The 55,740-nt window shown below is 69.4% G+C and carries 55 protein-coding genes (1 of these 55 only partly in view); 26 read left to right on the top strand and 29 right to left on the bottom strand.

Features of this window, described 5'->3' with window-relative positions:
• Positions 1-213: integrase core domain-containing protein (locus tag BFF94_RS34065; RefSeq protein WP_219139647.1), on the top strand; the 213-nt coding region annotated here is incomplete at its 5' end.
• Positions 214-322: 109 nt separating this feature from the next.
• Here the strand turns inward: BFF94_RS34065 and BFF94_RS34070 are convergent.
• Entirely contained in the window at positions 323-643 is a 321-nt protein-coding gene (locus BFF94_RS34070) for a DUF3579 domain-containing protein (RefSeq protein ID WP_128846471.1), read from the bottom strand.
• Positions 644-1,058: 415 nt separating this feature from the next.
• Between BFF94_RS34070 and argF the strand changes: the two genes are divergently transcribed.
• Positions 1,059-1,988: an ornithine carbamoyltransferase gene (gene argF / locus BFF94_RS34075; RefSeq protein WP_059233373.1), complete on the top strand. Its 930-nt coding sequence runs from the start codon at positions 1,059-1,061 to the stop codon at positions 1,986-1,988.
• 90 nt (positions 1,989-2,078) lie between these two features.
• Here argF and murB read toward each other — a convergent pair whose 3' ends face one another.
• Positions 2,079-3,128, bottom strand: a complete 1,050-nt coding sequence (gene murB, locus BFF94_RS34080) for a UDP-N-acetylmuramate dehydrogenase (protein ID WP_128846464.1) — start codon at positions 3,126-3,128, stop codon at positions 2,079-2,081.
• A gap of 136 nt (positions 3,129-3,264) precedes the next feature.
• Between murB and BFF94_RS34085 the strand changes: the two genes are divergently transcribed.
• Positions 3,265-3,750, top strand: coding sequence for a YajQ family cyclic di-GMP-binding protein (locus tag BFF94_RS34085; RefSeq protein WP_128846467.1), 486 nt, complete (start codon positions 3,265-3,267; stop codon positions 3,748-3,750).
• A gap of 76 nt (positions 3,751-3,826) precedes the next feature.
• On the opposite strand, the gene plsY is transcribed toward BFF94_RS34085, so the two are convergent.
• Positions 3,827-4,465 carry a glycerol-3-phosphate 1-O-acyltransferase PlsY gene (gene plsY, locus BFF94_RS34090; protein WP_027785242.1) on the bottom strand — a complete coding sequence of 213 codons (639 nt, stop codon included), beginning with the start codon at positions 4,463-4,465 and terminating at the stop codon, positions 3,827-3,829.
• Between the two features lie 121 nt (positions 4,466-4,586).
• Positions 4,587-5,078, bottom strand: coding sequence for a Cys-tRNA(Pro) deacylase (ybaK, locus tag BFF94_RS34095; protein WP_128846469.1), 492 nt, complete (start codon positions 5,076-5,078; stop codon positions 4,587-4,589).
• A gap of 240 nt (positions 5,079-5,318) precedes the next feature.
• Between ybaK and BFF94_RS34100 the strand changes: the two genes are divergently transcribed.
• The gene (locus BFF94_RS34100; protein WP_219140337.1) at positions 5,319-6,881 is read left to right on the top strand and encodes a class I adenylate-forming enzyme family protein; all 1,563 of its coding nucleotides are present in this window, start codon (positions 5,319-5,321) and stop codon (positions 6,879-6,881) included.
• A 55-nt stretch (positions 6,882-6,936) separates the two neighbouring features.
• Here BFF94_RS34100 and xerD read toward each other — a convergent pair whose 3' ends face one another.
• The 3 genes from xerD to queG all read right to left on the bottom strand — a co-directional run bounded on the left by xerD (position 6,937) and on the right by queG (position 9,654).
• Positions 6,937-7,887, bottom strand: coding sequence for a site-specific tyrosine recombinase XerD (gene xerD / locus BFF94_RS34105; protein ID WP_128843072.1), 951 nt, complete (start codon positions 7,885-7,887; stop codon positions 6,937-6,939).
• Entirely contained in the window at positions 7,887-8,354 is a 468-nt protein-coding gene (locus tag BFF94_RS34110) for a methylated-DNA--[protein]-cysteine S-methyltransferase (RefSeq protein ID WP_158061936.1), read from the bottom strand. Before BFF94_RS34110 ends, xerD begins: the two co-directional genes overlap by 1 nt.
• Before the next feature lie 64 nt (positions 8,355-8,418).
• Positions 8,419-9,654: a tRNA epoxyqueuosine(34) reductase QueG gene (queG, locus tag BFF94_RS34115; protein ID WP_219140338.1), complete on the bottom strand. Its 1,236-nt coding sequence runs from the start codon at positions 9,652-9,654 to the stop codon at positions 8,419-8,421.
• A gap of 17 nt (positions 9,655-9,671) precedes the next feature.
• Between queG and tsaE the strand changes: the two genes are divergently transcribed.
• Together tsaE and BFF94_RS34125 are read left to right on the top strand one after the other, a co-directional pair.
• Positions 9,672-10,226, top strand: a complete 555-nt coding sequence (gene tsaE, locus BFF94_RS34120) for a tRNA (adenosine(37)-N6)-threonylcarbamoyltransferase complex ATPase subunit type 1 TsaE (protein WP_128843074.1) — start codon at positions 9,672-9,674, stop codon at positions 10,224-10,226.
• Positions 10,208-11,737: an N-acetylmuramoyl-L-alanine amidase gene (locus BFF94_RS34125; protein WP_128843075.1), complete on the top strand. Its 1,530-nt coding sequence runs from the start codon at positions 10,208-10,210 to the stop codon at positions 11,735-11,737. Before tsaE ends, BFF94_RS34125 begins: the two co-directional genes overlap by 19 nt.
• 54 nt (positions 11,738-11,791) lie before the next feature.
• On the opposite strand, the gene BFF94_RS34130 is transcribed toward BFF94_RS34125, so the two are convergent.
• Positions 11,792-12,670, bottom strand: coding sequence for an EamA family transporter (locus BFF94_RS34130; protein WP_201260387.1), 879 nt, complete (start codon positions 12,668-12,670; stop codon positions 11,792-11,794).
• A gap of 252 nt (positions 12,671-12,922) precedes the next feature.
• Here BFF94_RS34130 and BFF94_RS34135 point away from each other — a divergent pair, with 252 nt between their 5' ends.
• Positions 12,923-13,804 (top strand): pirin family protein, encoded by an 882-nt coding sequence (locus BFF94_RS34135; protein ID WP_128843077.1) that lies wholly within the window; start codon positions 12,923-12,925, stop codon positions 13,802-13,804.
• A gap of 52 nt (positions 13,805-13,856) precedes the next feature.
• Positions 13,857-14,705, top strand: coding sequence for a thioredoxin (gene trxA, locus BFF94_RS34140; RefSeq protein ID WP_128843078.1), 849 nt, complete (start codon positions 13,857-13,859; stop codon positions 14,703-14,705).
• A 107-nt stretch (positions 14,706-14,812) separates the two neighbouring features.
• Here the strand turns inward: trxA and BFF94_RS34145 are convergent, their stop codons facing one another.
• Positions 14,813-15,670, bottom strand: coding sequence for a tRNA threonylcarbamoyladenosine dehydratase (locus BFF94_RS34145; protein WP_128843079.1), 858 nt, complete (start codon positions 15,668-15,670; stop codon positions 14,813-14,815).
• 128 nt (positions 15,671-15,798) lie between these two features.
• Between BFF94_RS34145 and pdxH the strand changes: the two genes are divergently transcribed.
• The 3 genes from pdxH to BFF94_RS34160 all read left to right on the top strand — a co-directional run bounded on the left by pdxH (position 15,799) and on the right by BFF94_RS34160 (position 19,085).
• Complete coding sequence (gene pdxH / locus BFF94_RS34150) at positions 15,799-16,443, top strand: pyridoxamine 5'-phosphate oxidase (RefSeq protein WP_128843080.1); 645 nt, start codon at positions 15,799-15,801, stop codon at positions 16,441-16,443.
• A gap of 120 nt (positions 16,444-16,563) precedes the next feature.
• The gene (locus BFF94_RS34155; protein ID WP_128843081.1) at positions 16,564-17,784 is read left to right on the top strand and encodes a class I SAM-dependent methyltransferase; all 1,221 of its coding nucleotides are present in this window, start codon (positions 16,564-16,566) and stop codon (positions 17,782-17,784) included.
• A gap of 23 nt (positions 17,785-17,807) precedes the next feature.
• The gene (locus BFF94_RS34160; RefSeq protein ID WP_219140339.1) at positions 17,808-19,085 is read left to right on the top strand and encodes a DUF72 domain-containing protein; all 1,278 of its coding nucleotides are present in this window, start codon (positions 17,808-17,810) and stop codon (positions 19,083-19,085) included.
• Between the two features lie 34 nt (positions 19,086-19,119).
• Here BFF94_RS34160 and msrA read toward each other — a convergent pair whose 3' ends face one another.
• Both msrA and BFF94_RS34170 read right to left on the bottom strand, forming a co-directional pair.
• Positions 19,120-19,680, bottom strand: a complete 561-nt coding sequence (msrA, locus tag BFF94_RS34165) for a peptide-methionine (S)-S-oxide reductase MsrA (protein WP_128843772.1) — start codon at positions 19,678-19,680, stop codon at positions 19,120-19,122.
• 4 nt (positions 19,681-19,684) lie between these two features.
• A complete protein-coding gene (locus tag BFF94_RS34170; protein WP_201260403.1) occupies positions 19,685-20,128 on the bottom strand; it encodes a hypothetical protein in 444 nt (147 codons plus the stop codon).
• Between the two features lie 140 nt (positions 20,129-20,268).
• Here BFF94_RS34170 and BFF94_RS34175 point away from each other — a divergent pair, with 140 nt between their 5' ends.
• From BFF94_RS34175 to BFF94_RS34185, 3 genes are all read left to right on the top strand, one after another.
• Positions 20,269-21,675: a selenium-binding protein SBP56-related protein gene (locus BFF94_RS34175; RefSeq protein ID WP_128843773.1), complete on the top strand. Its 1,407-nt coding sequence runs from the start codon at positions 20,269-20,271 to the stop codon at positions 21,673-21,675.
• Positions 21,672-22,337: a hypothetical protein gene (locus BFF94_RS34180; RefSeq protein ID WP_128843774.1), complete on the top strand. Its 666-nt coding sequence runs from the start codon at positions 21,672-21,674 to the stop codon at positions 22,335-22,337. Before BFF94_RS34175 ends, BFF94_RS34180 begins: the two co-directional genes overlap by 4 nt.
• A gap of 343 nt (positions 22,338-22,680) precedes the next feature.
• Complete coding sequence (locus BFF94_RS34185; protein WP_128843775.1) at positions 22,681-23,190, top strand: flavin reductase family protein; 510 nt, start codon at positions 22,681-22,683, stop codon at positions 23,188-23,190.
• Here the strand turns inward: BFF94_RS34185 and BFF94_RS34190 are convergent.
• Entirely contained in the window at positions 23,177-23,677 is a 501-nt protein-coding gene (locus BFF94_RS34190) for an Lrp/AsnC family transcriptional regulator (RefSeq protein ID WP_128843776.1), read from the bottom strand. The two genes, BFF94_RS34185 and BFF94_RS34190, sit on opposite strands and share 14 nt — an antisense overlap.
• Positions 23,678-23,807: 130 nt before the next feature.
• Between BFF94_RS34190 and kynB the strand changes: the two genes are divergently transcribed.
• From kynB to kynA, 3 genes are all read left to right on the top strand, one after another.
• Complete coding sequence (gene kynB, locus BFF94_RS34195) at positions 23,808-24,449, top strand: arylformamidase (RefSeq protein ID WP_219140340.1); 642 nt, start codon at positions 23,808-23,810, stop codon at positions 24,447-24,449.
• Positions 24,450-24,474: 25 nt separating this feature from the next.
• Complete coding sequence (gene kynU, locus BFF94_RS34200; protein ID WP_162285551.1) at positions 24,475-25,728, top strand: kynureninase; 1,254 nt, start codon at positions 24,475-24,477, stop codon at positions 25,726-25,728.
• A gap of 79 nt (positions 25,729-25,807) precedes the next feature.
• Positions 25,808-26,731, top strand: a complete 924-nt coding sequence (gene kynA / locus BFF94_RS34205) for a tryptophan 2,3-dioxygenase (RefSeq protein ID WP_128843779.1) — start codon at positions 25,808-25,810, stop codon at positions 26,729-26,731.
• 22 nt (positions 26,732-26,753) lie between these two features.
• On the opposite strand, the gene BFF94_RS34210 is transcribed toward kynA, so the two are convergent.
• The 4 genes from BFF94_RS34210 to mdlC form a co-directional block, all read right to left on the bottom strand.
• On the bottom strand, positions 26,754-28,151 hold the full coding sequence (locus BFF94_RS34210) for an MFS transporter (RefSeq protein WP_219140341.1): 1,398 nt from the start codon (positions 28,149-28,151) through the stop codon (positions 26,754-26,756).
• A gap of 260 nt (positions 28,152-28,411) precedes the next feature.
• Positions 28,412-29,356 carry a ketopantoate reductase family protein gene (locus BFF94_RS34215; protein ID WP_128847591.1) on the bottom strand — a complete coding sequence of 315 codons (945 nt, stop codon included), beginning with the start codon at positions 29,354-29,356 and terminating at the stop codon, positions 28,412-28,414.
• A gap of 14 nt (positions 29,357-29,370) precedes the next feature.
• Positions 29,371-30,822: an aldehyde dehydrogenase gene (locus BFF94_RS34220; protein ID WP_219140342.1), complete on the bottom strand. Its 1,452-nt coding sequence runs from the start codon at positions 30,820-30,822 to the stop codon at positions 29,371-29,373.
• 29 nt (positions 30,823-30,851) lie between these two features.
• A complete protein-coding gene (mdlC, locus tag BFF94_RS34225; RefSeq protein WP_219140343.1) occupies positions 30,852-32,459 on the bottom strand; it encodes a benzoylformate decarboxylase in 1,608 nt (535 codons plus the stop codon).
• Between the two features lie 97 nt (positions 32,460-32,556).
• Between mdlC and BFF94_RS34230 the strand changes: the two genes are divergently transcribed.
• From BFF94_RS34230 to BFF94_RS34245, 4 genes are all read left to right on the top strand, one after another.
• Positions 32,557-33,468 carry a LysR family transcriptional regulator gene (locus tag BFF94_RS34230; protein ID WP_128846781.1) on the top strand — a complete coding sequence of 304 codons (912 nt, stop codon included), beginning with the start codon at positions 32,557-32,559 and terminating at the stop codon, positions 33,466-33,468.
• Between the two features lie 173 nt (positions 33,469-33,641).
• Complete coding sequence (dalD, locus tag BFF94_RS34235; protein WP_219140344.1) at positions 33,642-35,036, top strand: D-arabinitol 4-dehydrogenase; 1,395 nt, start codon at positions 33,642-33,644, stop codon at positions 35,034-35,036.
• Positions 35,037-35,141: 105 nt separating this feature from the next.
• Complete coding sequence (gene xylB, locus BFF94_RS34240) at positions 35,142-36,623, top strand: xylulokinase (protein WP_219140345.1); 1,482 nt, start codon at positions 35,142-35,144, stop codon at positions 36,621-36,623.
• Between the two features lie 64 nt (positions 36,624-36,687).
• Positions 36,688-37,701, top strand: a complete 1,014-nt coding sequence (locus BFF94_RS34245) for a sugar-binding transcriptional regulator (protein ID WP_128849666.1) — start codon at positions 36,688-36,690, stop codon at positions 37,699-37,701.
• A 27-nt stretch (positions 37,702-37,728) separates the two neighbouring features.
• On the opposite strand, the gene BFF94_RS34250 is transcribed toward BFF94_RS34245, so the two are convergent.
• Both BFF94_RS34250 and BFF94_RS34255 read right to left on the bottom strand, forming a co-directional pair.
• The gene (locus BFF94_RS34250) at positions 37,729-38,940 is read right to left on the bottom strand and encodes an MFS transporter (RefSeq protein WP_219140346.1); all 1,212 of its coding nucleotides are present in this window, start codon (positions 38,938-38,940) and stop codon (positions 37,729-37,731) included.
• Positions 38,937-40,133 carry a serine hydrolase domain-containing protein gene (locus BFF94_RS34255; protein ID WP_219140347.1) on the bottom strand — a complete coding sequence of 399 codons (1,197 nt, stop codon included), beginning with the start codon at positions 40,131-40,133 and terminating at the stop codon, positions 38,937-38,939. Before BFF94_RS34255 ends, BFF94_RS34250 begins: the two co-directional genes overlap by 4 nt.
• Positions 40,134-40,246: 113 nt before the next feature.
• Between BFF94_RS34255 and BFF94_RS34260 the strand changes: the two genes are divergently transcribed.
• The gene (locus BFF94_RS34260) at positions 40,247-41,131 is read left to right on the top strand and encodes a LysR family transcriptional regulator (RefSeq protein WP_128845714.1); all 885 of its coding nucleotides are present in this window, start codon (positions 40,247-40,249) and stop codon (positions 41,129-41,131) included.
• A 19-nt stretch (positions 41,132-41,150) separates the two neighbouring features.
• Here BFF94_RS34260 and BFF94_RS34265 read toward each other — a convergent pair whose 3' ends face one another.
• The 8 genes from BFF94_RS34265 to BFF94_RS34300 all read right to left on the bottom strand — a co-directional run bounded on the left by BFF94_RS34265 (position 41,151) and on the right by BFF94_RS34300 (position 49,492).
• Positions 41,151-42,260: an ABC transporter ATP-binding protein gene (locus tag BFF94_RS34265; protein ID WP_128845711.1), complete on the bottom strand. Its 1,110-nt coding sequence runs from the start codon at positions 42,258-42,260 to the stop codon at positions 41,151-41,153.
• A 62-nt stretch (positions 42,261-42,322) separates the two neighbouring features.
• On the bottom strand, positions 42,323-43,051 hold the full coding sequence (locus BFF94_RS34270) for an HAD family hydrolase (protein WP_219140348.1): 729 nt from the start codon (positions 43,049-43,051) through the stop codon (positions 42,323-42,325).
• Positions 43,048-43,899, bottom strand: a complete 852-nt coding sequence (locus BFF94_RS34275) for a carbohydrate ABC transporter permease (protein ID WP_128845709.1) — start codon at positions 43,897-43,899, stop codon at positions 43,048-43,050. The genes BFF94_RS34270 and BFF94_RS34275 overlap by 4 nt, the downstream gene beginning before the upstream one ends.
• On the bottom strand, positions 43,896-44,843 hold the full coding sequence (locus BFF94_RS34280) for a carbohydrate ABC transporter permease (protein WP_219140349.1): 948 nt from the start codon (positions 44,841-44,843) through the stop codon (positions 43,896-43,898). Before BFF94_RS34280 ends, BFF94_RS34275 begins: the two co-directional genes overlap by 4 nt.
• Before the next feature lie 114 nt (positions 44,844-44,957).
• On the bottom strand, positions 44,958-46,283 hold the full coding sequence (locus tag BFF94_RS34285) for an ABC transporter substrate-binding protein (protein WP_128843323.1): 1,326 nt from the start codon (positions 46,281-46,283) through the stop codon (positions 44,958-44,960).
• A gap of 75 nt (positions 46,284-46,358) precedes the next feature.
• Positions 46,359-47,711, bottom strand: a complete 1,353-nt coding sequence (locus BFF94_RS34290; protein ID WP_219140350.1) for a D-tagatose-bisphosphate aldolase, class II, non-catalytic subunit — start codon at positions 47,709-47,711, stop codon at positions 46,359-46,361.
• Positions 47,699-48,655 (bottom strand): sugar kinase, encoded by a 957-nt coding sequence (locus BFF94_RS34295; RefSeq protein ID WP_219140351.1) that lies wholly within the window; start codon positions 48,653-48,655, stop codon positions 47,699-47,701. Before BFF94_RS34295 ends, BFF94_RS34290 begins: the two co-directional genes overlap by 13 nt.
• A gap of 60 nt (positions 48,656-48,715) precedes the next feature.
• Complete coding sequence (locus BFF94_RS34300) at positions 48,716-49,492, bottom strand: L-iditol 2-dehydrogenase (RefSeq protein WP_128843321.1); 777 nt, start codon at positions 49,490-49,492, stop codon at positions 48,716-48,718.
• Positions 49,493-49,821: 329 nt separating this feature from the next.
• Here BFF94_RS34300 and BFF94_RS34305 point away from each other — a divergent pair, with 329 nt between their 5' ends.
• Genes BFF94_RS34305 through BFF94_RS34320 form a run of 4 tightly spaced genes read left to right on the top strand, consistent with a single transcriptional unit; the run spans position 49,822 to position 52,924 of the window.
• Positions 49,822-50,283 (top strand): Fur family transcriptional regulator, encoded by a 462-nt coding sequence (locus BFF94_RS34305; RefSeq protein ID WP_006483754.1) that lies wholly within the window; start codon positions 49,822-49,824, stop codon positions 50,281-50,283.
• Between the two features lie 46 nt (positions 50,284-50,329).
• Positions 50,330-51,244, top strand: a complete 915-nt coding sequence (locus BFF94_RS34310) for a metal ABC transporter solute-binding protein (protein ID WP_219140352.1) — start codon at positions 50,330-50,332, stop codon at positions 51,242-51,244.
• 14 nt (positions 51,245-51,258) lie between these two features.
• Complete coding sequence (locus tag BFF94_RS34315; protein WP_128843320.1) at positions 51,259-52,149, top strand: ABC transporter ATP-binding protein; 891 nt, start codon at positions 51,259-51,261, stop codon at positions 52,147-52,149.
• Positions 52,142-52,924, top strand: a complete 783-nt coding sequence (locus BFF94_RS34320; protein WP_128843319.1) for a metal ABC transporter permease — start codon at positions 52,142-52,144, stop codon at positions 52,922-52,924. Before BFF94_RS34315 ends, BFF94_RS34320 begins: the two co-directional genes overlap by 8 nt.
• A 142-nt stretch (positions 52,925-53,066) precedes the next feature.
• Here the strand turns inward: BFF94_RS34320 and fghA are convergent, their stop codons facing one another.
• The 3 genes from fghA to BFF94_RS34335 form a co-directional block, all read right to left on the bottom strand.
• Positions 53,067-53,915, bottom strand: a complete 849-nt coding sequence (gene fghA / locus BFF94_RS34325; RefSeq protein WP_128843318.1) for an S-formylglutathione hydrolase — start codon at positions 53,913-53,915, stop codon at positions 53,067-53,069.
• A gap of 16 nt (positions 53,916-53,931) precedes the next feature.
• Positions 53,932-55,038, bottom strand: a complete 1,107-nt coding sequence (locus BFF94_RS34330; RefSeq protein ID WP_128843317.1) for an S-(hydroxymethyl)glutathione dehydrogenase/class III alcohol dehydrogenase — start codon at positions 55,036-55,038, stop codon at positions 53,932-53,934.
• 227 nt (positions 55,039-55,265) lie between these two features.
• Positions 55,266-55,740 carry the end of a xylulokinase gene (locus tag BFF94_RS34335; protein ID WP_219140353.1) on the bottom strand. The gene runs 992 nt beyond the window's last position, so 475 of the gene's 1,467 nt are visible here — the last part of the coding sequence; its start codon lies off the right edge, out of view; its stop codon occupies positions 55,266-55,268.

Here is a 55,740-nt window from a genome sequence, read left to right on the forward strand (position 1 = left end):
CGCTGTTCGATGACGGACGGCTACGACTGCTATCAGAATGCTCTGGCCGAGCGGGTCAACGGCATCCTCAAGGGCGAGTTCCTGTTGCAACGTCCCGCTGACCTTGAGCAGGCCGCCAAGATGGTCGAACAGTCGGTTCGCATCTATAACCACGAGCGGCCACATGCCGCTCTGAAATACAAAACGCCCGATGCGGTGCATCGGGCGCTCTAGGGGCTGGATACTGTCAACCTATTCCAGGACTTGACACTGTCGTCCGCGCATCACGCGGGCTGACGGCACTTGCCCGGGCGGGCGCAGCATGCGCCCTCGCCCGCCGGCATCACTTCTTCGCGTTGTAGTCGGGCAGCTCGCACGCCTCGGTGACGACGAGGTTGTTGTCCTTCGCGAAATTCAGCACGAAATCGAAAGCCATCGGCTCGACGTCGCGCAACCGCGAATCGAGGATCACGCATTTCAGGTCGCCGAGCATCGTCGGGCGCACGTACAGCGAATACTGGAGACGCGCATTTCGCCCGCTCGCCCCCGGCCCGAAGCAGGCCATCACCCCGGCCAGACGTTCCGACCAATCGCTCGGGCGAAACTTTTTCCCGTCTTTCGTGATGCCCTGGATAAAAAATTCGGTCGGAGGGGTTTCAGCCATGTGGTTACCCAAGTGACGGCCCGGCGATGCCCAGGCGACGGCGCCTGGATACGCGAACACAAAGCTTGAATGGCCGGCGGCACAAGCACTCCGCGATATCCCGAAAACGGGACGCCGATGCGCGCCGCCGGTGTGCTGCACCGGATTTGTGCAGCGCACGGCTTGTGTCCGGCAGAGCGCGAGGAGGCTTGCCTGCCGGGCTGGAGAAAACTTTTGGATTATACCGCAGCGCGCCATCGCGCGCCGTCCCAAGCCCCTCCTTCCCGTACCGCCGGCCGCATGCGGCGATCATGCCCCGCTTCTCTCCGCGGCTCGTCAAAGCACAGAAAATCCTTTATGCTGCTTTGAGTTATCCACACCCGACGGCGGCGCCGTCCGGCCTTGCTGCCGGGGGGAACCCGCCGTATTTCGCTTCATGACCGCCAAAACCATTCGTCACTACCTGCAGTTCAAGGATTTCTCGCTGGAAGACTACGAGTACGTGCTCGAACGCACGGGTATCCTGAAGCGCAAGTTCAAGAACTACGAGACCTATCACCCGCTGCACGACCGCACGCTCGCGATGATCTTCGAGAAGAGCTCGACGCGCACGCGCCTGTCGTTCGAGGCCGGGATCTTCCAGCTCGGCGGCCACGCCGTCTTCATGAGCACGCGCGACACGCAGCTCGGCCGCGGCGAACCCGTCGAGGATTCCGCGCAGGTCATCTCGCGGATGGTCGACATCATCATGATCCGCACGTTCGAGCAGGAAGTGATCACGCGCTTCGCGGAGAACTCCCGCGTGCCGGTGATCAACGGCCTGACCAACGATTACCACCCGTGCCAGGTGCTCGCCGACATCTTCACGTACTACGAGCACCGCGGCCCGATCGCCGGCAAGACCGTCGCGTGGGTCGGCGACGCCAACAACATGCTCTACACGTGGATCGAAGCCGCGCAGATCCTCGGCTTCAAGCTGCGCCTGTCCACGCCGCCCGGCTACGCGCTCGACATGAAGCTCGTGTCGCCCGGCAGCGCGCCGTTCTACGAGGTGTTCGACGATCCGAACGAAGCATGCAAGGGCGCCGATCTCGTGACGACCGACGTGTGGACGAGCATGGGCTTCGAGGCCGAGAACGAGGCCCGCATGCAGGCGTTCGCCGACTGGTGCGTCGACGAGGAAATGATGGGCCACGCGAACCCGGACGCGCTGTTCATGCACTGCCTGCCCGCGCACCGCGGCGAGGAAGTGACGGCCGGCGTGATCGACGGCCCGCAGAGCGTCGTGTGGGACGAGGCGGAAAACCGCCTGCACGTGCAGAAGGCGCTGATGGAGTTCCTGCTGCTCGGCCGCCTCAAGCACTGACGCGCGCGGCACCCGGCAACCCGTAAAAAAGCGCCGGTCGTCGATCGGCGCTTTTTGTTTGGGTGCGCGAAAAGCGGCGCGGAACCCGCGTTACAGGCAGACGGGCTCGGGCTCGAGTTCGACACCGAATCGCGCGCGCACGTCGGCCTGGATCGCCCGCGCAAGCGCGAGCACCTCGGCCCCCGTCGCGCCGCCGCGATTGACGAGCACGAGCGCCTGGCGGTCGTGCACGGCCGCCGCCCCCAGCGCGCGCCCCTTCCAGCCGCAGCGGTCGATGAGCCAGCCGGCGGCGAGCTTGACCTGCCCGTCCGGCTGCGGATACGACACGACATCGGGCGCGCGGGTGCGCAGCGCGTCGAACTGCGCGGCATCGATCACCGGATTCTTGAAGAAACTGCCCGCGTTGCCGAGGACGAGCGGATCGGGCAGCTTCGCGCGCCGGATCGCGACGACCGCGTCGAATACGTCGCGCGGGCTCGCCGCATCGGGTGCGATGCCCCCCGCGTCGAGTTCGCGCGTGACGTCCGCGTAGCCGAGCCGCGGCGTCCACTGCCTGGGCAGCCGGAACGTCACCGACACGATCGCGAACCGGCCGCGCCCTTCCCGCTTGAAGAAGCTGTCGCGGTAGCCGAACGCGCAGCGCGCGGCATCGAAGCGCTCGCTGCGCCCCGTCGCCAGCTCGACCGCGACCAGCGAGTCGAAATACGCCTTCATCTCGAGGCCATATGCGCCGATGTTCTGGATCGGCGCGGCGCCGACGGTGCCCGGGATCAGCGCGAGATTCTCGAGGCCCGGCATCCCGTGCTCGAGCGTCCACGCGACGAACGCGTGCCAGTTCTCGCCGCCGCCGGCCTCGACGTACCACGCGTCGTCGTCCTCGCGCACGACGCGGCGGCCCGCGATCTCGTCGAGCAGCACGACGCCGTCGAAATCGCGCGTGAACACGACATTGCTGCCACCGCCGAGCACGAGTTGCGGCAGGTTCGCGACGCGCGGGTCGCGATGCAGCGCCTCGAACTGCGACGCATGCGTAATGCGCGCGGCAAAGCGCGCCGTCGCGGCGATGCCGAACGTGTTGTGCGCGGCGAGCGGATGGTCGGGAAGCAGCGACAGGGCGGAATCGTCAGGAGGCATCGGCATTCGCGGTCACGTCGGCCCGGGCGGCGCATGGCCGGCCTTGGGCAAACGGAGGGGCATCGGTAAAATGGCAAACAGTCCGCAATTATAGCGAGTGCCCGCGCGCGAGCCGGGTACCCGCATCTCAAGGGAGAATGCCATGCCATCGTTCGACGTCGTTTCCGAAGCGAACATGATCGAAGTGAAGAACGCCATCGAGCAGTCGAACAAGGAAATTTCGACGCGCTTCGACTTCAAGGGCTCCGACGCGCGCGTCGAGCAGAAAGAACGCGAGCTGACGCTGTTCGCCGACGACGATTTCAAGCTCGGCCAGGTCAAGGACGTGCTGATCGGCAAGCTGGCCAAGCGCAACGTCGACGTGCGCTTCCTCGACTACGGCAAGGTCGAGAAGATCGGCGGCGACAAGGTCAAGCAGATCGTCACCGTGAAGAAAGGCGTGACCGGCGATCTGGCGAAGAAGATCGTCCGGCTCGTGAAGGACAGCAAAATCAAGGTGCAGGCGAGCATCCAGGGCGACGCCGTGCGCGTATCCGGCACGAAGCGCGACGACCTGCAGGGCGTGATCGCGATGCTGCGCAAGGACGTGACCGACACGCCGCTCGACTTCAACAACTTCCGCGACTGATCGCCGCCGATCCGTCCCGTCATCACGCCGGGCCCCGCACACGCGGCGCGCCCGGCGCGCGGCGACCGCCGCCTCCTCAGGCTTTCCCGCCGTCCTGCGCGCCGCCGTCCGCGGCCGCCTTCTTCTTGTCGCCGATCCGGCTCTCCTGCCCCGCCAGCAGCTTCGAAATGTTGCCGCGGTGGCGCCACACGAGCAGCACGCTCATCGCGAGCACGGCCCACGCGACCGGGTTGTGGCCCGTGCCGAACAGGAACACGTCGAACACCGGCGCGAACACGGCCGCCACCAGCGCCGCGAGCGACGAATAGCGGAAGAAGAACGCGACGATCAGCCAGGTCAGCGCGGTCGCGAGCCCGAGCACCGGATGCACGGCGAGCAGCACGCCGGCCGCGGTCGCGACGCCCTTGCCGCCCTGGAAGCGGAAGAACACCGGATACAGGTGGCCGAGGAACACGGCGATCGCGACCCATGCGACCGCGACATCGGGCAGGCCGAAGTGCCGTGCAAGCCAGACGGCAATCCAGCCCTTGAACGCGTCGCCGACGAGCGTCAGGATCGCGGCCTTCTTGTTGCCGCTGCGCAGCACGTTGGTCGCGCCGGGATTCTTCGACCCGTACGAACGCGGGTCGGCCAGGCCCATCGTGGCGCTGACGACGACGGCGAACGACACCGAACCGATCAGGTAGGCAACGAGGGCGGCGAGCAGGATCTGCATGCGGAGGACTCTTCTTTCAACGTATCGGTAAAGGGGCGGCGGTGCGCGGCAAGCCATGGCCGCAAGCCGAAACGGCGCCCATTCTACCGAACGAGCGCGGGCTGCCGCGAAGGTGAAACCCTCAGTCGACGCTCGCGCACTGTACGGGCTGCGCGCCGAGCAGCGACGTGAGCACCGCCGGCGCGAGGCTGACGAGGTAGCCGCGACGGCCGCCGTTCAGGTAGATCGTCGGCAGTTCGAGGATCGTCGCCTCGACGTAGACGGGCATGGCCTTGCGCGTGCCGAACGGCGACGTGCCGCCGACGAGATAGCCCGAGTGCCGGCTCGCGACTTCGGGCTTGCACGGCTCGACGCGCTTCGCGCCGATCTGCCGCGCGAGGTTCTTCGTCGACACGGTGCGGTCGCCATGCATCAGCACGATCAGCGGCTTCGCGTGTTCGTCTTCCATCACGAGCGTCTTCACGACGCCGTGCTCGTCGACGCCGAGCTGGCGCGCCGATTCGCCGGTGCCGCCGTGCTCGACGTATTCGTACGGATGCTCGCCGAACGCAACGCCGTGGCGGCGCAACAACTGGGTTGCTGGGGTTTCGGACACGTGTCTGGATTTGCTCATGGCGGCATTCTAATGGCGAACGACCGGCGGGCGCGCAAGGGCGGCGCCCGTGCCGGCGGTATACTCGCGGCCCGTTTTCCGCCGGGCGGCCTGCTGCGTCGCCGCAACGATTCCGCCCATCATCATTGCGGACATCGCGAAGCGCTATTGCCCGATTGGCCGATTGTGGCGCGCGCGTCGTCATGGCACGATCGTTCGCAAACATCGCCGGCCGCCGCCCGCCCCTTTTCTGGAGACGCCATGCCCTCGTCCATCCGTTCATCGGAGCCGCTCGACGTCGATGTGCTGCTCGCCGCGCTGCCTCGCCGCATCGCCGACGTGCCCGCGCGCTGGGCCGCGCAGGCGCCCGCGCACCCGGCGCTGATCGAGGACGCGCGCCGCCTGTCGTACGGCGACCTGTCACGGGCCGTCGATGCGGCGGCGGCGCTGCTCGCGAGTCTCGGCGTGCACGGCGGCGACCGCGTGATGATCGTCGCGGAAAACTGCGTCGCGCAGATCGTGCTGCTGTTCGCGGTTGCCCGCGTCGACGCGTGGGCGCTCGTGTCGAACGCGCGGTTGTCGGCCGGCGAACTCGACGCGATCGCCGCGCACGCGCGCCCCAAGCTGATCGCGTTCGCGACGGATGCCTCGCCCGACGCGCGCACGCATGCCGCGCGGCACGGCGCGACGCCCGCGGGCGCGCTGCCGGTCGACATCGGCGCGTGGTCGTATCGCGTCGACGCAAGCGCGCCGGGCGAACCGGTGGCCGCCGACGGCGCCGCGCAATGCGCGGCGCTGATCTACACCACCGGCACGACCGGCGCGCCGAAAGGCGTGATGCTGTCGCACCGCAACCTGCTGTTCATCGCGGCGACGTCGAGCACGCTGCGCCGCGTGTCACCCGACGACGTCGTCTACACGGTGTTGCCCGTGTCGCATGTGTACGGGCTCGCGTCGGTCTGTCTCGGCAGCCTGTACGCAGGCGCGACGCTGCGGCTCGCCCCGCGCTTCTCCCCGGAAGCCGTGCGCGTCGCGCTCGCCGACGAAGGCGTCACGATCTTCCAGGGCGTGCCCGCGATGCACGCGAAGCTGCTCGAACACCTGCACACGCACGGCCACGCATGGCACGCGCCGCGCCTGCGCTTCGCGTATTCGGGCGGCTCGCCGCTCGACGCGAACCTGAAGGCGCGCGTCGAGCGCCTGTACGGCGTGCCGCTGCACAACGGCTACGGGATGACCGAGAGCAGCCCGACGATCACGCAGACGCCGCTCGACGCGCCGCGCGCCGACAGCTCGGTCGGCGTGCCGATTCCGGGCGTGGAGTTGCGGCTCGTCGCGCCTGACGGCACCGACGTGCCGCCGGGCGAAGTCGGCGAGATCCGCGTGCGCGGGCCGAACGTGATGCTCGGCTACTACCGCAACGCGGACGCGACGCGCGCGGCCGTGTCGCCGGACGGCTGGCTGAGCACTGGCGATCTCGCGCGGCAGGAGGCGGACGGCGCGGTGACGATCGCGGGCCGCAGCAAGGAACTGATCATCCGGTCGGGCTTCAACGTGTATCCGGTCGAAGTCGAGCAGGTGCTGAACGCGCATCCGGACGTCGTGCAGGCGGCCGTGATCGGCCGCGCGGTCGAAGGCAACGAGGAGGTGCTCGCGTTCGTCGAGCTGGTGCCCGGCGCGGCGGCGGGCGCAGCAGCGTTGCACGCCTGGTGCGCGGAGCGGCTCGCGCCTTACAAACGCCCTGCGCACATCCGCGTGCTCGACGCGCTGCCGGCCGCGTCGACAGGCAAGGTGCTGAAGCACAAGCTGCGCGAACTGATCTGACGCCGGCAGGCGCGCACAGCGGAGCGCGCCGTGCCGGATGCGGGCGCCCCGCGCGCTAGCCGCGCGGGTGGTGTTGCGCGTGCAGCGTCCTCAGCCGCTCGCGCGCGACGTGCGTATAGATCTGCGTGGTCGAGATGTCGCTGTGGCCGAGCAGCATCTGCACGACGCGCAGGTCGGCGCCGTGGTTCAGCAGGTGCGTCGCGAACGCGTGCCGCAGCGTATGCGGCGACAGGTGCGCGCGCACGTCGGCCTGCTGCGCGTGGCGCTTGATGATGTTCCAGAATTGCTGGCGCGTCATCCCGTCGCCGCGCGCGGTCACGAACAGCGCATCGGCCGCGCGCGCGCCGAGCAGCGCCGGCCGCGCTTCGCGCAGGTAGCGCTCGATCCAGTCGTGCGCCACTTCGCCGAACGGCACGAGCCGCTCCTTCGAGCCCTTGCCCATCACGCGCACGACGCCCTCGCTGAGGCCGACCTCGACGGTCTTCAGCGTCACGAGCTCGCTCACGCGCAGTCCGCTCGCGTACATCAGCTCGAGCATCGTGCGATCGCGCAGGCCGAGCGGCGTGCCGATGTCGGGCGCGCCGAGCAGCGCCTCGACCTGCGCCTCGGACAGCGTCGACGGAAACCGGGCCGCCTGTTTCGCGGACATGATCCGCAGCGTCGGGTCGGCGCTCGCGCGATGCTCCCGCACGGCCCAGCCGTAATAGCGCCGGAACACGGACAGCCGCCGGTTCGACGACGTCGCCTTGCCGTCGCTGCGCGCGGCGATGTAGCCCGTCACCATCGCCTCGTCGGCCGAATCGAGCGGCGCGTCGTGTGTCGCGGCCAGCCATTGGGAAAACAGCACCAGATCGCGCCGGTACGCGTCGAGCGTGTTGCGCGCGAGCCCGTGCTCAAGCCACAGCGCATCGCAGAACACGTCGATCGACGCGCGGCTCGCGAGCAGCGCGGGCGACGCCGCGGCGGTATCGTCGCCGGCTTCGGGAGTCATCAATGGTTCGCTCATCAATACGGCACGCCCTCGTGCGTCAGCAGCCAGCGCTTCACTTGCTGGTAATAGCCGTTGTCGTCGTGGTTCGCGAAACCGCCGAGGCCGCCCGCCGCGACGACGCGGTGGCACGGGATCACGAGCGGGAAATAGTTCGCGCCGCACGCCTGGCCGACCGCGCGCGGCGCGCTGCCGATCCGCTTCGCGACCTGGCCGTAGGTCAGCACCGTGCCGGGCGGGATATCGCTGATCACGTTCCACACGCGATGCTGGAACGCGCTGCCGACTTCGGCGAGCGGCAGGTCGAAGCGCGCCGACGCACGCTCGAAATAACGTTCGATCTGCTTGACCGCACGCTTCGCGAGCGGCGAATCCGGATCGACCGACTTCACCGATTCGGGCAGATAGACGATCTCGCGCACCACCGCGGCGTCCGTGCGGATGCCGACCTTGCCGAACGGCGCGTCGATGACTGCATTGAACATGGCCCTCTCCTGACCGATGGATGCGCGCGGTACCGCCGCGCGCCGACGACACTTTACGCCGCCTTCACGCGGCACGCAGCGCCCATTCGACATGCTCGCGCACGACCGGCGACGGATCGTCGGCCCGCGCACGCAACGCGGCGACGATCGCGTCGCGCGCCGGCGGCGCGAGCCGGTCCGCGCCGGCACGCAGCGCATTGCCGAGCCCGACCGCGAGATTGCGCAGCCAGCTTTCGTAGCCGATGCGCCGGATCGCGCTGCCCTGCATCCGCGTATCGAACGCTTCCGCGTCCCACGCGAACAGCTCGACGAGCGTCGCGCGGTCGAGGCCGTGCCGCACGTCGAAATCGGCGACGGGCGCGGCCTGCGCGAACTTGTTCCACGGGCACACGAGCTGGCAGTCGTCGCAGCCGTACACGCGATTGCCGATCATCGGCCGCAGCGGTTCGGGGATGCTGCCTTTCAGTTCGATCGTCAGGTACGAGATGCAGCGGCGCGCGTCGACGCGATACGGCTCGACGATCGCCCCGGTCGGGCATGCGCCGATGCAGCGCGTGCAACTGCCGCAGTGCGCGCCGGGCGTCTCGGGCGCGGTGTCGGGCGACGTGTGCGCGTCGGTCGGCAGCGGAACGTCGACGTAGATCTCGCCGAGGAAGAACAGCGAACCGGCATCGCGCTGCAGCAGCAGCGTGTGCTTGCCGCGCCAGCCGACGCCGGCCTTCTGCGCGAGCTCGACCTCGAGCACGGGCGCCGAATCGGTGAACACGCGATAGCCGAACGCGCCGATCTCGCGCTCGATGCGCTCCGCGAGCGTCTGCAGCCGGTTGCGCAGCACCTTGTGATAGTCGCGGCCGCGCGCGTAGATCGACACGACGGCCGCCTGCGGATCGTCGAGGCGTGCCCGTTCGCGTGCGCGCCAGTCGTGCAGCACGAGCGCGCCCGGCTCGCCGTCGGGCGCGCCGGCGGCGAGCGTTTCGGCCGGCAAATAGGCGAGCCGCACGGAAATCACGCGTCGCGTACCGGCCACAAGTTCGGCCGGCCGCGCGCGTTTCATCCCATGTTTCGCCATATAATCCATTTCGCCGTGGTACCCGGCGTCCAGCCAGGCGGCGAGGCCTGCTTCGGCATCCGAGAGATCGGTATCGCTGATGCCGATCGCCCCGAAACCCAATTCGCGCCCCCACGCCCTGATGCGAGCGGCGAGCGCAGTCAACGCCGCATCATCGAGCGCGCACGGCGCCGCGCCTTCGGTAAGAGTCGAAGGCCTGTCGGATGCGGCGAGTTCCGGTAATCGGTTCATCGCACTATTTTACGAGAATGCCAGCCACGCCCAGTCATCAGCCTCATGACGCCATGCTACCCGCCCCGTTCGCGGAGCGCGTGATCGCACTCGCCGACGAAGCGGCGACCGAGGCCTTCGGCACCCGCTTCGCGCACGCGCTCGATGCGGCGCGCGCCGACCTCTCCCGCGCGCACGCGTTCGACGGGCTGCAAATCCAGCTGGTCGGCGATCTCGGCGCGGGCAAGACGACCCTCGTGCGCGCGATCCTGCGCGGCCTCGGCCACCCGGGACGCGTGCGCAGCCCGACCTATACGCTCGTCGAGCCGTACGCGCTCGAACGCAGCGATGGGGAACTCGAGGTCTATCACTTCGATCTGTATCGATTCAACGATCCGGCCGAATGGTCCGATGCAGGCTTTCGCGAATATTTCAATTCCAGCGCGATCTGCCTCGTCGAATGGCCGCAACAGGCAGGCGCGCTGCTCGGCGTGCCCGATCTGGTTTTCTCGCTCGACGTGGATGGCGACGGCCGCGCCCTCACCGTCCGGGCGTACAGCGCTTCAGGAAAGGCATGTCTCGAAAGATGTTGATCAAACCGTTCCGCTCGATCGAATCGGCGGCCACCGCGACGCATAACTGGCGGCGCCGCCAGATCCTGCGCGCGGGGGCATCGACGCTGGTGCTCGGCCTCGTCGCGCCGCGGCTCGCGCACGCGTCGTCGGTGCTCGGCGTGCGCGTCTGGCCCGCGCGCGATTACACGCGCGTCACGATCGAATCCGACCAGCCGCTGCAGAATAGCCAACAGCTGCTGCAGGGTCCCGACCGTCTCGTCGTCGACCTGAGCGGCCTCGATCTCGACCAGGCGCTGCGCGACCTCGTGTCGAAAATCGCGCCGAACGATCCGCAGATCCAGTCGGTGCGCGTCGGCCAGTATCAGCCGCACGTCGTGCGGATGGTGTTCGACCTGAAAGGCTCGGTGAAGCCGCAGGTGTTCACGCTGCCGCCGGTCGGCACCTACAAGTATCGGCTCGTGTTCGACCTGTATCCGGCCGTCGCGCCCGATCCGCTGTCCGACCTGATCGCGCAGACGGAACGCAAGGAACAGGCGCTCAACGACTCGGCGCGCGCACAGCAGATGCAGCCGCCGACCGCGCTGAACGGCCCGGGCGTGCCGCCGCCGCCCGCCGCGGGCGACAACAGCGACGCATTCTTCCAGCGTTTCGCGCAGAGCACGCCTGCCACGCCGCACACGCCGCCCGCCGCCGGCACGCCTGCGACGCCCGCGAAGCCGGCCGTCAAGCCGCCGCCCGTCATCGCCCGCCGCGACAACAGCGACGACGACGGCGACACCTACAAGTTCACCGCGCCGAAATCCGGCAAGGGCGGCACCGTACGCCTGCTGACGGTCGCGATCGATCCGGGCCACGGCGGCGAGGATCCGGGCGCGATCGGCGGCGGCGGCACGTACGAGAAGCACATCGCGCTCGACATCGCGAAGAAGCTGCGCGCGAAGATCGACGGCGCGCCGAACATGCGCGCGATGATGACGCGCGACGCCGACTTCTTCGTGCCGCTGAACGTGCGCGTGCAGAAGGCGCGCCGCGTGGGCGCCGACCTGTTCGTGTCGATCCACGCGGACGCGTTCACGACGCCGTCCGCGCGCGGCTCGTCGGTGTTCGCGCTGTCCGACCACGGCGCGACGAGCGCCGCGGCGCGCTGGATGGCGAACAAGGAAAATTCGTCCGACCTGATCGGCGGCATCAACATCAAGACGGCGGACGCGGCCGTGAACCGCGCGCTGTTCGACATGTCGACGACCGCGCAGATCCGCGACTCGCTGCGCTACGGCAACTACGTGCTGAAGGAAGTCGGCGGCATCAACAAGCTGCACAAGGGCTCGGTCGAGCAGGCCGGGTTCGCGGTGCTGAAGGCGCCCGACATTCCGTCGATCCTCGTCGAGACGGCATTCATCAGCAACCCGGAAGAAGAGAGCCGGCTGAACGACGACAGCTATCGCGACCAGATGGCCGACGCAATCTTCCGCGGCATCAAGCGCTATTTCGCCGCGAATCCGCCGCTCGCGAAGAACCGGATGGCCTGACGGCGTCCCTGGCCGTCCCTTCCCCGCCGCCGGCACGCAGCGCGTGCCGGCGCGTCACGAGGCCGCGAAGCGGCGCATCAGTTTCCCGCCGAACACGTTCACCGCGAGCCCGCCCATCACGAGCGCCGTGCCGATCAGTTGCGTGCGCGTCAGATGTTCGTCGAGCAGCAGCGCCGACGACGCGAGGCCGACGATCGGCACCAGCAGCGAGAACTGCGCGACCTGCGCGGCCGGGTAGCGCGACAGCAGGCGGCTCCACAGCCCGTAGCCGAGCAGCGTCGCGACGAACGCGAGATAGGCGACCGCGAAGAGGGACGCGCCGTTCAGCCCGGCGAGCGCGGTCGCGATCCGCTGCGGCCCCTCGAACCACAGCGACAGCAGGAAGAACGGCACGGGCGGCACGAGGCTCGCCCACACGACGAGCGACACGAGGTTCGCTTTGCCGACCTTCTTCGTGACGATGTTGCCGAACGCCCACATCGCCGCCGAGCAGATCGTCAGCAAGAAGCCCGCGAGCGTCATCGCGCGGCCGCCCTGCGCCGCGATCACGACGAGCCCGCCCGCGGCGATCGCGAGCCCGGCCAGGTTCTGCATGCGCAGCCGCTCGCCGAGGAACAGCATCGCGAACACGAGCGTGAAGAACGCCTGCGACTGCAGCACGAGCGACGCGAGGCCGGCCGGCATGCCGACGTACATGCCCGTGAACAGGAACACGAACTGGCCGAGCTGGATCGTCGCGCCGTACAGCACCAGCAGGCGCCACGGAATCTGCGGCCGGCGCACGAAGAACACCGCGGGCACGGCCGCGAGCGTGAAGCGCAGCGCGCCGAGCAGCATCGGCGGCATGCCGTGCAGGCCGACCTTGATCACGACGAAGTTCACGCCCCACGCCAGGATCACGACCAGCGCGAGCAGCAAGTCCTTCGGGGCCATCATCGGCGTCTCCTCGATTGTCGAATCGTTGTGCAAAGTGCCCCGGCCCTGTCGCGTCGCGCCAGGCTCCCCGGGGGCATCCCGCAACGGGACTTCCTTCGGGGCGGAAAACTCGGGGCGGCCCGGCGTTTTCTTGGAAGCCGGTCAGTCTACCGGGTTTCGGCACCCGGCCCGATACCCGCGCGGCGCGCATGGAATCGGCGGCGGGCCAGTACAATGACCGGCATCCCCCGCCGCCCTACAGGACCCGCCATGACCGATCCGATCAAAGCCCTGCTGAAGCCGCACGTGCGCGACATCGGCAACCTGCAGGTGCGCCGCACGCTGCCCGCGCTCGCCGCGCGCCTCGTCGGCCCGTTCATCTTCTTCGATCACATGGGGCCCGCCACGCTGCCGCCCGGCACGGGGCTCGACGTGCGCCCGCACCCGCATATCGGGCTCGCCACCGTCACCTACCTGTTCGACGGCGCGATCCTGCACCGCGACAGCCTCGGCTCGCGGCAGGAAATCGTGCCGGGCGACGTGAACTGGATGACGGCCGGCCGCGGGATCGTCCACTCCGAACGCACGCCCGACGCGCAGCGCGAAAACGGCCACACCGTGCACGGGATCCAGACCTGGGTCGCGCTGCCGCGCGCGCACGAGACGACCGAGCCGTCGTTCGAGCACCATGCGGCCGACACGCTGCCGAAGCGCGACGAAGACGGCGTATCGCTGACGGTGATCGCCGGCGACGCGTTCGGGCTGCGCTCGCCGGTCACGACGTTCTCGCGCACGCTGTATGTCGCGGCCGAGTTCGCGGCCGGCGGCCGGATCGAACTCGACGCGGCGCACGAGGAGCGCGCGGTCTACGTGGTCGACGGCGAGCTCGCGATCGACGGCACGCCGGTGCCGGCCGAGCAGATGGCCGTGCTCGCGCCGGGCGCGGCGGTCACGCTGACGAGCGGCAGCGGCGCGCGCGCGATGCTGCTCGGCGGCGACAGGATCGACGGCGAGCGCTTCATCGAGTGGAATTTCGTCGCCAGCAGCCGCGCTGCGATCGAGCACGCGAAGCAGGCCTGGACGCGCCAGGAAATGGGCAAGGTGCCGGGCGAGACCGAGTGGATTCCGCTGCCCGAGACGAAGCCGCGTTGAAAAAGGGGCACGCCGCCCCCATCCTGACGATATTCGAACGGAAGAGAACGCCATGGACACCACGCTTGCCACATTCGAGAAAGACGTCATCGAGGCGTCGCTGGACATGCCCGTGCTGGTCGACTTCTGGGCGCCGTGGTGCGGCCCCTGCAAGACGCTCGGCCCGCTGCTGGAAAAGCTCGAAGGCGACTACGAAGGCCGCTGGAAGCTCGTGAAGGTCAACGTCGACGAGAACCAGGAACTCGCCGCGCACTTCCAGACGCGCAGCATCCCGCACGTGATCGCGTTCGCCGACGGGCGCCCGGTCGACCAGTTCGTCGGCGTGCTGCCCGAAGGCCAGTTGCGCGCGTTCCTCGACCGGCTGCTGCCGGCGCCCGAGGAAGCCGAACGCCGCGCCGCGCAGTACGCGATGGCCGAGTCGCGCTACGACGATGCGCTCACGCACCTCGAAGCGGCGCTCGCGCTGAACCCCGGCTTCGACGACGCACGCCTCGACCTGATCGAACTGCTGCTCGCGAGCAACCAGGTCGACGCCGCGCGCACGGAGACCGAGCGCCTGTCGCCGCAGACCGCGCAAGGCGACGATCCGCGCTACCAGGCGATCAAGACCCGCTTCGACGCGCTCGAAGCCACGGCCGACCTGCCGCCGACCGACGCGCTCGAAGCGCGCATCGCGGCGAACCCGGGCGACCTCGACGCGCGCTTCGACCTCGCGCAGAGCCTGATCGCGCGGCGCGCGTACGAAGGCGCGCTGGAACAGTTGCTGGAAATCGTGACGCGCGACCGCGCGTACGGCGACGATCTCGGCCGCCGCACGATGATCTCGGTGTTCGAAATGGCCGGCGATCGCCCCGACCTCGTCGCCGGATGGCGGCGCAAGCTGAGCATGGCGCTCAACTGACGTGTAGCCGGCCGGGCCGCAACGGCCCGGCTGAATCGCCGTATCGCTGTATCGCCGGCGGCGCGTGACCCGCGCCGCAGCATCCATCGATGCCCGCGCTTCGCGGGTCAGCCGGCGGCCTGCGCCGCGATCGCGCGCAGCGCATGCGCCGCGGCCGCGAAACCGAAGCTCGCGGTCACGCACACGCTCGAACCGAATCCCGCACAGTTGAGCCCCGCGACGTGCGCGGCCGTGGACGGCTCCGCGCCGTCCTCGATGTCGCAGGCGGCCGCTTCCGGATAGATCAGCGGCTCGTCCGAATACACGGCACTGACCTTGAAACGCGCCTTCGGCCCGCGCGGGAAGCCGTGCTGCTTGCGCAACTGCGCGCGCACCTTCGACAGCAGCGGATCCTGGATCGTCAGCGCGAGATCGTCGATCCGGATGCGCGTCGGGTCGAGCTGGCCGCCCGCGCCGCCGACGACGATAAGCGGCTGCCGCTTCGCGACACACCACGCGATCAGCGCCACCTTCGTACGCACGCTGTCGATCGCGTCGATCACGTAGTCGAAGCCGCCGCCGAGCAGCGCATCGAAGTTGTCGGGCTCGGCGAAATCCTCGATCCGGTTCACGCGGCACGCGGGATCGATCAGCGCGATCCGCTCGGCCATCGCGTCGACCTTCGGCTTGCCGTAATTGCCGTCGAGCGCATGGATCTGCCGGTTGGTATTGCTTTCCGCGACGTTGTCGAGATCGATCAGCGTCAGCGTGCCGACCGCGTTGCGCGCGAGCGCCTCGGCCACCCACGACCCGACGCCGCCGATCCCGATCACCGCGACATGCGCGCGCTCGAAAGCGGCCGCCGCCGGCGCGCCGTACAGCCGCGCGACGCCGCCGAAACGCCGCGCTCGATCCACGTCAAGCTGGATTGTCGGGGTCGGGGTAAGATCAGAAAAACTGGGCGGGGCAGCGTCGGCAGCGGACATGGCAGCAAGGAAAACGTAAGTCGAGCAGCCCTCTATTTTGCCTGAACTCCCCGCTCGCACGCGCCACTGTGCACGCACGATTCTTGCGCGTTCGCTACAATGGTTCCAGATTGAAGCGTTTGCATAACATGACCACACTCGCCGATCTCCGCATCAATTATTCACGTGCCTCGCTCGACGAAGTCGATGCCGCCCACGATCCTTTCGCCCAGTTCGACCGCTGGTTCAAGGAGGCGCTCGCCGCCAAACTGCCCGAGCCGAACACGATGACGCTCGCGACCGTCGGCGCCGACGGCCGGCCGTCAGCCCGGATCGTGCTCATCAAGGGCGTCGACGAACGCGGGTTCGTGTTCTTTACCAATTACGAAAGCCGCAAGGGGCGCGATCTCGCCGCGCATCCGCAAGCGGCGCTGCTGTTCTACTGGATCGAACTCGAGCGCCAGGTGCGCATCGAAGGCCGGATCGAGAAAACCAGCGCCGAAGAAAGCGACCGCTATTTCGCGTCGCGCCCGCTCGGCTCGCGCATCGGCGCCTGGGCGTCGGAGCAGAGCGCCGTGATCGACAGCCGCGCGACGCTCGAAGCGCAGGAAAGGGCCGTCAGCGAACGCTACGGCGACAACCCACCGCGCCCGCCGCACTGGGGCGGCTATCGCCTCGTGCCCGACTCGATCGAGTTCTGGCAGGGGCGCCCGTCGCGGCTGCACGACCGCCTGCTCTATACGCGCGACGCCGACGCATCGCCGAACTGGACGATCTCGCGCCTGTCGCCGTAAGCGCGGCGCCGGCACCGCCGGCCGTGTCTCGTGTTGCATCCAGGCGCCCGCGCCGCAAGCGGCGGGCGCCGGTCAAGATACTTGGCTGTATTCGATTCAACGAACAAACGGAGAATCCAAATGTTCTGGGAAAAGAAGCTGGCACAGTGGGCGGACGAGGTACGGGCGAAAGCGAACATACCGGCGCGCCTCGTGCTGTGGAACGGCGATCAACTCGATTTCGGCACCTTCAGCGCGCCGCAGGTCACGCTGAAGGTGAACAGCGCGTCGGCGTTGCCGCTGCTGCTCGAACCGAGCCTCGACAATCTCGGCGAGGCGTACGTGAAGGGCAAGATCGACATCGAAGGCAGGCTGTCGGACATCATCAACATCAGCTACTCGCTTGCGCGCAGCACGGTGACGAGCGCAAGCAAGCTCGCGCGGGTGAAGCGCTACTTCAATCACTCGAAAAGCACCGACAGGAAGGCGATCCAGTATCACTACGACGTCTCGAACGAGTTCTACAAGCTGTGGCTCGACGAGAACATGGTGTACTCGTGCGCGTACTTCGAGAACGGCGACGAGGATCTTGCCACCGCGCAGATCAAGAAGATCGACCACATCCTGACGAAGATCCGGCTCGAGCCCGGCCAGCGCCTGCTCGACATCGGCTGCGGCTGGGGCGCGCTCGTGCTGCGCGCCGCGCAGAAGTTCGGCGCGACGTGTCTCGGCGTGACGCTGTCGCAAAACCAGTTCGACCTCGCGACCGCACGCGTGAAGGCCGCGGGGCTGGAAGACAGGATCGAGATCCGCCTGCAGGATTACCGCGAGGTCGACGGCCAGTTCGACCGCATCACGAGCGTCGGGATGTTCGAGCACGTCGGCCGCAAGAACCTGCCGCTCTACTTCTCGCGGGTGCATGACCTGCTCGCCGACGACGGCATCGCGATGAACCACGGGATCACGTCGACCGACGCGGAAAGCGGCGAAACGGCGCTCGGCGGCGGCGAATTCATCGACCGCTACGTGTTCCCGGACGGCGAGCTGCCGCACATCAGCCTCGCGCTCGAAGCGGCGCAGCGCGGCGGACTCGAGACAATTGACGTCGAAAGCCTGCGGCGGCACTATGCGCGCACGCTCGATATCTGGACCGAGAACTTCGAAGCGAAGGCCGAAGAAGCCAGGGCACTTGTCGACGACGAAAAATTCCGCATCTGGCGCGTGTATCTTGCCGGCTGCGCGTATGCGTTCGAGCACGACGACGTGTCGATCTTCCAGATCGTGTGCCGCAAGGCCGGGCAGAGCGCGAAGACACTGCCGTGGTCGCGGCGCTATATGTACGAACACGCGCTGCCGCGCTAGGCGGCGCTTCACGCTGAGCATGCATGGGTGACGGCAGGACGCGGCGCAAGGCGCCGCCTGAACGACAGCAGCACGACGACGCGGACGGGTCGCACGCCGACGGACAATTCGACCTGTTCGGCGTGCCGCCGGACGCCGCACGCGCGTCGCCTGCGGACGCTGGCCGCCCTGCCGGCGCCGACGAACACGTGACGCCGGACGCGCATGGCGATGCACCGGCGGCCCGCGCAGCCCCCCGTTCTTCCGACGAAACGCCGCCCGCGTCGTCCGGCCTGCTATGGGACGAACCGCCCCCGCCGGCCGCGCCGCCGAAGCAAGGCAGGCGCCGGCGCGGCGTGCTGCCCGCGCCGATCGCGGCGGACGTGGCCGACGCAGCGGCCGGCCTGCCGCCGAACGTCCGGCTCGGCACGTCGTCGTGGTACTTCCCCGGCTGGAACGGCATCGTCTACGACGGCGATTTCGCGCAGACGAAGCTGTCGCGCGAAGGGCTCGAAGCGTACGGCGCGCATCCGCTCTTGAAGAGCGTGAGCCTCGACCGGTCGTTCTACGGGCCGCTGTCGGTTGCCGACTACCTGCGCTACGCGCAGCAGGTGCCGGACGATTTCCGCTTCGTCGTGAAGGCGCCGGCATCGGTGACCGATGCCGTCATCCGCGGCCGGCGCGGCGAGCCGTCGGGGCCGAACCCGACCTTCCTCGACGCGCAGCTCGCCACGCGGGAATTCGTGCAGCCGTGCCTCGAAGGGCTCGGCCGGAAAGCCGGCGTGCTCGTGTTCCAGTTCTCGCCGCTGCCCGACCGGCTGCTTGCCGAACCGGCCGCGCTGATCGACCGGCTCGCCGCGTTCTTCGCGGCGCTGCCGCCTGACGCCGACGGCACGCGCTACGCGATCGAGATCCGCGACGCGAGCCTGCTCACGCCGCGCTTCATCCGTACGCTCGCCGCGCTCGGCGTGCGCTACTGCGTCGGCCTGCACGCGCGGATGCCGGACCCGCTGCGCCAGGCCGCCGCGCTCGCGCTGCTCGACGGCGACGCGCCGGGCCCGCTGATCGTGCGCTGGAGCCTGCACGGCGGATTCAAGTACGAACAGGCGAAAGCGAAATACGAGCCGTTCGACAAGCTCGTCGACGAGGATCCGGCCACGCGCTCGGCGCTCGCCGAACTCGCCGCGCGCTATGCGCTGGCCGGGCAGCCGGTGATCATCACGATCAACAACAAGGCGGAAGGCTCCGCGCCGCTGTCGTGCATCGCGCTCGCGCGCGAGATCGCCGCCGCGTGCGCGCAGTGGCGCAGCGAGGCGGCTTGACGCACGTTTCCGCCGGTTCCCGCCGTTCAGGCGCTCACGCGCCGCGCAGCGATTTCAGCCGGTGCGAGAACTTCTGCCGGAATTTCGCGAGCTTCGGCCCGATCACGACCGAGCAGTAGCCCTGCCCGGGGTTACGCGCGTAATAGTTCTGGTGATAGTCCTCGGCCGGCCAGTAGTTGCCGTCGAGCGGCACGACCTGCGTGACGATCGGCTGCCCGAACACCTGCTCGCTCTCGAACTCGCGGATCACGTCGAGCGCGGTATCGCGCTGCGCATCCGAATGCGTGAACACGACCGACCGGTACTGCGTGCCGACGTCGTTGCCCTGCCGGTTCAACTGGGTCGGATCGTGCGTCGCGAAGAAGATCTCGAGGATCTCGCGATAGCCGATGCGCGCCGGATCGAACGTCACGTTGACGACTTCCGCATGGCCCGTGTCGCCTTCGCAGATGTCGCGATAGCCCGGATTGCGCGTATGGCCGCCCGCGTAGCCCGACTGGACGGCCGTCACGCCGTCGACGTCGAGAAACACGGCCTCCGTGCACCAGAAACACCCGCCTCCCAACGTTGCGGTTTCAAGCATCTCGTTCCCCATGAAATCAGCCCTCGTTGATGACGGCAGCCGGCACGCATGGCCGGCGCCACCGTTTCGTCCCGCCGCTGCCCGTCGGTGATGCGGGACGCAGCGGCACTTCGGCAAGTATCTCACTCGCGCGCGAACCTGACAGATCGAGCAGGCGGTCCGCCGCGCGTTTCTCGTCTACACTTCCCAGGCAAGCGCGAGCGCGGCGGCACACCCGCCGTCCCGCGCGAAGCGTCCGATGCACGCCCGACCCTGATGCAAACATCATCTGCCGGAACATCGATATGCCTGCCTTGACGGACATCGCCCGCGTCATCCGCGTCACTCGCATCACCCGCCCGGCCGTCGCCGCGTCGCGGGGTGCCGCTTCGACCGCACCATCGCCATGCCGTGCCTTCGGGTCGCCCCGGGCGCGGCGATCCGGCGCATCGCCTTTATCCGCTTTCACGATCTGATGCACGGCGCCGCACGTGTCGCCGACGCGTGCATCCGCCTGCCGATCGCTCCCGCCGGCGTGTTTCGCGCCGCGCGGCAACCCCAACCCGCACGCCCGTAGCGAACGGCCGTGCGTCCGTGATCCGATACCGAGAGGGCATCACCATGAGCATGCGGCCTGACCCGACGTTTCACGCTTCGCCGGAGCTTGCAATGCAGGCGCCGGCGGAAGAATTTGCCTATACGTTGTTGCTGAGCCCCGATTTTTCCAGACCCGACGCGCTTGCCGTGATCGACGTGAAGCCCGGTTCGCCGACCTACGGAAAGATCGTGCATACGGTGACGATGCCGAACACCGGCGACGAGTTTCACCACTTCGGCTGGAATGCGTGTTCGTCGGCGTTGTCGCCGCTGACCGGCCATGCGTTCCTCGAGCGCCGCTTCCTGATCATCCCCGGCCTGCGCTCGTCGCGCATCTACGTGATCGACACGAAGCCGCACCCGACGCAGGCGCGCATCCACAAGATCGTCGAGCCCGACGAGATCTTCGCGAAGACCGGCTATTCGCGGCCGCACACCGTTCACTGCGGCCCCGAGGGCATCTACGTGAGCACGCTCGGCGGCGCGGGCAAGGACGGCACCGACGGCGCGCCCGGCATCTTCATCATGGATTGCGAGAGCTTCGACGTGCTCGGCCGCTGGGAGATCGACCGCGGCCCGCAGGACAAGCATTACGACTTCTGGTGGAACCTGCCGCGCGACTACATGGTGTCGAGCGAATGGGCGCTGCCGCCGCAATTCGAGCACGGCATCGTCCCGGAAGACCTGCTCGCGAACAAGTACGGGCACCGGCTGCATTTCTGGGACCTGCGCGCGCGGCGCAACGTGCAGACGATCGATCTCGGCGCGCAGCACCAGATGGCGCTCGAGGTGCGGCCCGCGCACGATCCGGTGCGCGAATACGGGTTCGTCGGCGTCGTGGTCGACACGACGAATCTTGAAGGCTCGATCTGGACCTGGTGGCGCGAAGGCGGCAAATTCCACGCGAAGAAGACGGCGACGATCCCGGCCGAGCCGGCCACGGCCGACGAACTGCCGCCGCTCCTGAAATCGTTCGGCGCCGTGCCGCCGCTCGTGACCGACATCGACCTGTCGCTCGACGACCGCTTCCTTTACGTGTCGTGCTGGGGCACCGGCGAGATGCGCCAGTACGACGTGTCGGACCCGCACAACCCGGTGCTCGCTGGGTCGGTGCGCATCGGCGGCATCGCGCGCCGCGCGCCGCACACGAACGGCCGTACATTCGCGGGCGGCCCGCAGATGGTCGAGATCAGCCGCGACGGCCGGCGCGTGTACTGGACCAACTCGCTGTATTCGACGTGGGACGACCAGTTCTATCCGGACGGCGTGCCGGCCGCGCAGGTGCTCGCGCATGCGGGGCCGGAGGGCGGGTTGACGCTCGCCGACGATTACTGGGTCGAGTTCCCCGACGGCTACCGCGCGCACCAGATCCGGCTCGAAGGCGGCGACTGCTCGACCGACTCGTTCTGCTATCCGTCGGTCAAGCGTTGAGCACCGGTCTTCACGCACAGTTCGCGCTGTGGGCGGCGGTGCTCGCGAGCGGCGTCTATCACGGGCTCAACCCTGCGATGGGCTGGCCGCTCGCGGTATCGAACGCGCTGATGACGCGCCGCGGCGGCGCGCTCGTCGCGGCGCTCGGCTATCTCGCGCTCGGCCATGCGCTCGCGGTATTCGCGGTGATGCTGCCGTTCGGGCTGCTCGCCGCGCTGCTCGCGTGGCAATCGGCGATCCGGATCGGCGCGAGCGCGCTCGTGATCGGCTTCGGCGCCGTGCTGCTGATCCGGCGCCGGCATCCGCGCGCGCTCGCGCGGATCCCGCCCGCGCGGCTCGGCCTGTGGTCGTTCGCGGTCGCGATCGCGCACGGTGCGGGGCTGATGCTGGTGCCGATCTATCTCGGGCTCTGCGGGCTCGACAGGGACGCCGGCCACCGCGCGGCGGCCACGCTCGTCGATGCGCACCTCGGGATGGCGCTCGTCGTCGCGGCCGTGCATGCGGCCGCGATGATCGCCGCCGGCGGCGGGCTCGCGTGGCTCGTGTACCGCTATCTCGGGCTGAAGTTCGTGTCGCGGAGCTGGTTCAATCTCGACGCCGTGTGGGCGTCGAGCCTGATCGTGACGGGCGCGCTGTCGCTCGGGTTCGCGGCGGCGCGATAATGCGGGCAGCGGCGGCCGGGTCGATGGATCGATGGATCGGCGGATGGGCTGCTCGGCGCATCGGCCGCCGCAAGCGGCCGGCTACCGCCGGCACCGCACAAAAACGCGACAGAATGGCCATGCCGACCGCGCGCCATCGCGAACCCGGCATCGCGCCGCAGTGTTCGCCACGCCACCCTTGTGCCCGCGATGCGCCGTCCGGCCGGGCCCGGCGGCCCCGATTCCGCTAAAATCGGGCCATGCGCACCACTTCCCATTCGACCGCCTTGTCGCCTTTCGTCCGCCGCGCCCGTCGCATCCGCCGCGCGCCGCGCCCGCCCGTTTCGTTCCGGATGGCCGCCCGATGAGCCGCGCCACTCCGCCGGATTTCGACGCGGCCGCGTTCCGCCAGGCACTCGGCCAGTTCGCGACGGGCGTGACGGTGATCACGACGCGCGCGCCGTCCGGCCAGCTGATCGGCATCACCGCCAGCTCGTTCAACTCGGTCTCGCTCGATCCGCCGCTCGTGCTGTGGAGCCTCGCGCACAAATCGGCGTCGACACCCGTGTTCCGCGGCAACAGCCATTACGTGGTGAACGTGCTCGCGGCGTCGCAGGTCGACCTGTGCAAGCGCTTCTCGACCTACAAGGGCGATCGCTTCGAAGGGATCGCGCATGCGGCCGGCAACTCGGGGATGCCCGTGCTCGACGGCGCGCTCGCGTGGTTCGAATGCCACAACCGCAGCCGCTACGACGAAGGCGACCACGTGATCTTCGTCGGCGAAGTGGAGCGCTGCGGCGTGCGGGCCGCATCGGACACGACGCCGCCGCTCGTGTTCCACGGCGGCGGCTTCCACGGTCTCACATCGCTTTGATCGCGCCCGTGCGCGCCAGTCCGACCGGCGCGCCGGCTTCATCCTTCAGCGTCTGCAGCACGATGTTCGAACGGATGTCCATCACACCGGGCGCCTTGTAGAGCCGGTGCAGCACGAAATCCGAATAGTGCTTGAGATTGTGCGCGAGCACGCGCAGCAGATAGTGGCTCTCGCCCGTCACGACGAACGCGCCGACCACCTCCGGCCATTCGCGCAGCGCTTCCGCGAAGCGCTCGTGCCATTGATTCTCTTCGTTGCGCATCGATACCTGCACGAACGCCTCGAGCTCGAAGCCGAGCTTCTCGCGGCTCAGGCACGCGCGATAGTGCTCGATCACGCCCTGCTCCTCGAGCAGGCGCATGCGGCGCAGGCAGGCGGATGGCGAAAGCGAAATGCGCTCCGCCAGGTCGAGATTGCTGATTCTGCCCTCCTCCTGCAGTACCGCCAGAATCCGGCAGTCGGTGGCATCGAGCGTGATCGCGTGCATTTATGGTCCCCGTTTTCCCTCTGAGTCGAATTATCTGCCAATTCGGCGGATTGTCCATGTTTATTTCGCAAGCACTTTCTGCGAGCGTCCACCTATCATTCGAAGCATTGACTCACCGACTCGTCATGCCATGGACACACTCTGGGACATCTCGCCGCCTGTCAGCCCCGCCACTCCCGTGTGGCCGGGCGATACGCCGGTTTCCGTCGAACGCGTGTGGCGGATGGAGGCCGGCTCGCCGGTCAACGTCGCGCGGCTGACGCTGTCGCCGCATACGGGCGCGCACTGCGACGCGCCGCTGCACTATGACGCCGACGGCGCGCCGATCGGCGCCGTGCCGCTCGACACCTACCTCGGCCCGTGCCGCGTGATCCATTGCATCGGCGCATCGCCCGTCGTGCGGCCGGCCGACATCGCGGCCGCGCTCGACGGCGCGCCCCCGCGCGTGCTGCTGCGCACGTATGCGCGCGCCAGCGTCGAGCAATGGGACAGCCATTTCTGCGCGGTTGCGCCGGAAACCGTCGACCTGCTCGCCGCGCACGGCGTGAGGCTGATCGGCATCGACACGCCGTCGCTCGACCCGCAGGAATCGAAGACGATGGCGGCGCATCACCGCGTGCGCGCGCACCGGATGGCGATCCTCGAAGGCATCGTGCTCGACGACGTGCCGGCCGGCGACTACGAACTGATCGCGCTGCCGCTGAAGTTCGCAACGCTCGACGCGAGCCCCGTGCGCGCGGTGCTGCGCGCACTGCCCGCGCGTGCTTCCTGATTACCCCGACTGACGACCCCACATCATGATCAAGACCCGTGAAGATGCGCTCGCGCTCGACCGCGACGACCCGCTCGCCCCGCTGCGCGACCAGTTCGCGCTGCCCGACGGCGTGATCTACCTCGACGGCAACTCGCTCGGCGCGCAGCCGCGCGCGTCGGCCGCCCGCGCGCAGCAGGTGATCGGCGCCGAATGGGGCGAAGGCCTGATCCGGAGCTGGAACACGGCCGGCTGGTTCGCGCTGCCGCGCCGTCTCGGCGACAAGCTCGCGACGCTGATCGGCGGCGCGCCCGGCGAAACGGTCGTCACCGACACCATCTCGATCAACCTGTTCAAGCTGCTGTCGGCGATGGTGCGCCGCCAGGCCGAACGCGCGCCCGAGCGCCGCGTGATCGTGTCGGAACGCTCGAACTTCCCGACCGACCTGTATATCGCGCAGGGGCTGATCGAGCAGCTCGGCGGCGACTACGAGCTGCGCCTGATCGACGATCCGGCCGACCTGCCCGACGCGCTCGGCGCGGACACGGCCGTCGCGATGATCACGCACGTGAACTACCGTACCGGCTACATGCACGACATGCCGGCCGTCACGCAGCTCGTGCACGACGCGGGCGCGCTGATGCTGTGGGATCTCGCGCACTCGGCCGGCGCAGTGCCGGTCGACCTGAACGGCGCGCGCGCGGACGGCGCGGTCGGCTGCACGTACAAGTACCTGAACGGTGGCCCCGGTTCGCCCGCGTTCGTGTGGGTACCGCAGCGCCATCATGCGCATTTCTCGCAGCCGCTGTCCGGCTGGTGGGGCCACCGCGCGCCGTTCGCGATGCAGCCGGGCTTCGCGCCCGATCCGGGCATCGCACGCTTCCTGTGCGGCACGCAGCCGATCGTATCGATGTCGATGGTCGAATGCGGGCTCGACGTGTTCCTGCAGACCGACATGCACGCGATCCGCCGCAAGTCGCTCGCGCTGACCGACGCGTTCGTCGCGCTCGTCGAGGCGCGCTGCGCGGGGCTGTCGCTGAAGCTCGTCACGCCGCGCGCGCATCACCAGCGCGGCTCGCAGGCGAGCTTCGAGCATCCGCACGGCTACGAGGTGATGCAGGCGCTGATCGCGCGCGGCGTGATCGGCGACTACCGCGAGCCGTACGTGCTGCGCTTCGGCTTCACGCCGCTCTATACGCGTTTCGCCGACGTGTGGGATGCCGTCGAGACGCTGCGCGACATCCTCGCCACCGACGCATGGAAGGCACCCGAGTTCGCCGAGCGCGGCGCGGTGACCTGACCGGCTTTGCCCGGCGCGCGCGAGCCGCGCGCCGCGCCCCCGTCATTCAATCCTGGAGAAAGTCGTGAATTCTGGTCATATGCAGCCACCGGGCGACGACGCGCCGGCGGGCTGCCCGTTCTCGGGCGCGCGCACCGCACAACCGGCGCAAGCGGCCCACGAAGCGCCGCACGTGCCCGGCGATGCCGGCTGGCACAACGCGCAGCTCGATTTCTCGAAGTCGATGAGCTACGGCGATTACCTGTCGCTGAATTCGATCCTCGACGCACAGCATCCGCTGTCGCCCGATCACAACGAGATGCTGTTCATCATCCAGCATCAGACGAGCGAGCTGTGGATGAAGCTCGCGCTGTTCGAGCTGCGCGGCGCGCTCGATGCAGTGCGCGGCGACGCGCTGCCGCCCGCGTTCAAGATGCTCGCGCGCGTGTCGCGCATCCTCGAGCAACTGGTGCAGGCGTGGAGCGTGCTGTCGACGATGACGCCGTCCGAGTATTCGGCGATGCGGCCGTATCTCGGGCAGTCGTCGGGCTTCCAGTCGTACCAGTACCGCCAGCTCGAATTCCTGCTCGGCAACAAGAACGTGCAGATGCTGCAGCCGCACGCGCACCGGCCCGACATCCTCGAACAGGTGCGCGCGACGCTCGAGGCGCCATCGTTCTACGACGAGGTCGTCCGCCTGCTCGCACGACGCGGTTTCCCGATCGCGCCGGCGCGGCTCGAGCGCGACTGGACGCAGCCGACGCTGCATGACGAAACGGTCGAGGCCGCCTGGCTCGAGGTGTACCGTCACCCGCAGCAGCACTGGGAGCTCTACGAGATGGCCGAGGAACTCGTCGATCTCGAGGACGCGTTCCGCCAGTGGCGCTTCCGTCACGTGACGACCGTCGAGCGCATCATCGGCTTCAAGCAGGGCACGGGCGGCACGAGCGGCGCGCCGTATCTGCGCAAGATGCTCGACGTCGTGCTGTTCCCCGAGCTCTGGCACGTGCGCACCACGCTGTAACGCGTGCCGTGCCCGCACGCCGTCACGGCGACGTGCGGGCCAGCTCCTCCCCTTCGCGCGGCTGCACCGCCGCGCGCGACAGTCGCGGGATATGCCGCCGCACGACGAGCAGCGCGACGCAGACCACGCCCATCGCAATCGCCAGCATCGTCAAATAGGCCGTCGCGCCGCCCGTGGTGATCACAACCGCGCCCGCGAACGCGCTGAGGATCGCGCCGAGCCGGCCGAACGCGAGCGCGCTCGCGGTACCCGTCGCGCGCACGGCCGTCGGGTAGATGTACGCACACAGCGCATACATCGTCGACTGCACCGCGTTGACGAACAGCCCGTGCATGCCGAGCCCGACGATCAGCCAGCCCGTGTGCCGGCTCGCATCGACGCCCGTCAGCCACACCGCGCTCGCCACGCCGCCGATGCTGCACAGCGCGAGCGGCCAGCGCGACCCCGCATGGGAGATCGCCCACGCGCACAGCAGCGCGCCGATCACGCCGCCGAGGTTGTATGCGGTGAGCCCCGCCCCCGCGACCGACACGCTCAGCCCGCTTGCGGCCAGCATCGTCGGCAGCCAGCTGAACGCCGCATACACGGCGAGCAGACACATGAAGAACGCGCACCACAGTGCGATCGTGTCGCGCGCCTGGCCGCTCGCGAACAGCGCGCCGAAGCCGCCGCGGCCGCCGGGCGCGCGCGCATCCTTCGTATCGGTGAACACCGTACCCGGCGCGACCGGCCGCTGCATCCGCGCGAGCAGCGCGCCGAGCTCCGGCCAGCGCGCGGGGCGTCGCACGAGATAGCGCGGCGATTCGGGCAGCGCGCGCACGAGCACGAAGCCGAGCACGAGCGGCAGCGCGCCGCCCGCGAAGAACAGCCCGCGCCAGCCGTAGCGCGGCAGCACCTCGTGCGCGAACAGGCCGGCCAGCATCCCGCCGAGCGGCACGCAGACGATCGTCGCGGTCACCATCATCGTGCGGCGCCGCGCGGGCGTGTATTCGGCCGTCATCGTCGTGGCCGTCGGCAACGCGCCGCCGATCCCGAGCCCCGCGCAGAAGCGCAGCACCGCGATCGCCGTGACGTCGGGCGCGAAGCCGATCGCGCAGGTCGCGACGCCGAACAGGAACACGCTGCCGATCACGGCCTGGCGGCGGCCGAAGCGGTCCGCGACGATCCCCGCGCACGCGCTGCCGATGCCCATCCCGATCAGCCCGGCCGCGACAGCCGGCGCGAACGCGCCGCGCGTGATGCCCCATTCGCGGATCAACACGGGAATCGCGAAACCGATCAGCTGGCCGTCGAAGCCGTCGAGCACGATCGCGAGCGCGGCGAGCAGCACCACGCAGCGCTGCATCGTCGTGAACGGCCCGTCGTCGAGCGTCGTGCCGATGTCGACCGACGGCGGCTGCAATCCGTCGCGCGTGCTCATGCGACCTCCCGGGCACCGCGCGCCGGCGGCAACGTGCGCGAGCGGCGCGCGACAAGACAACGGCTTTCGATGGCTTTCATGGCGTCTCCAGTGGTCCGGGCTTGCGCATCGGCGCGTTGCCCGGATCTCGTGCTGCGCGGTCGGCCGGCGTCCACGCTTCGGCGCCGGCATCTTGTCCAACCCGTCTCGATCCGGCGCGATCGCCCGCGTGCGGCGCGCTCGTGTCGTTGTGCGGCGCAAGCCGGCCGCCGGCCTGATGCTCAGTTCATCCGCGCGTCGATCAGCCGCACCAGCGCGAGCAGCGTCTCGGCATGCGGCACCGCGACGCCCGCTTCGCGCGCGGCCGCGACGACCTTGCCGTTGATCGCGTCGATTTCCGTGCGGCGGCCCGCGAGCACGTCCTGCAGCATCGACGGGCGATGGCCGCGATGCTCGCCGATTGCATGTTCGACATTGCGCGCGATGCGTTCGCCGTCGACCGCGATGCCCTTCGCGCGGGCGACGGCGGCCGTCTCGGCCGCGATCGCCCGCGCGAGCCGCGGCCCGTCGTGATGGTTGCCGAGCTGGTCGACCGTGCAGCCCGTCGCCGCGCACAGCGTGTTGAGCGCCGCGTTGAACGCGACCTTCTCCCAGATCGCGGCCCAGACGTCGGCATCGAGCGTGCATGCGAGCCCCGCGCGCGACAACGCATCGGCCACGGCCGCCGCGAACGGGCGTGCCGCGCCGTCGGCCGTCATCATGCGGATCGTGCCCGCGCCGTGCGAGCGCACGTGCGCGGGCCCTGCCGCATCGGCCGGCCACGTCGTCACGCCGACCAGGATGCGTTCGAGCGGCACGAACGCATTCAGCGTCTCGACGTTGCCGAGCCCGTTCTGCAGCGTCAGTACGTGCGTGTTCGGCGTCAGCAGCGCACGCACGCCGTCGAGCGCGGTACGTGTGTGCAGCGACTTCGTGAAAACGATCAGCAGGTCGAACGGTGTGCCGGGCGATGCGGCCGCGGCCGCATTCGCCACCTCCGGCCGCACGGCCTGCAATGCGCGGATGCGCCGTTCGCCGCGCCCGTCGTCGATGCGCAGCCCGTCGCGGCGGATCGCATCGAGATGCGCGTCGTTGACATCGATCAGCGTGACGGCTTCGCCGCTTTCGGCCAGCAGCCCGCCGAACAGCGAGCCCATCGCCCCCGCGCCCAGAATCGCGATCCTCATCGTCGGTGGCCTCGTCAGAACGGATAGTGGCGCGGCGTGGTCTGCACGGTGATCCAGCGCAGGTCCGTGAACGCCGCGATGCCGGCCTTGCCGCCGAAGTGGCCGAAGCCGCTGTCCTTCACGCCGCCGAACGGCATCTGCGCCTCGTCGTGCACGGTCGGGCCGTTCACGTGACAGATGCCCGATTCGATGCGTGCCGCGACGCGCATCGCACGCGCGACATCGCGGCTGAACACGGCCGACGACAGCCCGAACGCGTTGTCGTTCGCGCAGCGGATCGCGGCGTCCTCGCCGTCGACCCGCACGATCCCCTTCACCGGGCCGAACGATTCCTCGGCGTAGACGCGCATCGCCGGCGTCACGCGATCGAGCAGCGTGGCCGGGAACAGCGTGCTGTCGGCCTTGCCGCCGCACAGCAGCGTCGCGCCGTGCGCGAGCGCGTCGTCGATCAGCGTGTTGCAGCGCTCGACGGCCTTCAGGTCGATCAGCGAGCCGAGCACGACGGGCCCGCTGCGCGGGTCGCCGAGCGGCAGCGACGCGGCCTTGCCGGCGAGCTTCGCGACGAATGCATCGGCGATCGATGCGTCGACGATGATCCGTTCGGTCGACATGCAGATCTGCCCGGAATTCGCGAACGCGCCGAATGCGGCCGCCGCGACCGCCGCGTCGATATCGGCATCGTCGAGCACGACGAACGGCGCCTTGCCGCCGAGTTCCAGCACCGACGGCTTCAGGTGGCGCGCGCACGCTTCGGCGACGATCCGGCCGACGCGCGTCGAGCCCGTGAAATTCACGCGGCGCACGGCCGGATGCGCGATCAATGCGTCGACGACGGCGCCGGCGTCTTCAGGCGCGTTCGTCACGAAATTGACGACGCCCGGCGGCAGCCCGGCCTCCTGCAACGCCTCGACGATCAGCCCGTGCGTGACGGGACACAGCTCCGAGCCCTTCAGCACGACCGTGTTGCCGCACGCGAGCGGCAGCGCGAGCGCGCGCGTCGCGAGGATCACCGGCGCATTCCACGGCGCGATGCCGAGCACGACGCCGGCCGGCTGCCGCACGCCCATCGCGAGCGAGCCCGGCACGTCGGACGGGATCAGCTCGCCGCCGACCTGCGTGGTCAGCGACGCGGCCTCGACGAGCCCGCTCGCGGCAAGGTGCACGTTGAAGCCGGCCCACAGCGCGGACGCACCCGTCTCGGCCGCCATCGCGGCGACGAACTGCTCATGCTTCGCTTCGAGCGCGGCGGCCGCCTTCAGCAGCAATGCGCGACGCGCGCCGGGGCCGAGCGCGGCCCATTCGGGAAACGCCCGGGCGGCCGCGTCGGCTGCCGCGCGCGCATCGTCGACGGTGCACGCGGGCGCTTCGGACGCGATTTCGCCGTCGAGCGGATTGCGGCGCACGAAGGTCGCGCCGCGGGACGAATGGCGGCGTTCGCCGCCGATCAGCATCGCTACGGTCTGCATGGAATCTCCGGAAAGACGCGCGCTGCGCGTCAGGCAATCTCGACTTCGACGACGACCGGCGTCGCGGCGCGCAGCGCGTCGGCCAGCGTGCCGCGCAGGTGTGCGGCATCGGTGACGCGCACGCCGCGGCAGCCCATCCCTTCGGCGAGCGCGACGAAATCCAGGTCGGGCAGATCGGTACCCTGCACGGGGTCGCCGGGGCCGAAGCCGAACACGGGCGCGAAATCCTGCAGCGCCGCGTAGCGCCGGTTGTTCAGGATCACGAATGTGATCGGCAGCTTCAGCTGCGCGGCGCTCCACAGCGCCTGGATCGAGTACAGGCTCGACCCGTCGCCGATCAGCCCGATCACGCGCCGGCCCGGCTGCGCGAGCGCGACGCCGACGGCGGCCGGCATCCCGTAGCCGAGCCCGCCGCTGTCCATCGTGTAGAACGTGCCGCTGCGCGTGAACGGCAGGTGCTCCTGCATCACGGGCCGCGCGCTCGGCGCTTCCTCGACGACGATGTCGTGCGCGTCGCGCACGTCGGCGAGCGTCTGCAGCGCGAACGCGACCGGCATGCGCTCGCCGGTGGCCGGCGTGTCGACGCGCGCACGCGGCGGCCGTGGCGCGGGCATCGGCCGCTCGGGCGGCGCCGGGCGCGCCAGCAGGTCGCGCGCCGCGAGCCGCAGGTTGCCGACGACCGCGTCGCCCGACGGCGTCCACGCGGCGACGCCCGGATCGTCGACGAGCTGCACGAGCGCGGCGCCCGGCGGCACGTGCGGGCCGAAGCCCTCGATGTGATAGGTGAACGCGGGCGCGCCGAACGCGAACACGAGGTCGTGCCCGTCGAGCCGCGCGACAATCTTCTCGCGGATCGCGGGCAGGAAGCCGGCGAACAGCGGATGATCCTCGGGGAAACTGCAGCGCCCTGACATCGGCGCGACGTACACGCGCGCACGGTGCCGCTCGGCGAGCCGCACGACGTCGTCCCACGCACCCGCTCGATCGACGGCCGCGCCGACCACGAGCGCGGGACGCCGTGCGGCATCGAGCGCATCGCCGAGCCGCGCGAGCGCGTCGGGATCGGGCCGCACGACGCTGCTGACGTCGCGCCGCGGCAGCAGTTCGGCCGGCTGGTCCCAGTCGTCGACCGGGATCGACACGAACACCGGGCCGCGCGGCTCCTGCATCGCGATGCGGTACGCGCGTGCGATCGCGGCCGGCACGTCCTGCGCACGCGCGGGCTCGATGCTCCATTTCACGTACGGCTTGGGCAGCTCGGCGGCCTGCGTCGCGCCGAGGAACGGATCGAACGGCAAGATCGCGCGCGCCTGCTGGCCCGCGGTGACGATCAGCGGCGTGCGGTTCTTGAACGCGGTGAAAAGATTGCCCATCGCGTTGCCGACGCCCGCTGCCGAATGCAGGTTGACGACCGCCGCATTGCCGGTGGCCTGCGCATGGCCGTCGGCCATCCCGACCACGACGGCCTCGTGCAGGCCGAGCACGTAGCGGAGATCGGCCGGGAAGTCGCGGAACATCGGCAGCTCGGTCGAACCGGGATTGCCGAATACGCGGTCGATGCCGAACTGGCGAAGCAGGTCGATCACCGCATCGCGAACGGTAATCGATGCGGCGGATGGGGGTGGGTGGCCGGACATGCTCGGCGCTCCTCGATGGCTTGGCGGTTTCCACAGTATCGAAGCGCAAGCCATTATCGGATACTGTATTTTTTGCGATAAGCCATTACATTCCAGCATGCCTTTCGACCTCCGACAATTGCGCGCCTTCACGACGATCGTCGCGTGCGGCAGCCTCGGCCGCGCGGCCGACGCGCTGCATGTGACGCAGCCGGCGCTGAGCCGGATCCTGAAGCGGCTCGAGGACCAGGTCGGCGCGCCCTTGTTCGAGCGCCACTCGAAGGGCGTGCAGCTCACGGCGTTCGGCGAAGCGCTGCTGCCGCACGCAACGCTGCTGCAGCACGAGGCCGAGCATGCGCGCGAGGAACTCGACGCGATGCGCGGGTTCGCGAAAGGCACGATCAAGGTCGGCACGGTAGGCAGCATCGCGAGCCTCGTGTTGCCGGTCGCGGTCGGCCGCGTGCTCGACCGCTGGCCGAACCTGCGCGTCGAGATCATCGAAGGCGTGTGGGACCGGCTCGCGCAAGGGCTGAACAAGCACGAGATCGATCTCGCGCTGTCCGCGCACGGGCCCGACACCGACGAGATCGTCGCGATTCCCGAGTGCCGCTGGGAAGATCGCAGCCATATCGTTGCCGCGCCGCACCATCCGCTGCGCGCGCTCGGCCGCGCACCGACGCTCGCGGATACGCTGCATGCGCGCTGGGCGATTCCGCCGCGCGGCACCGCGCCGTTCGAGCACATGCGCGCGACCTTCGACGCGCACGGGCTCGCGCTGCCCGACATCGCGGTCGAGACGCGCTCGGTCACGACGCTGAAGAGCCTCGTCGCGCACGCGGGCTTCCTGAGCTGGATGGCCGAGCCGATGTACGGCGCCGAGCAGCGCGCCGGCACGATCGACACGCTGCCCGTGCGCGAGGTCGTCGCGGTGCGCACGCTCACCGCGTTCCGGCGCCGCCACGGGATCCTGCCGGGGCCGGCCGGCAAGCTGCTCGACGAACTCGTCGCGCTGACGCGCGAAGGACGCTGACGCCGCGCCCTTCCGTCCCCCCGCTCCCGCCCGGCCCGCGCGCCGCCGCAGCGCACCATCGAAATGCCGTTTCCCCGCCTTGACTTTCGTTCGCCCGAATACGATCATTCGCTCACACAAAGAGCAAATGATCGTATTCAACAGGAAAGACAGGCACGAACAGGAGACACCGGATGAGCGAATCGCCCTCCGCCCGCGCGCCCGTGCTGCTGCACATCGGCGCGGGCTCGTTTCACCGCGCGCATCAGGCGTGGTATCTGCATCGCGTGAACGCGGCCGTGCCGGCGGACGTTCGCTGGTCGCTGACCGTCGGCAACATCCGCGACGACATGCGCGCGACGATGGACGCGCTCGCCGCGCAGCACGGCGAATACACACTCGAAACCGTCACGCCGCAAGGCGAGCGCGCGTACGAGACGATCCGCGCGATCACGCGCGTGCTGCCGTGGTCGATCGACCTCGCCGCATTGATCGACGCGGGCGCCGATCCGGCCTGCCGGATCGTGTCGTTCACCGTCACCGAAGGCGGCTACTACCTCGACGAACACAACCGGCTCGACGTCGCGAACGCCGATCTGGCGGCCGATCTGCAGGGCGCGCGCACGACGCTGTACGGCGCGCTCGCGGCGCTGCTCGCCGAACGCATGACGCGCGGCGCGGGCCCGCTCACGCTGCAGAGCTGCGACAACCTGCGCAACAACGGCGCGCGCTTTCGCGCGGGGATGCGCGAATTCCTCGAACGGCGCGGGCAGGCCGATCTGCTCGCGTGGTTCGACGCGAATGTCGCCACGCCGAGCGCGATGGTCGACCGCATCACGCCGCGCCCAACCGCCGACGTGCGCGAACGCGTGCTCGCGGCCACCGGCATCGACGACGCGTGCCCGGTGATGGGCGAATCGTTCATCCAGTGGGTGATCGAGGACCGCTTCGCGGCCGGCCGGCCGCGCTGGGAGCTGGCCGGCGCCGAACTCGTCGACGACGTGCACCCCTACGAGGAAGCAAAGATCCGCATCCTCAACGCGACGCACAGCTGCATCGCGTGGGCCGGCACGCTCGCGGGCCACACGTATATCCACGAAGGCACGCACGACGCGGCGATCCGCCGCTTCGCGCACGACTACGTGACGCAGGACGTGATCCCGTGTCTCACCCCGAGCCCGCTCGATCTCGCGCGCTACCGCGACGTCGTGCTCGAACGCTTCGGCAACCCGTACGTGCTCGACACGAACCAGCGCGTCGCGGCCGACGGCTTCTCGAAGATCCCCGGCTTCATCGCGCCGACGCTGGTCGAATCGTTCGCGCGCGGCGCGGCGCCGGTCGCCACCGCCGTGCTGCCCGCGCTGTTCCTGCGCTTTCTCGAACGCTGGGCACGCGGCGCGCTGCCGTACGCGTACCAGGACGGCGTGATGGACGAAGCCTCCGCGCGCGCGATCGTCGACGCCGACGACCCGGTCGTCGCGCTGTGCGCGAGCCGCCCGCTGTGGGGCTCGCTCGCCGGCAACGCGGCGCTGTTCGAGGCGCTGCGCGCCGGGCTCGCGCGGGTCGACGCATGGCTCGCGGCGCGCTGACGCGCGAATGCCGGCGCCCGGCCGCGACAGCCGGGTGAACCCGCTTGGCACATGCCATCCGGCACGGCTAAAGTAGCGGCTCCTCTCTGACGGAACGGATCGCTCATGTATCTCGGCATCGACCTCGGCACCTCGGAAGTGAAGGTGCTGCTGCTCGCCCCGGACGGCGCGGTCGTCGGCACCGCCGGCTCGCCGTTCACCGTGTCGCGGCCGCATCCGCGCTGGGCCGAACAGCATCCGGACGACTGGTGGCAAGGCACGCTCGCCGCGCTCGCGGCGCTGCGCGCACGGCATCCGCAATCATTCGCACAGGTGCGCGGCATCGGCCTGTCGGGCCAGATGCACGGCGCCGTGCTGCTCGGCCGCGACGAGCGCGTGCTGCGCCCCGCGATCCTGTGGAACGACATGCGCAGCGCCGACGAATGCGCACTGCTCACCGAACGCGCGCCCGATCTCCACGCACTGGCCGGCAATCTGGCGATGCCGGGCTTCACCGCGCCGAAACTGCTGTGGGTCGCGAAGCACGAACCCGACGTGTTCGCGGCGACCGCGTGCGTGCTGATGCCGAAGGACTACCTGCGGTTCCGGCTGACCGGCGCGAAAGTGTCCGACCCGTCGGACGCGGCCGGCACGCTGTGGCTCGACGTCGCGCGCCGCGACTGGTCCGACGCGCTGCTCGCCGCGTGCGGGATGACGCGCGACCAGATGCCGCGCATCGTCGAGGGCAACGCGCCGTCCGGCACGCTGCGTGCGGACGTCGCACGCGAACTCGGGCTGTCGGAGGCCGTCGTGGTGGCGGGCGGCGGTGGCGACAACGCGACAAGCGCGCTCGGCATCGGCGCGATCCACGCGGGCGACGGCTTCGTGTCGCTCGGCACGTCGGGCGTGCTGAGCGTGGTCGGCGACCGCTTCATGCCGAATCCCGCGTCGGCCGTGCATGCGTTCTGCCATGCGATTCCCGATCGCTGGCAATTGATGAGCGTCGTGCTGTCGGCCGCGAGCTGCCTGCGCTGGGTCTGCAAGCTGACGGGCACCGACGAGCCCGCGCTGCTCGCCGAAGTCGAGGCGCTCGACGCCGACACGCTCGCGACGGCCCCGCTGTTTCTTCCGTACCTGTCCGGCGAGCGCACGCCGCACAACGATCCGTATGCGCAGGGCGTGTTTTTCGGGATGACGCATGCGACCGAGCGCGCGCACCTCGGCTATGCGGTGCTCGAAGGCGTGACGCTCGGCCTCGCCGACGGCCTCGACGCGCTGCATGCGGCCGGCGTCGAAACCGACCGGCTGTCGCTGATCGGCGGCGGCGCGCGCAGCGCGTTCTGGGCGCAGCTGATCGCCGACGCGCTGAACGTGCGCACGTGCCAGCACGGCGGCGGCGAAACGGGCGCGGCGCTCGGCGCGGCACGGCTCGGCTGGCTGGCCGTCGGCGGCGATCCGCACGCGGTGCTGACCAAGCCACCGGTGCGCGCCGAATACGCACCGGACGCCGCTCGCCATGCGCTGCTGCGCGAACGTCTCGACGCGTTCCGCACGCTATACCGCCACGTGCGCCCGCTGTACGAACCGTCGCGCGCGCGGCTCGCGTAAGCGCCGCGGTCGCGCGCCCCGGCCGTCGGCCGCGCGCGCGACATGCGGTACAGTGGATGCCGTCATGCGGGCCGCCGGCCGGCCCGCGGAGCGGCCCCCAGATCCGAACCGAATCGCTATCGTGTCCAAGTCCTCAGAAAAACTCGATCTCGCCACACGTGCCGCGTGGCTCTACTACGTCGCGGGCGACACGCAGAACGAAATCGCCGAAAAGCTGCAGGTGTCGCGCCCGGTCGCGCAGCGCCTCGTCGCGTTCGCGGTCGAGAAGAACCTGATCCGCGTGCGCGTCGACCACCAGCTCGCCGACTGTCTCGATCTCGGCGCGCAACTGTCGAAACGCTATGGCCTCGCGATGTGCGAAGTCGTGCCCGTCGATGCCGATGCGCCCGACGCGATCGACCGCAAGCTCGCGGTCGCCGGCGCGCAGGTGATGGAGCGCTACCTGAACGAAACGCGGCCGATGGTGATCGCGGTCAGCAGCGGCCGGACGCTGAAGGCCGCGGTCGCGCAGATCGCGCAGATCGACCGGCCGCAGCACCGGCTCGTGTCGATGGTCGGCGCGATCGCGGCCGACGGTTCATCGAACCGCTACGACGTCGCGCAATACATCTCCGAGAAAACCGGCAGCAAGCACTTCCTGCTGCCCGCGCCGCTGTTCGCCGACAGCGACGCCGAGCGCGCGCAGTGGTGCAATCACCGACTGTACCGGATCGTCGAGGCGCTGTCGGGCAAGGCCGACGTCGCGTTCGTCGGGATCGGCAACATCGGCCCGCACTGCCCGCTCTACGAAGACGGCTTCATCACCGAACAGGAGCGCGACGAGATGACCGCGCTCGGCGCGGTGGCCGAGCTGCTCGGCGTGCCGATCGACGCGCAGGGCACGCAGATCGCCGTGTCGACGAGCGCACGCGTGACGAGCGTCTCGCTCGCCACGCCGCCGAAACTGCCGACGATCGCGTTCGCAGGCGGCCCGAAGAAGCACGATGCGGTGATCGCCGCGCTGCGCGGCGGCTGGCTGTCGGGGCTCGTCACCGACGAAACCTGCGCGCGCGCCGCGCTCGACGCGAAGGCGGCCTGACGCCGCAGCCGCACGCCGCAGCCGGGCTCAGGCCGAGCGCGGCGCCGGAAACGCATGCCGTCGCGCGCGCCACGCGCCGACCCACGCAGCCGCCAGCAGCGCGACGAGCACCCACGGAATCGCGCGGGCGCCCGTTGCGCCGAGCAGCATCCCGCCCGCGATGCCGCCGCCCGCGATCGCGAGATTCCACACCGTCACGAGCATCGACTGCGCGACGTCGGCAGCGTCGCCTGCCGCGTTCGCGGTGGCCGTCTGGAACAGCGTCGGCGCGCCGCCGAACGCGAACCCCCACAGCGCGACGCCCGCATAGACGGTCGTCATCCCGGAGCCGGCGCCGAGCAGCGCCGCCGCGAGCGCGAACAGCGCGATGCTGGCGAGCGTCAGGCGTCGCTGCGCGGCGCCGATCCACGCGCCCGTCAACGCGATGCCGGCCAGCGACGCGATGCCGAACACGAACAGCACCGCATCGACCTGCTCGCCCATCCGCACGCCCGCGAGGAACGGCGCGACGTATGTGTACAGCATGTTGTGCGCGAGCACGTACGCGAACATCACCAGCAGCACCGGCCGCACGCCGGGCAGCGTCATCACGCCGAGCACCGGCTCGCGTGCGCCGGCCTGCTGCCCCGGATAATCGGGCACGCGCATGCGGATCCAGCCGATCAGCATGAGCGCCGCGAGCGTGATGCCCGCGAACGCGACGCGCCAGCCGAGCGCCGCACCGAGCGCGGTGCCGGCCGGAATGCCGATCGACATCGCGACCGGCGCGCCGAGCATCGCGACCGCGATCGCGCGGCCGCGCAGCGACGCGCCGACCATCCGGCTCGCGTAGCCGGCCAGCAGCGCCCACAGCAGCCCGGCCGCCATGCCGGCGACGAAGCGCGCGGCGAGCGTCACCGCGTAGTACGGCGACACGGCCGTCAGCGCATTCGACACGACGAAGCCGGCCAGCGCCGCGAGCAGCAGGCGGCGCCGGCGCATCGTGCGCGTCGCGGCGACGAGCGGAATCGCCGCGACGATCGAGCCGAGCGCATACACGGTCACGAGCTGGCCGATCAGCGCCTCGGGCACGCGCAGGTCGGCGCTCATCAGCGGCAGCAGCCCGGCAGGCAACGCTTCGGTGAGGATCGTGATGAAGCCGGCCGTCGCGAGCGCCAGCAGGTTCGCGACCGGCAGGCGCTCGCGCGCCGGCGCCGGCCCGACGGAAACCTCGCCGTCAATCAACGGGCAGTCGCTCATGTCGCGCTCCCGACATCGACGCCGTAGACCGCATCGCGCACGTCGGTCACGATCCGCCCGTGCATGCCCTCGTACAGCGTGTTGGTCAGCGCGACGACCGTCAGCCCGGCCGCGCGGTCGACGAACCATGCATGCCCGTACGCGCCGCCCCAGCGCCAGGTGCCGACCGACTCCGGCGACTGCGCGGCCGCCGGATCGCGCAGCACCGAAAAGCCGAGCCCGAAGCCGAAACCCGGCGCATCCTGCAGTTCGTGCGCACCCGGCTGGATGCGCGCCATCTCGTCGATCCATGCGCGCTTGAGCCAGCCGTCGCGGCCCGTGCGCAGCGCATCGAGCAGCGTCACGCAATCGCGCGCGGTGCCGATCATCCCCGCGCCGCCCGACGGCCACGCATCGCGATCGAACCCGCGCGCCGGCTCGAAGCGGATGCCGACCGTGCCGTCGAACGCCGGCACGAGATCGACGTCCGCCATCCGGCGCGGCGCACCCGGCGTGCTCACGTAAGGCGTCGCGAAGCGCGCGGCGTCGTGCGCGACGAACGCGGTATCGGTCATCCCGAGCGGCGTCGTGACGAGCGCGGCCACCGCGTCGGCGAGCGGCCGCCCGTCGACCGCCTCGATCAGCGCGCCGACCACGTCGGTTGCGAGCGAATAGCCCCACGACGTTCCCGGCGCGAACTGCAGCGGCACGCCGGCAATGCGCCGCACGTTCTCGGCGAGCGAGATGCCCGCGCGATCCATCCCGTCGGACACGCCGGCGCGCGCATACGGGCCGTCGCCGTCGGCTTCGAGGAAGCGGTAGCCGAGGCCGGCCGTATGCGACAGCAGATGGCGCAACGTGATCGCGGCCGGCGCGCCGTCGGGCAGCACCGGGCGGAATTCGGGCAGCCAGCGCGCGACCGGTTCGTCGAGCGCGATGCTTCCTGCCGCGACCAGCCGCATCGCGGCGGCCGTCACGACCGGCTTCGAGACCGATGCGAGCCGGAACAGCGTGTCTTCCCGCATCGGCGTACCGGCTTCGCGATCGGCCAGCCCGGCAGCGCGCGCATAGTGCAGTTCGCCGTCGCGCGCGACCAGCACGACCGCGCCGACCATGCGCGCGTCGGCAAGCGCGCGATCGAGCACGCCGTCGAGCCGGTGGCGCAGCGCGGCGTCCGGTCCGGCGCGATGGGCGGTGACAGGCAGGGATGACATGGCGTGACCTCATACAGTGAAGGAACGCCCATCGTAGAGAGCCGACGCAAGAAGAAAAACCGGGTTAGAGTTCCGGACAATCCGGACGCCGGCGTCCGCAATCGGAAACCTTCATGGAAAATCTCGGCGGCTTCGTCGTGTTCGTTCAGGTCGCGGAAACGCGCAGTTTCGTCGCGGCCGGCCGCGCGCTCGGGCTGTCGGCGTCGGCGATCGGCAAGCGCATCGCGCGGCTCGAGGCGCGCCTGAACGTGCGGCTCTTTCACCGCAGCACGCGCAGCATCACGCTGACGGCCGAAGGCACGCGCTTTCTCGAACGGTGCCGGCGCGTGATCGCCGAGATCGACGCGGCCGAACGGGAACTGACGCACAGCGCCGAAGCGCCGCGCGGGCGTTTGCGCGTGAGCCTGCCGACGATCGGCACGCTGCTGCTGCCGGTGCTCGCCGATTTCATGGCCGCGTATCCGGAGATCGAGCTCGACATCGATTTCAGCGACCGGCTCGTCGACGTCGTCGACGAAGGGTTCGACGCGGTGCTGCGCACCGGCCAGCCGTCGGATTCGCGGCTGTCGTCGCGGCTGCTCGGCCATTTCCGCCAGCACCTCGTCGCGTCGCCCGACTATCTCGACCGGCACGGCACGCCGCGCACGCCGGCCGATCTCGCGCGGCACCGCTGCCTGCATTACCGCTTCCCGAGCAGCGGCAAGCTCGAAACCTGGCCGCTGCGCGTGCCGCGCTCGGGCATGCCGCCCGAGGTGCCCGTATCGATGGTCAGCAACAGCGCGGAAACGCGCCTGTGCTTCACGATGCGCGGGCTCGGCATCGCGTGCCTGCCCGAATTCTTCGTGCGCGGCGCGCTCGACGGCGGCACGCTGCGCGCGGTGCTCGACGAACACGTCGAGAGCCGCACGCAGCTCCATGCACTGTGGCCGTCAGGCCGGCATCCGACACCGAAGCTGCGCGCGTTCGTCGACTATATGGCCGCGCACCTGCGCCTCTGACCGACGAGGCCGCGAATCGTCACGCAGCCTTCGCATGCAGGCTCAGCCGGCGGAACGCCTGCCCGTGCTCGTCGAACAGGTGGCAGTGCTCGGCTTGCGCATGCACGTGCAGCGTCTCGCCGGTGCGATACGTATCGAGCGGCGGAATCCGCGCGATCAGCCCGTCCGGCGCGACGGCCGACTCCGCATACAGATACGCGGCATCGCCGAGCGACTCGACGGCCATCGTCCGCGCGGCGACGCCGGTGCCCGCCGTTTCGACCTGCAAATGCTCGGGCCGCACGCCGACGGTCACCGCCGCACCGCGCTGCAAACCGCCCGCCTCCACCGCGACACGCTGCGTCTCGCCGCTGTCGAAGCGCACCAGCACGCCGCCCGCATCGACCGCTTCGACCGTGCCTTTCAGGAAATTCATCTTCGGCGAACCGATGAAGCCCGCGACGAACTGGTTTGCCGGCGCGTGATAGAGCGCGTTTGGCGTGCCGACCTGCTGCACCGCGCCGGCCGACAGCACGACGATCTTGTCCGCGAGCGTCATCGCCTCGACCTGGTCGTGCGTCACGTAGATCATCGTCGTCTTCAGCTCGTCGTGCAGCCGCGCGAACTCCAGGCGCATCTTCACGCGCAGCGCGGCGTCGAGGTTCGACAGCGGCTCGTCGAACAGAAACACCTTCGGCTTGCGCGTGATCGCGCGGCCGATCGCGACGCGCTGCCGCTGGCCGCCCGACAGTTGCTTCGGCTTGCGGTCGAGCAGGTGATCGATGTGCAGGATCTTCGCGGCCTGCTTCACGGCCTGGTCGATCTCGGGCTTCTTCGCGCCCGCGAGCTTGAGGCCGAACGCCATGTTGTCGTACAGCGTCATGTGCGGGTACAGCGCATACGACTGGAACACCATCGCGATGCCGCGCTTCGCGCTCGGCACGTCGTTGACTTTCGCGCCATCGATCAGCAGGTCGCCGTTCGAAATATCCTCGAGGCCGGCGATCATCCGCATCAGCGTGGATTTGCCGCAGCCGCTCGGCCCGACGAACACGACGAATTCGCCGTCGGCGATGTCGAGGTTCACGTTGCGCAGCACTTCGGTGTCGTCGTAGCGCTTCGCGATGTTGCGCAGGAGCACGCTTGCCATGATCTGTCTCCGTTCGTTCGTGATGCGCCGCGTCGAACGCGGCGCGCAGTCGTTCGTGGTTGCTAGTTCGGCAGCACCGCGCCGGTCGCCTGCCAGCGCGCGACGTAACCGGGCAGCTCGTGCATGTCGTCGAATACGTGGCGCGCGCCGATCCCGCGCAGCGCGTCGATCTGCGCGGCCGATGCATGCCCGCCGCCGACGAAGCCGAGCACGGTCATGCCGGCCGCGGCCGCCGCGGTGATGCCGGTCACGCTGTCCTCGACGACCAGGCAGTGCGCGGGCGCCGCGCCGAGCGTGCGCGCGGCCGCGAGATACACGTCCGGCGCCGGTTTCGGCCGCGCGACGGAATCCGCGCAGAACAGCCGGTCGCCGAAGAAGCGCGCGAGGCCCGTGCGCGCGAGCGCCGCCTCGACGTAGGCGCGATAGCTGTTGCTCGCGCAGGCCGTCGTGAGTCGAATCGCGGCCAGCGCCGCATCGATGCCGTCGACCATCGGCGCATTGACGGCCGCTGCCTCGACCGCGCGGCGGATCGCATCGACGTCGCCGGCCGACAGCGTGCGGCCGACGGCCTCGCCAGCGCCGGCCAGCACGCGCTCGATCCTCAGCCCAAGCAGCGGCATCACGGCCGGCCGCGCATCGACGCCCGGCCAGCGCGCATCGAGTTCGCGCACGATCACGTCGGCGGCCACGGCCTCGCTGTCGATCAGCACGCCGTCGCAATCGCAGATCAGGACATTCATGCCTTCGCCGGCCGCGCCTTCGCCGGTCGCACCTTCGCCGGCCGCGCTCATTTGACCGCCCCGAACGTGAGCCCGCGCACGAGCTGCTTCTGCGACAGCCAGCCGACGATCAGGATCGGCGCGACCGCGAGCAGGGATGCTGCGGACAGCTTCGCCCAGAACAGCCCCTCCGGGCTCGAGTACGACGCGATGAACACGGTCAGCGGTGCGGCGTTCGAGCTCGACAGGTTGATGCTCCAGAACGCCTCGTTCCACGACAGGATCACGAGCAGCAGCGCGGTGGACGCGAGCCCGGGCAGCGCCATCGGCATCAGCAGGTAGACGATCTCCTGCCACGTCGACGCGCCGTCGATGCGCCCGGCTTCCAGGATGTCCTTCGGAATCTCGTTGAAATACGTGAAGGTCATCCACACCGCGATCGGCAGGTTGATCAGCGTGTAGACGATCACGAGGCCCGACACCGTGTCGAGCAGCCCCGCGTTCTTCCACAGCAGGTAGATCGGCACGAGCACGCCCACCGACGGCATCATCTTCGTCGACAGCATCCACAACAGCACCTTCTGCGTGCGGCGGTTCGGGAAGAACGCCATCGCGTACGCGGCCGGCACCGCGAACAGCAGCGAGATCACCGTGACGCCCGCCGAGATCAGCACCGAATTCCACGCGAACGCGAAGTAGTTGCTGCGCGCGAACACCTCGCGGAAGCTGTCGAGCGTCGGCATGAAGAACAGCGTCGATGCGTACGCCTGCTGCTCGGTCTTGAACGCGGTGATCGCCATCCAGAAGATCGGGAAGAACAGCAGCAGCGCGATCAGCCACGCAAGCGTGCCGGGCAACGCGCGTCGCACGAGGTCGAATGCAGCCGGCGCGCGCCGGCCTTGCAAAGTCAGATCGCTCATTTTTCGTATTCTCCCTTCAGGTTGCGCGCGAGCATCCGCACGAGGAAGAACGACACGACGTTCGCGACCACGACGGCGATGATGCCGCCGGCGGACGCGAGGCCGACGTCGAACTGCTGCAGGCCGAGCGCGTAGATCAGATACGACAGGTTGGTCGTCGCATTACCGGGGCCGCCGCCGGTCGTCGTGTAGATTTCCGCGAAGATCGACAGCAGGAAGATCGTTTCCATCATCACGACCACGGCGATCGCGCGCTTCAGGTGCGGCAGCGTGATGTAGAAGAACATCGCGATCGGGCCGGCGCCGTCGATGCGCGCGGCTTCCTTCTGCTCCTGGTCGAGCGACTGGATCGCGGTGAACAGGATCAGGAACGCGAACGGCAGCCATTGCCACGCGACGATGATGATCACCGCGGTGAGCGGGTAATCGGCGAACCAGTCGATCGGCGTCATCCCGAGCGCGCGCATCGCGGTCGCGACGAGCCCGTACACCGGATGCAGGATCATGTTCTTCCAGATCAGCGCGGACACCGTCGGCATCACGAAGAACGGCGCGATCGCGAGCAGCCGCGCGACGCCCTGCCCGTAGAACTTGCGGTCGAACAGCACGGCCATCAGCACGCCGCCGATCACCGTGATCGCGAGCACCGCGCCGATCAGCACGAGCGTGTGCCAGATCGCGGGCAGGAACGACGGATCGGTCGCGAGGAAGCGGTAGTTGTCGAGCCCCGCGAAGCCCTTCACGTCCGGGTTCAGCAGGTTGTAGCGCGAGAACGAATACCAGATCGTCATCGCGAGCGGAATCGACATCCACAGCAGCAGCACCGCGACGGACGGCGACACGAGCCAGCTCGCGCCGCCTCGCGCGCGGCGCGGCGCGCCCGGCGGCAGCGACGCGTCGCCGACCGACGGCGCGTGACTCAGGGGAAGACGCAGGTGACGCATGATCGGGGTCCCTCCGGTTGATGCGCGGGCGCGAACGGCCTGCCCGCCTTTCGGCTTCGTCGGCCCGCGCCGTGCGCGACGGCGCACGGTGCGGGCCGCGCGACTTCCTTCGCGTTACTTCTTGTAGCCGGCCTGCCGGACCGCGCGATCGGCGGCGGCCTGCCCGGCGGCGAGCGCCTGGTCGACCGTCATCTGGCCGGCCACCGCGCCGGCGATCGACTGGCCGACCACCGTGCCGAACGACTGGAATTCAGGAATCCCGACGTACTGCACGCCCGTGTACGGCACCTTCTTCAGCGACGGATCGTTCGGGTCGGCCGTCTCGATCGCCTTCAGCACGAAGTCCGAGAACGGCGCGGCGGCCTTGTACTCGGGGCGCTGATAGGTCGACGTGCGCGTGCCCGGCGGCACCGATGCCCAGCCCTCGTCCTTGCCGGCCATCTCGATGTACTGCTTCGACGTCGCCCATGCGATGAACTTGCGCGCGGCGTCCTGCTGCTTCGACGTCTTCGGCACGGCCAGCGCCCACGCCCACAGCCAGTGCGAGCCCTTCGGCGTTGCGGCGACCGGCGCGGCCGCGAAGCCGATCTTGTCGGCCACTTGCGACTGCTGCTTGTTGTAGAGCATCCCGGCCGCAACCGTCGCGTCGATCCACATCGCGCACTTGCCCGACGCGGTCAGCGTCAGGTTCTCGTTGAAGCCGTTCGAGCTCGCTCCCGGCGGGCCGTCCTTCTTCAGCAGGTTCACGTAGAACCCAATCGCCTTCTTCCATTCGGGCGACGTGAGCTGCGCGTTCCAGTTCTCGTCGAACCAGCGTCCGCCGAACGTGTTCACGACCGTCGACACGTACGCCATGTTCTCGCCCCACCCGGCCTTGCCGCGCAGGCAGATCCCGTAGGTGCCCTTCGCCTTGTCGGTGAGCTTGTCCGCGAATTCCGCGATCTGGTCGTAGGTCGGCTGGTCGGGCATCTTCAGCCCCTTCGCCGCGAACAGGTCCTTGCGGTAGAACGTCATCGAGCTTTCGACGTAGAACGGCAGCGCGTAGAGCTGGCCGTTGTACGACAGGCTGTCGCGCGCGGTCTTCACGATGTCGTTCAGGTCGTAGTCGGCGGGCAGGCCCGTCATCGGCGCGAGCCAGCCGCGCTTGCCCCACTGCGGCGTCTCGTAGGTGCCGATCGCCATCACGTCGAACTGGCCGCTGCCGGTCGTGATGTCGGTCGTCGCGCGCTGGCGCAGCACGTTCTCCTCGAGGATCACCCAGTTCAGCTTGACGTCGGGATTCGCCTTCTCGAATGCCGGCGACAGCTTCTTCAGCTCGATCATGTCGGGGTTGTTCAGCGTCGCGATCGTCAGCGTGCCGGCGGACGCGGCGCAGGCCGCCGTCGCGAGCGCGGCTCCGGCAACGCAGCGGGCGGCGGCGTCGAGCATCTTTCGTTGCATGGCATGTCTCCTGTGATTGTTCGAAATGTCGTCGGTGTTGCGTATTGCGTATTGCGTCGTTTCCTTCGCGGCCCGTCACGCCGGCCGCTGCATTCCGCACGCGCGCGCATAGTGCGCGATCACGTCGCGTATCCGGTGGCGCACCCATGCGCGCGGCTCCTTCGCGAGGCCGCCCGCGCGGCACGCCGCGTAGACATCCGGCAGCCACTGCGCGACGAGCGTCTCGGGCACCGGCTGCCGCGCGAGGTTGCCGAACAGTTGCTCGACCGCGGCCGCGACGGCCGGCTGCAGCCAGTAGTAGCGGATGCGATCGCTGTAGCTGAACTGGCGCGCGAGCCGCTGCTCGGCCTCGCCGCCGCGGTAATAAGGCGCCCAGTGCTCGGGCTGCGCGCGCATCGCGGCATCGACCACGTCGCGCAATCGCGAGCGCTGCGCGGCAGCGTCGATCAGCGCGTCCTCGATGAACGTCAGCGCGAACAGCGCCTCGCGCAGCGCGAACGTCAGCGCGGGGCCGACCTTCAACACCGCGAAGTGGTCGCGCACGAGCGCCGCGAGCGCACTCTCGGTCTGGTAGTCGGTCGAATGCGCCTCGAACACGAGGCGCGGTGTCTGCAGGATACTCGCGCCGAGCGACGCCGCCTTGGCGCTGTCGTAATCGAGCACGTGGCGATCGTCGAAGTCGACCCCGGGCTGCGCGACGATCGCGACGACGCGCGTCCACGCAGCGTCGAGCCCGGCCGCCGAGAACGCGCGGCGGTGCGCGTCGAGCGTCGCCGCGATGCTGTCGCTGCGCGTGACCGCGATTTGCGCGATCGCCGTATCGCCATCGTTGCCGCCGACTTCGCCGCCCGGCGTCGGCACTTCGGTGCCGATCACGTAGACGGGCGCGACGCCGGCGCGCGACGCCGCGTCTTCCGCCACGCGGCACAGTTCGGCCGCGCGCGCGGCGATCGTGCGGTCGTCGAGCCGCACCGGATCGTCCGCGCACGCCATGCTCGCATCGAGGTGGATCTTTTCGAAACCGGCTTCGACATACGCGGCGACCATCGCGTCGGCTTCGCGCATCGCATCGGCCGCGCGGCGATGCCGCCACGGGTTCGGGCCGAGGTGGTCGCCGCCGAGCACGAGCGCCGACGGCGGGAGCCCGCAGCGATCGGCGATCGCGTCGACGTCGCGGCGGAAATCGGCGGGCGTCATGCCCGTATAGCCGCCGAGATGATTGACCTGGTTGCAGGTCGCCTCGATCAAGAGCGGCGAGCCGTCTGCGCGCGCGGCTTCGCAAGCGGCCTCCAGCACGAGCCGGTGTGCGCTGCAGATCGAATAGATGCCGCGCTGCGCGTCCGCGCGATTCGCGTCGAAGATCATCCGCAACACGGCGTCGGCGTGCGCGGTGCGCGAGCGCTCGGCGAAGGTCGTCAGGCCGGACATGCCACACCTCGTTCGGTCAGGAAACGGTCGATCTCGGCCGCGCTGCTGTTGCCCTCCATCGGGCCGCGCCGCGTGACCGCGATCGCGCCGGCCGCGTTCGCGCGGCGCAGTGCGACCTCGATCGGCACGCCCGCGACGAGGCTCGCGACCAGCGTGCCGCCGAAACAGTCGCCGGCGCCGGTCGGGTCGATCTCGTCGACCGGAAAGGCCGTCGCGTCGACGCGGCTCGCGCGATCGAACGCGACGCTGCCTTGTGCACCGCGCTTCAGCACGACGCGCTCGAGCAGCGGATGGGTCGCGAGCAGGCCCGCGATCGCACGCTCGGCCGGCTGCGGCCCGCAGAAGAACGGCAGGTCGGCCTCGCTCGGCAGGAACAGGTGGCACGCAGCGAGCATCTCGTCGAGCGCCGCGCGCATCGGGCGAAAGCTCAGCATTTCGGGGCGCACGTTCGGATCGAACGACACCTTCGCGCCGGCGCGCGCGGCCTCGATCACGCCGCGCTGGAGCGCCGCGATCGCCGATTCGCTCGTCAGCGACGAGCCCATCACATGGAAATAGCGGCAGCCGTCGAACATCGCGGTATCGACGTCGGACGCATCGATACACGCGGCCGCGCTGGAGGAAAGACTGAAGACGAAGCTGCGCGAGCCGTCGTCGCGATACGCGACGAACGCGGTGCCGGTCGGGCGCGCGACGCGGCGGATGCGCGCGACGTCGACACCATCGCGTTCGAGCCGCGCGACGATCGCATCGCCGAACGCGTCGCGGCCGACGCAGCCCGCATACGCGACGCGCGCGCCGAGCCGCGCGGCCTGGTCGGCGAAGATCGCGGGCGCGCCGCTCGGGAACGGTCCGGCGAACAGGCCCGGCGTATCGAAACCCTGGCCGCGCTCGGCGGCGACGAATTCGGCCAGCAGTTCGCCGGCGACGACGATCTCGGCCATCAGGCGTACCCTCGTTCGGGGATCGGCCGGCAGGCTGCGCGTGCGAGCGGCGCCATGATGTCAGCTCATCCAGTTGCCGCCGTCGACGTTCAGCGTCTGGGCGGTGATGTAGTCGGCGTCGGACGACGCGAGGAACAGCGCGGCGCCCGTCAGGTCGCCCGGCACGCCCATGCGGCCGAGCGGCACGGCTTCGCCCACCAGCCGCTTCTTCTCGCCGAGCGGCCGGTTCTCGTAGCGCGCGAACAGCGCATCGACCTGTTCCCACATCGGCGTGTCGACGACGCCCGGCGCGATGCCGTTCACGTTGATCCGGTGCGGCGCGAGCGCGAGCGCGGCCGACTGCGTATAGCTGATCACCGCGGCCTTGGTCGCGCAGTAGTGCGAAACGAGCGCCTCGCCGCGACGGCCGGCTTGCGACGACATGTTGACGATCTTGCCGCCGCGCCCCTGCTCGACCATCCGCTGCGCGACGGCCTGCATCAGGAAGAACAGCCCTTTCACGTTGACCGCGAACAGCCGGTCGAACACGTCCCACGATTCGTCGAGGATCGGGCGCATGTCGAACAGCGCCGCGTTGTTGAACAGGATGTCGACGCCGCCGAAACGCTCGACCGCGGTGGTGACGATCCGCTCGATGTCGTCGCGGCGCGTGACGTCCGCGGTGACGGCCACCGCGCGGCCGGGATTCGCCTCGATGAGCCGGGCCAGCGAGCCGCCTGCCGGCTTCACGTCGACGAGCACGCAGCGCGCGCCCTCGTCCAGATAGCGTTGCGCGACCGCTTCGCCGATGCCGCTTGCGGCGCCCGTCAGGATCGCGACCTTGTCTTCCAGTCTCACTGGCTGTCTCCGGTTCGTTCTGCTGTACGACGGCCGCGAGGTGAGCGAACGCCCGCAGACCGATCAATTGCTCTGTTAGTGATCGAATGATCGGATACGCGATTCGCGCTGTCAAGGCGACGTGACGGCTTTCTATGACGCGCTGCGGCACAACGGCGCATCGCGGCGGCCTGCTGCGCACGCCGGGCAAGGCGCGGCACGCGCGGTGCGGCGCGGTCGGATCGGCGATGAAGGGGACGGAGCCTGGAGGGAAAGGGGGAATTCGCGCTGCACGGCGCGACGATACGTTATATCATCGCCGTACTTTGTTTCATTGCCTGCTTCACGCCATGGCTACCTCATCGCCCATTGACGCCCGGCTGTCCCGGGCCGACGCATTCGCCGCCGAGCACGGGCTCGCGTGGACGCCGCTGCGCCGCCAGGTCTACGAGCGCGTGCTGGCCGCGCAGCGCCCGATCGGCGCATACGACCTGCTCGCCGAGCTCGAGCCGCAGCGCGGCCGCGTGCCGCCCACGACCGTCTATCGCGCGCTGGATTTTCTCGTCGAGCACGGCTTCATCCACCGGATCGAATCGAAGAACGCGTTCTTCGCCTGCTGCGAGATCGGCGTGCCGCACGAAGGCCAGTTCCTGATCTGCGATTCGTGCGGCGACACCGTCGAGATTCCCGGCGGCGACCTCGCGAAGCAGTTGTCCGCGAGCGAGCCCGCGCACGGTTTCGAAGTGCACCACCAGGTCGTCGAGCTGAGCGGCCTGTGCGGACATTGCAAGCGCAAGCCCGCGCAACGCTGACGCGTATCGCGCGGCGCACGCGCCGCCCCTTCCAACGAGGAGTTCCATGTCGATTGCCCTGAAGCGCGCGCCGCGGCGCGCCCTGCCGCCTATCCGCTGGCTCGCCGCCACCGCCGCCGCGTTGTCGCTCGCGGCGCCCGCGTTCGCGCAGGCCGCGACCGTCAACGTCGTCGCCGCCGAGAATTTCTACGGCGATGTCGTATCGCAGATCGGCGGCAGCCACGTCGCGGTGACCAGCATCCTCAGCAATCCCGATCAGGATCCGCACCTGTTCGAAGCGAGCCCGAAGACCGCCCGCGCGCTGCAGCACGCGCAGGTCGTGATCTACAACGGCGCCAACTACGATCCGTGGATGGGCAAGCTGCTCGGCGCGTCGAAGCAGGCCAGGCGCGCGACGATCGTCGTCGCCGATCTGGTCGGCAAGAAGGCCGGCGACAACCCGCACCTGTGGTACGACCCGGCGACGATGCCGGCCGCCGCACGCGCAATCGCCGCCGAGCTCGGCCGTGCCGACCCGGCGAACCGGGCCGAATACGACGCGAACCTGCAGAAGTTCATCACGTCGCTGAAACCCGTCGGCGACAAGGTCGCCGCGCTGCGCGCGCAGTACAAGGGCGTGCCCGTGACGGCCACCGAGCCCGTGTTCGGCTACATGTCCGACGCGATCGGCCTCGACATGCGCAACCAGCGCTTCCAGCTCGCGACGATGAACGACACCGAGGCGAGCGCGCAGGACGTCGCCGCGTTCGAGAACGACCTGCGCAAGAAGCAGGTGCGCGTGCTGATCTACAACAGCCAGGCCGAGGAACCGATGACCAAGCGCATGCTGAAGATCGCGCGCGACGGCGGCGTGCCGACCGTCAGCGTCACCGAGACGCAGCCGGCCGGCAAGACCTTCCAGCAATGGATGGCCGGCCAGCTCGACGCGCTCTCCACCGCGCTTTCCGCCGGCAAGCAATAAACGACCGCAACGAAATGACCGCCACTCCCCACGCCCTCGCAGTCGATCGCGTCACGCTCGAACTGGGCGGACGCACGATCCTGCGCGACGTCAGCTTCTCGATCGAACCCGGCGAATTCGTCGGCGTGCTCGGGCCGAACGGCGCGGGCAAGACGACGCTGATGCGCGCCGTGCTCGGCCTCGTGCCCGTGTCGGCCGGCACGCTGTCGGTCGGCGGCGTGCCGGTCGTGCGCGGCAACGCGTCGATCGGCTACATGCCGCAGATCCGAAGCGGCCTCGCGAACCGCCGGATGCGCGGCTACGATTTCGTCGCGATGGCCGCCGACGGCCACCGCTGGGGGCTGCCGCACACGAACGCGGCGACGCGCCGCGACGTCGACCGCGTGCTCGATCTCGTCGGCGGCGCGACGCTCGCGCGCCGGCCGCTGTCGGAACTGTCGGGCGGCGAGCGGCAGCGCCTGCTGCTCGCGCAGTGCCTGCTCGGCAGCCCGAAGCTGCTGCTGCTCGACGAGCCGCTGATCAGCCTCGACCCGAACCACCAGCGCGGCGTCGTCGAACTGGTGCGCAACGTGCAGCGCGAGCTCGGCATCACCGTGCTGTTCTCCGCGCACGAGCTGAATCCGCTGTTGAACGCGCTCGACCGCGTGCTGTATCTCGGCAACGGCGTCGCGGCGCTCGGCACCGTCGACGAGGTGATCACGAAGCCCGTGCTGTCGCGGCTCTACGGATCGCCGATCGACGTGATGCGCGTGAACGGCAAGATCTTCGTGATGTCGGGCGACGTCGAGATCGAGAAGCACGATCACGAGCACGAGGACGACGACGGCCACTCGCACGGCGGCGGCGGCGGCCACGACCATCACCACCACGGACACGCTCATCCCGGGCATTCGCACGATGTTTGAATACGACTTCATGATCAACGCCTTCGCGGCGTCGGGGATCGTCGCGGTGCTCGCGGGCATCGTCGGCTATTTCCTGGTGCTGCGCGGGCAGACCTTCGCCGGCCACGCGCTGTCGCACGTCGGCTTCACCGGCGCGACGGGCGCGGTGCTGCTCGGCATCTCGCCGATCTGGGGGATGGTCGGCTTCACGCTCGCGGCCGGGATCGGGATGGGCGCGCTCGGCGAACGGCTCGCGGGCCGCGACGTCGCGATCGGCGTGATCCTGTCGGGCGCGCTCGGCTTCGGCCTGCTGTTCCTGCATTTCTACACGTCGTTCGCGACGCAGGTCACCGCGCTACTGTTCGGCAACGTGCTCGCGGTCAGCCACGATACGCTCGCGGTGCTCGCGGGCATCGGCGCGGTGAGCCTCGGCGCGCTCGCGTTGATCGCTCGGCCGCTGCTGTTCGCATCGCTGCAGCCCGAGCTGGCCGAAGCCAAGGGCGTGTCGCTGCGAACGGTGTCGATGCTGTTCCTCGCGGTGTGCGCACTCGCGGTGGCCGCGGCGACGCAGATCGTCGGCGTGCTGCTCGTGTTCACGCTGCTGGTCGGGCCGGCTGCCGCCGCGCAGAACGTGTCGACGCGGCTGTCGACGGGCGTGCTGCTCGCCGCGCTGTTCGCGCTGTTCGAAGCGTGGGCCGGCATCGTGCTCGCGTATCACACCGACTGGCCGACGAGCTTCTGGATCACCGCGCTGTCGGCGCTCGTGTACGGCGCGAGCCTGTTGCGGCGCAACTGATCGACGATCGGCGGAGGGCCGCCCGACGGATCGCCGCCCGGCCCAAATGAAAACGCCGGCGTGCCCGAGGGCAGCGCCGGCATTTTTTCATGCGTCCGCGATCGTGCGGAGCGCCGTGAGCGTTACCTGCGTCCCGCCCCGCTCACCGTGCGAGCACGCGCGCATGATGCGCGATGTGATCGGCGATAAACGTCGAGATGAAGTAGTAGCCGTGGTCGTAGCCCGGATGGCGGCGCAGCGTCAGCGGCTGGCCGGCCTTCGCGCACGCGGCTTCGAACACGTCGGGGTTCAGCTGGTTCGCGAGGAATTGATCGGCGAGACCCTGGTCGACGAGGATGCCGTCCGCGAACTTCGGCGCGTCGGCGCGCGCGACGAGTTCGCTCGCATCGTGTGCGTTCCATGTGTCGCGATCGTCGCCGAGGTAACCCGAGAACGCCTTCTCGCCCCACGGGCAGCGCGTCGGCGCGGCGATCGGCGCGAACGCCGACACCGACCGGTACAGGCCGGGATGGCGCAGTGCGAGCGTCAGCGCGCCGTGCCCGCCCATCGAGTGCCCGAAGATCCCGAGCCGCGCGCCGTCGATCGGCAGCTCGGCCGCGACGAGCTCGCGCAGCTCGCCCGTCACGTACGACTCCATCCGGTAATGCGCGGACCACGGCGCTTCGGTCGCATCGACATAGAAGCCCGCGCCGACGCCGAAGTCCCACGCATCGGTCTCGCCCGGCACTCCCGCGCCGCGCGGGCTCGTGTCGGGCATCACGAGCGCGATGCCGTGCTGCGCCGCGTATTGCTGCGCGCCAGCCTTGATCGCGAACGTCTCGTCGGTGCACGTGAGCCCCGCGAGATAGAACAGCGCCGGCACGCGGCCGTGCGCGGCCTGCGGCGGCAGGTACACCGAGAACTTCATCGGCAGGCCGATGGCCGCCGAATCGTGACGGTAGAAACGCTGCTCGCCGCCGTGGCACGCATGCGAGGAAACGAGTTCGAGCATCGCGGTGCGCTCCCGGTCAGTACAGCACGACCGAGCGGATCGACTCGCCGGCCTTCATCAGGTCGAAGCCTTCGTTGATCCGCTCGAGCGGCAGCGTGTGCGTGATCAGGTCGTCGATGTTGATCTTGCCTTCCATGTACCAGTCGACGATCTTCGGCACGTCGGTGCGGCCGCGCGCGCCGCCGAACGCCGAACCCTTCCACTCGCGGCCGGTTACCAGCTGGAACGGACGCGTGCTGATTTCCTCGCCGGCCGCGGCCACGCCGATGATGAACGACTGGCCCCAGCCCTTGTGCGTGCACTCGAGCGCCTGGCGCATCAGCTTCACGTTGCCCACGCATTCGAACGAATAATCCGCGCCGCCGTCGGTCAGCTGCACGATGTGGTCGACCACGTTCTCGACTTCGTTCGGGTTGATGAAGTGCGTCATCCCGAACTTCTTCGCGAGCTCGACGCGTTTCGGGTTGATGTCGACGCCGATGATCTTGTCCGCGCCGACCATCTTCGCGCCCTGGATCACGTTCAGGCCGATCCCGCCGAGGCCGAACACGACCACGTTCGCACCGGCCTCGACCTTCGCCGAATACACGACCGCGCCGACGCCCGTCGTCACGCCGCAGCCGATGTAGCAGATCTTGTCGAACGGCGCGTCCTCGCGCACCTTCGCGACCGCGATTTCCGGCACCACGATGTAGTTCGAGAACGTCGACGTGCCCATGTAGTGGAACAGCGGCTTGCCGTCGAGCGAGAAGCGCGACGTTGCGTCGGGCATCAGGCCACGGCCCTGCGTCGAGCGGATCTTCTGGCACAGGTTGGTCTTGCGCGACAGGCAGAACTTGCACTCGCGGCATTCGGGCGTGTAGAGCGGAATCACGTGGTCGCCCTTCCTCACGGTGCCGACGCCGGGGCCGACGTCGACCACCACGCCCGCGCCTTCATGGCCGAGGATCGCCGGGAAGATCCCCTCGGGATCGGCGCCCGACAGCGTGTAGTAGTCGGTGTGGCAGATGCCCGTCGCCTTCACCTCGATCAGCACTTCGCCTGCGCGCGGCCCTTCCAGATCGACTTCCTCGATCGTCAGCGGCGCGCCCGCCTTCCATGCAATCGCTGCTTTCGTCTTCATCGTGTCACTCCTGTCGGTCTATGAGGTCGGTCCGGGCCTGGCGCTGAAGCGCCGCACCGGGTTCCATGCAAAGCGGTCGAAGCCGTGCCGCGCGGAATCGCGCGCGACACGGCGAAAGAATCCCGTGCTCGCCATGATGGCCGGTCCCGCCGCGCATCGCGTGCGGGAAACGGTCGCCGGCTTGCCACGATGCGTCATCGCTGACGCAAATGAACAAGTGTTCGAGTTTAAACGCCCGTCGTGAACCATGCATCCGTTCGCGCGTACAGATCGATGAAGCGTGCGTGGCGCGCGGCCAGCATGCGATCGTCGCGCGGCGCGGCGGCCGGCGACGCGTTCGGCGCCAGCGCGTGCAGCGCATCTTCCCGCCAGTGCCCGATCGCGACGCCCGCAAGCAGCGCGGCGCCGCGCGTCGCCGCGTTCGGGCAGTCGATCGCATGCAGCGACGCGCCGAGCGCGTCGGCGAGCAACTGGCGCCAGCGCGGATCGACCGAGCCGCCGCCCGCGAGGCGCAGCGTCGTCACCGCGTCGCCGCGATCGGCGTCGCGGATCGCATCGAGCCCCGCGCGCAACGCGAACGCGACGCCCTCGAACGCGGCGCGCATCATCGCGCCCCGCGTGTCGCCGAGCCCGAGGCCGAGCCAGCCGCCGCGCGCATCGGGGTTCATCCACGGCGAACGTTCGCCGCTCAGGTACGGCAGG

This window comes from Burkholderia catarinensis (genome assembly GCF_001883705.2).
GTDB classification, from domain to species: Bacteria; Pseudomonadota; Gammaproteobacteria; order Burkholderiales; family Burkholderiaceae; genus Burkholderia; species Burkholderia catarinensis.

Bases quoted from the DNA above. Each gene is read 5' to 3' on its own strand.
- BFF94_RS34070 (WP_128846471.1), bottom strand. From the start codon at position 643: ATGGCTGAAACCCCTCCGACCGAATTTTTTATCCAGGGCATCACGAAA.
- BFF94_RS34230 (WP_128846781.1), top strand. From the start codon at position 32,557: ATGCCTTTCGACCTCCGACAATTGCGCGCCTTCACGACGATCGTCGCG.
- BFF94_RS34255 (WP_219140347.1), bottom strand. From the start codon at position 40,133: ATGTCATCCCTGCCTGTCACCGCCCATCGCGCCGGACCGGACGCCGCG.
- BFF94_RS34270 (WP_219140348.1), bottom strand. From the start codon at position 43,051: ATGAGCGCGGCCGGCGAAGGTGCGACCGGCGAAGGCGCGGCCGGCGAA.
- kynU (WP_162285551.1), top strand. From the start codon at position 24,475: ATGATCAAGACCCGTGAAGATGCGCTCGCGCTCGACCGCGACGACCCG.
- BFF94_RS34265 (WP_128845711.1), bottom strand. From the start codon at position 42,260: ATGGCAAGCGTGCTCCTGCGCAACATCGCGAAGCGCTACGACGACACC.
- BFF94_RS34100 (WP_219140337.1), top strand. From the start codon at position 5,319: ATGCCCTCGTCCATCCGTTCATCGGAGCCGCTCGACGTCGATGTGCTG.
- xerD (WP_128843072.1), bottom strand. From the start codon at position 7,887: ATGAGCGAACCATTGATGACTCCCGAAGCCGGCGACGATACCGCCGCG.
- BFF94_RS34185 (WP_128843775.1), top strand. From the start codon at position 22,681: ATGAGCCGCGCCACTCCGCCGGATTTCGACGCGGCCGCGTTCCGCCAG.
- BFF94_RS34085 (WP_128846467.1), top strand. From the start codon at position 3,265: ATGCCATCGTTCGACGTCGTTTCCGAAGCGAACATGATCGAAGTGAAG.
- trxA (WP_128843078.1), top strand. From the start codon at position 13,857: ATGGACACCACGCTTGCCACATTCGAGAAAGACGTCATCGAGGCGTCG.
- BFF94_RS34215 (WP_128847591.1), bottom strand. From the start codon at position 29,356: ATGAGGATCGCGATTCTGGGCGCGGGGGCGATGGGCTCGCTGTTCGGC.
- BFF94_RS34330 (WP_128843317.1), bottom strand. From the start codon at position 55,038: ATGAAGACGAAAGCAGCGATTGCATGGAAGGCGGGCGCGCCGCTGACG.
- fghA (WP_128843318.1), bottom strand. From the start codon at position 53,915: ATGCTCGAACTCGTTTCCTCGCATGCGTGCCACGGCGGCGAGCAGCGT.
- BFF94_RS34220 (WP_219140342.1), bottom strand. From the start codon at position 30,822: ATGCAGACCGTAGCGATGCTGATCGGCGGCGAACGCCGCCATTCGTCC.
- murB (WP_128846464.1), bottom strand. From the start codon at position 3,128: ATGCCGATGCCTCCTGACGATTCCGCCCTGTCGCTGCTTCCCGACCAT.
- BFF94_RS34320 (WP_128843319.1), top strand. From the start codon at position 52,142: ATGTTTGAATACGACTTCATGATCAACGCCTTCGCGGCGTCGGGGATC.
- BFF94_RS34155 (WP_128843081.1), top strand. From the start codon at position 16,564: ATGTTCTGGGAAAAGAAGCTGGCACAGTGGGCGGACGAGGTACGGGCG.
- xylB (WP_219140345.1), top strand. From the start codon at position 35,142: ATGTATCTCGGCATCGACCTCGGCACCTCGGAAGTGAAGGTGCTGCTG.
- BFF94_RS34295 (WP_219140351.1), bottom strand. From the start codon at position 48,655: ATGGCCGAGATCGTCGTCGCCGGCGAACTGCTGGCCGAATTCGTCGCC.
- BFF94_RS34245 (WP_128849666.1), top strand. From the start codon at position 36,688: ATGCGGGCCGCCGGCCGGCCCGCGGAGCGGCCCCCAGATCCGAACCGA.
- BFF94_RS34130 (WP_201260387.1), bottom strand. From the start codon at position 12,670: ATGGCCCCGAAGGACTTGCTGCTCGCGCTGGTCGTGATCCTGGCGTGG.
- BFF94_RS34275 (WP_128845709.1), bottom strand. From the start codon at position 43,899: ATGAGCGATCTGACTTTGCAAGGCCGGCGCGCGCCGGCTGCATTCGAC.
- kynA (WP_128843779.1), top strand. From the start codon at position 25,808: ATGCAGCCACCGGGCGACGACGCGCCGGCGGGCTGCCCGTTCTCGGGC.
- kynB (WP_219140340.1), top strand. From the start codon at position 23,808: ATGGACACACTCTGGGACATCTCGCCGCCTGTCAGCCCCGCCACTCCC.
- BFF94_RS34285 (WP_128843323.1), bottom strand. From the start codon at position 46,283: ATGCAACGAAAGATGCTCGACGCCGCCGCCCGCTGCGTTGCCGGAGCC.
- pdxH (WP_128843080.1), top strand. From the start codon at position 15,799: ATGACCACACTCGCCGATCTCCGCATCAATTATTCACGTGCCTCGCTC.
- BFF94_RS34305 (WP_006483754.1), top strand. From the start codon at position 49,822: ATGGCTACCTCATCGCCCATTGACGCCCGGCTGTCCCGGGCCGACGCA.
- BFF94_RS34125 (WP_128843075.1), top strand. From the start codon at position 10,208: ATGTCTCGAAAGATGTTGATCAAACCGTTCCGCTCGATCGAATCGGCG.
- ybaK (WP_128846469.1), bottom strand. From the start codon at position 5,078: ATGAGCAAATCCAGACACGTGTCCGAAACCCCAGCAACCCAGTTGTTG.
- queG (WP_219140338.1), bottom strand. From the start codon at position 9,654: ATGAACCGATTACCGGAACTCGCCGCATCCGACAGGCCTTCGACTCTT.
- BFF94_RS34110 (WP_158061936.1), bottom strand. From the start codon at position 8,354: ATGTTCAATGCAGTCATCGACGCGCCGTTCGGCAAGGTCGGCATCCGC.
- dalD (WP_219140344.1), top strand. From the start codon at position 33,642: ATGAGCGAATCGCCCTCCGCCCGCGCGCCCGTGCTGCTGCACATCGGC.
- BFF94_RS34310 (WP_219140352.1), top strand. From the start codon at position 50,330: ATGTCGATTGCCCTGAAGCGCGCGCCGCGGCGCGCCCTGCCGCCTATC.
- BFF94_RS34145 (WP_128843079.1), bottom strand. From the start codon at position 15,670: ATGTCCGCTGCCGACGCTGCCCCGCCCAGTTTTTCTGATCTTACCCCG.
- BFF94_RS34280 (WP_219140349.1), bottom strand. From the start codon at position 44,843: ATGCGTCACCTGCGTCTTCCCCTGAGTCACGCGCCGTCGGTCGGCGAC.
- BFF94_RS34135 (WP_128843077.1), top strand. From the start codon at position 12,923: ATGACCGATCCGATCAAAGCCCTGCTGAAGCCGCACGTGCGCGACATC.
- plsY (WP_027785242.1), bottom strand. From the start codon at position 4,465: ATGCAGATCCTGCTCGCCGCCCTCGTTGCCTACCTGATCGGTTCGGTG.
- msrA (WP_128843772.1), bottom strand. From the start codon at position 19,680: ATGGGGAACGAGATGCTTGAAACCGCAACGTTGGGAGGCGGGTGTTTC.
- BFF94_RS34160 (WP_219140339.1), top strand. From the start codon at position 17,808: ATGGGTGACGGCAGGACGCGGCGCAAGGCGCCGCCTGAACGACAGCAG.
- BFF94_RS34260 (WP_128845714.1), top strand. From the start codon at position 40,247: ATGGAAAATCTCGGCGGCTTCGTCGTGTTCGTTCAGGTCGCGGAAACG.
- argF (WP_059233373.1), top strand. From the start codon at position 1,059: ATGACCGCCAAAACCATTCGTCACTACCTGCAGTTCAAGGATTTCTCG.
- BFF94_RS34315 (WP_128843320.1), top strand. From the start codon at position 51,259: ATGACCGCCACTCCCCACGCCCTCGCAGTCGATCGCGTCACGCTCGAA.
- BFF94_RS34175 (WP_128843773.1), top strand. From the start codon at position 20,269: ATGAGCATGCGGCCTGACCCGACGTTTCACGCTTCGCCGGAGCTTGCA.
- tsaE (WP_128843074.1), top strand. From the start codon at position 9,672: ATGCCAGCCACGCCCAGTCATCAGCCTCATGACGCCATGCTACCCGCC.
- BFF94_RS34190 (WP_128843776.1), bottom strand. From the start codon at position 23,677: ATGCACGCGATCACGCTCGATGCCACCGACTGCCGGATTCTGGCGGTA.
- BFF94_RS34210 (WP_219140341.1), bottom strand. From the start codon at position 28,151: ATGAGCACGCGCGACGGATTGCAGCCGCCGTCGGTCGACATCGGCACG.
- BFF94_RS34290 (WP_219140350.1), bottom strand. From the start codon at position 47,711: ATGTCCGGCCTGACGACCTTCGCCGAGCGCTCGCGCACCGCGCACGCC.
- mdlC (WP_219140343.1), bottom strand. From the start codon at position 32,459: ATGTCCGGCCACCCACCCCCATCCGCCGCATCGATTACCGTTCGCGAT.
- BFF94_RS34250 (WP_219140346.1), bottom strand. From the start codon at position 38,940: ATGAGCGACTGCCCGTTGATTGACGGCGAGGTTTCCGTCGGGCCGGCG.